The sequence below is a fragment of the Actinoplanes sp. NPDC026619 genome, from assembly GCF_040638295.1.
Classification (GTDB): Bacteria; Actinomycetota; Actinomycetes; order Mycobacteriales; family Micromonosporaceae; genus Actinoplanes.
Genome location: NZ_JBEZYA010000002.1, coordinates 112,240 through 169,910 on the forward strand (window position 1 = coordinate 112,240; position 57,671 = coordinate 169,910).

Sequence of the window (57,671 nt, forward strand, 5' to 3'; positions counted from 1 at the left end):
AAGCACGCTTGCAGCAACTTGTAAATGACTTGTAGAAACTTGCACTAGGATGTGGACGCAGGGTTCCGACACTCCTACGTGCTTCGTGATGGCACTGCTTTCGTGTAGAACGATCGACAAGTGGCCGACACGCGCACTCACGGTTGGCGGGACCAGCAGATCGGGCCATCCCCGGCCCGGCTCGCGCAGAAGGGACACTCCATGCTCTTCGACCGGATCCAGTTCCTATGGAAGTCCAGTTCGTCCGGCAACGGCGACTGCCCCAGCATCATGCAGGTCGACGGCGGCTACGTCCTCGTCGGCAAAGTTCTCGACGGCGAGGCTCTCGCGCAGGTGCACGCGATCGGGCAGGCCAACAACTCCGGGATCGGCGCCGACGAGACCGCGGTCTTCCTGCCGGCCGACGTCATCGACCGAATCCGCGAGACCGCCTGACCATGCGCCGCATGCTCACCAACGCCGAGTTCGCCGAACAGTTGCGCGACTACCAGCAGACCGCGTATCGCTTCGAAGTGCAGCCGTTCTACACGGTTGACGGTGAGCAGGAATCGTTCCAGCGATTCCTTGAGGGACGCCCGGTCTCACCTCTCGACGTGGAGGAGGACCGGGCGTGGCTCGAACGAGTGCGACGGCAAACCGCCGAAGGCAGACGGATGGCCCGGGTCCGTGTCCACAAGGACCCACCCACCGACTATCAGCGGTGGATGCGCTGGCGCGGGGACTTCAACACCGCCGCCGGGGAAGCCATCCATTATCTGACGGTCGAGCGGGCTACCGAAGCCGGCTTGTTGTCCGCTGTCGCGATCCGCGACTGGTGGTTCTTCGACGACAGCAGGCTCATGGTCCTCACGCATGATCCGGGAGGCCGCCGGATCCACACCGAACTGATCACCGATGAGACGGAGCTCGACCGGGCTCGCGCGCTGTGGGACCTCGCACTCTGCACGGCGCGGGGAGAGAACCCGTGACCGCCTTCCACACCGACGACCCACAGCCCAAGCCATTCCGGGTTGCCGACCGTCTCCGCGAGGCCCGCGAAGCAGCGGGGCAGCAGCAGAAGGCACTGGCAGCCCTACTCGCGTGGGATCCGGCAAAGTTGTCGAAGACCGAGAGCGGCACCCGGACCGCCATCACCGAGGCCGATGTCCGCGCCTGGGCCGACGCCACCGGGATGAGCGACGAGGATCGCGACGAGACACTGGAAATTCTGGCTCACTTCAAGGTCAACGAGAAGTCGTGGCGCGATCGGATGCGACACGGACGCCGGTCGGTACAGCTGCAGTACAACGAGCTCTACCGGAAATCGGTCCGGTTCCGGATCTTCCAGACGGTGTGGGTCCCCGGCATTCTGCAGACGCCCGGCTACGCCCGTCAGGTCTTCACCGACCTCAACGAGCTCGACCCGGACACGCCGAGGGACGTCGAGGCGGACATACGGACCCGGATGGCGCGCCGGGACCACCTCTATGACTCGAACAAGTCGTTCGAGGTCATTCTCACCGAAGCGGTGATCCGGACCCTGCTCGTCGAGCCACCGACGATGCTCGCTCAGCTGGTACGCCTGGAAGACCTGCTCGACCTGCCGAACGTCCGGTTGGGAATCATTCCGCAGGGCAGGCGGGTGCGTACGGCGCCGCAGAGCAGCTTCGTCATGTACGACGACCTGGCAATCGTCGAGGGCTTCGTCATCGACAATCCCTACCAGGGTGCGCAGGCCGAACGGTTCGCGGCACTCATGGAGCGCTTCTGGGCCGACGCGGTGGAGGGGCCGGAGGCACGTCAGTTATTGAGGCAGGCGATAACCGACCTGCCGAAGTAACCGAGCACCCCCGGCACCCCGGAGAAGGTTGCCCTGGCGTCCTAACTGTCCAGGTCGGACATGTCCAGCACGAAGCGGTAGCGGACGTCGCCCTTCTCCAGGCGGCCCAGTGCCTCCTGGACCTGGGCCGACGGGAGGACCTCGACGTCGGCGGCGATGTTGTGCTCGGCGGCGAAGGTCAGCAGTTCGGCGGTGTGTTTTGTGCCGCCGGTGCCGGAGGAGCTCAGGTTCTTGCGGCCGAAGGTCAGGTCCATCAGTCGCACCTTCGTTTCGAGGGGCGCGCCTAGGACGCTGAGCGTGCCCTCCATGGCGAGCAGTCGCAGCAGCGGGGACAGGTCGTGCACGGCGGCGATCGTGTCGAGGATCAGGTCGAACCGGCCGAACGCCTCCTTCATCTGCGCCTCGTCGGTGGTGACCAGCAGGGCCGCGGCGCCGAGTTTGCGGGCGTCCTCGGCCTTGTCGGGGGTGCGGCTGAGCACCGTGACCTCGGCGCCGAGGGCGGCGGCGAGCTTCACGCCGAGGTGGCCGAGGCCGCCCAGGCCGGCCACCGCGACCTGGCTGCCGGCGCCGATGCCGGCCGCGCGCAGCGGCTCCCACATGGTGATGCCGGCGCACATCAGCGGGGCGGCGGCGGCCGGGTCCAGGCCTTCGGGCAGCAAGTAGGCGAACTTCGCGCGCAGCACGTACTCGCGGCTGTAGGCGCCGAGGGTGGTAGTGCCGTCGATCCGGTCGGCGCCGCCGTACGTGACGGTGGCGCCCTGGTAGCAGAAGTTCTCCTGGCCGATGCGGCACATCGCGCACTCGCCGCACGAGTCGACGATGGTGCCGGCCGCGACGCGGTCGCCGGGGGTGAAGCCGGTCACCGCCGGGCCGACCGCGGTGACCGTGCCGGTGAACTCGTGGCCGGGCACCATCCCGGCGGTGGGCTTGCCGGTCATGCCGTGCAGTGCGTGCAGGTCGCTGTGACAGACGCCGCAGTAGTCGATCCGCACCGCGATGTCGTCGTCGCGCAGGTCGCGGCGCTCGATCGAGGCGCGCTGCAACGTGGTGGATTGGCCGGTGCCCTGCCAGGCGGTGGTGGTGCGCATGTGAGCCCCCAGAATACAGACAGACTATTCGGTCTGCAGATACGGTAGCGCGGTCCGGAGCAAAAAACTAAAGTCGGCCCATGCCCGAGCTTCCGACCAGTGCCCGCGGCGCCGCGACCAGCCGGCGCATTCTCGACGCGGCCCTGGAGGAATTCGCTGACCGCGGCATCGCCGGCGCCCGGGTCGACCGCATCATCGCCGCGGCCCGCACCAACAAGGCCCAGCTGTACGGCTATTTCGGCAGCAAGGACGGCCTGTTCGACGCGGTCATGGCCGATCGGCTGGCGATCGGGATGAACCACGTGCCGTTCGACGCGGACGATCTGGCCGACTGGGCGGTCGGCATGTATGACGCGAACCTCAGCAGCCCCGACCTGGTCCGCCTGCTCGGCTGGATCCGCCTGGAGCGGCGCCCGGTCGGCTTCATTCTCGGCAACCTCGACGCCGAGCCGAAGGTTAAGGCCGTCGCCCAGGCCCAGGCGGCCGGGCGGCTGCGGCCGGGCGACCCGATGGACCTGCTGGCCCTGGTGGTCTCGATGGCGTCCGCGTGGTCACCGGCCACCGGTGTCTACGCGGCGAGCAACGAAGAGCCCGCCACCGATCACGATCGGCGACGGGCTCTCCTGCGAGATTGTGTCGAGCGGGCGGTGGCCCGGTAAGCGCTAGTTGCCGTCGGCGCCGGCGCTCGGCGACACGCCCACCCCGAACTGGGTGCACAGCGCCGCGTACTTGCCGGTGCAGACTTCCTTCTTGGTGACGAAGCCGTACGACACCACGTCCTTGACGTGGGCCTGGTCGATCGACTCCGGCGTCAGCTTCACGAACGGGACGTAACCGCCCGACTCCGGGTCCTTGATCTGGTCGGTGGTCGTCGGCTTCTCGCCCTTGAACAGCTTCACGGCGAGACCGGCCGCGGTGTCCGCCTCCGGCTTGATCTTCTTGAAGATCGTCACGCATTGGTCGCCGGAGAGCAGGTTCTGCAGACCCTGCACGGTGGCGTCCTGGCCGGTGACCGGCACCTTGCCGTTCAGGCCCTTCTTGCGCAGCACGTCGATGACCGCGTTGGCGAGGCCGTCGTTGGCGGCGAGCACACCACCGATCTTCGGCTGCTGCTCGAGCATCTGCGCGAAGATCTTGCCGCCCTCCTCGTTGTCCCAGTCGGGGACGAACTGGTCGGGGCCCTTGGTGTAGACGGCGTTGTCGTACTTCTGGTCGAGCTGCCCGTCGTAGCCGTCCTTGAACAGGGTGGCGTTGTTGTCGGTCGGTGAACCGTTGAGCTCCGCGACGATCGGGTTCTTCGCTTCGAGTTTGTCGAGGCATTTGGCCAGGCCGTACGCCTGGAGGGTGCCGACCTGCTCGTTGTCGAAGCTGACGTAATAGTCGGCGCCGCCGTTGAGGGTGAGCCGGTCGTAGTCGATCACCGGGATCTTCTTGGCGTGCGCCTTGTCGATGACGGCCTTGCCCGAGTCGGAGTCGAGGTTCGCGATGAGGAGAACCTTGACCCCGCTGGCGATCATCTGGTCGCCGATCTGCTCGAACTTGGCCCGGTCGCCCTCGGCGTTCTGGATCTCGTACTGCACGCCGGCGGCCTCGAACGCGGCCTTCATGTATTTCGGGTCGTCGACCTTCCACCGCTGCGAGCTCTTGGTGTCCGGGAAGATCACGCCGATCCGGTCCTTGCCCGACCCGCCACCGGTGGTGCCACTGCCACTACTGGCATCACTCGATTGATCCGAGTCGTCACACGCTGTCATGGTGGCTGTCGCCAGCAGCCCGACCGCCGCGAGTGCCAGCAGCTTCTTGCGCATTTCCGAGAATTCCTCTCAGGTGGATCCCGACCTGTGGGTTGGCCGAACGTCAACCCAGTATCGAGGAGTCTTAACAACACCCGACAGGGGGTACGGCGCTCGGGAGAAAAATAGTTCATCTCCCGAGCGTTAACATCCGCGACTACCCACAGTGCCATCGCACGCTACGCCACCCGGCGCCTGATCCACCAGAAGCAGAAGATCGCCAGGAGCGACGAAGCTACCAGCAAGAGGCCGGTTTCCCGCCACTGCAGCGTCCAGAACTTCTCGTTCCCGATGTAAATGACCTTTTGTTGCAGATTCTGCGAAGCAATCCACGCCCGGCAGACGTCCGGGCCACCGGCGGCATTCATGCCGCACTTCGCCGGGTCGTACGGCCCGTGGTACTTCGCGCCGGTGGAGGTGCGGATCGTGTTGCTGAGGACCCAGGTGGCGACGGTCGGCGGGTCCACCTCGATCCGGATGTCCCGGTTCGGGTCGTCCGGGCTGAGGCTGATGCCGCCGTCCCAGTCGGCCGGCAGAGTCGCCTGGTAGGTGCTCTGCGCCACCAGATGCTCGCGGAGGAAGAGGCCGCCGACCATCGCGGCGATCACCACCACCAGAGTCACCGCCATCGCGGCCACCGTGCGACGCAGCAACATGCCGATGGTCACGCCGACGACGAAGCCCAGGACGGCGTAGCCGATCGGCACGATGCCGCGGGCTGCGTAGGTCAGCGGAACCACCCAGCCCTCGGCCTTGTCGAGCGGGCTGGCCCACGCGGTGATCGCCCAGCTGGCCAGGCCGGTGAAGGCGGCGGTGGCCAGCCCGATGGCGCCGAGCTTCATGCCCAGCCAGCGGTTGCGGCTGATCGACTGGCTCCAGGCCAGGCGATGGGTGTTCGCCTCCAGCTCACGGGCCACCAGCGGCGCGCCCCAGAACAGCCCGACCAGGGCCGGCAACAGCAGCAGGAAGAGGGCGCCGATCTGGTAGAGGTGACCGAGGTAGCCGCTTCGCGCCGTCTTGACGAACTGACTCGCCACGCGCTCGCAGTTGTCGGTGCAGCCGGTGTAACCGGACTCCCGGGCGATGTCGATCAGGGTCGATCGGGTGGTCAGGTAAGCCACCCCGACCGCGAGCACCAGGACCAGGCCGACCACGGCCTGGGTGCGGAACTGACGCCAGGTGAGCCAGATCATCTCTGCTTCTCCAGTACGCGATTGCGGCCGGACTCGGCGGCCTCGGACATGTATGCCAGGACCAGGTCTTCCAGGTCGATCGGATCGACGGTGAAGGCCGGGTCGTCGATCGGGGCGGTGCTGCGCACCACGAGACTCGACTGGACGTCGGTGTGCCGGGCATGCACCACAGCTCGACCCGGACCGAGCTTCTCCGGATCGATGCGCGCCCCCGTGACGCGGTGATGCGTGGCCAGCAACTCCTCGACGTCCCCGGTGACCCGGACCTTCGACTTGACCAGCACGATCAGGTAGTCGCAGACGCGTTCCAGGTCGGCGACCAGGTGCGAGGACATCACCACGGTGGCGCCGGACTCGGCGACGTACTCCATCAGGCCCTGCAGGAACTCCCGGCGGGCCAGCGGGTCGAGCGCGGCCACCGGCTCGTCGAGAAGAAGCAACTCGGGCCGCTTCGCAATGGCGACGGTCAGGGCGAGCTGGGCCCGCTGACCGCCGGAGAGCTTGCCGGCCTTCTGCTTCGGATCGAGTTCGAGCCGCTCGATCCGCTCCCGCGCCAGATCGTCGTCCCAGGTCTGGTTGAGGTGTTTGCCGAAGCGCAGGTGGTCGGCGACGGTGAGACCGCCGTAGACCGGGGTGTCCTGCGCGACGAAACCGATGCGCGGCAGGCCGCTGGCGGGCAGGGCGCCCAGCACCGAGAGGCTCCCGGCGGTCGGGGCGAGCAGGCCGCAGATGAGCTGGAGCAGGGTGGACTTGCCGGCGCCGTTGGGGCCGACCAGACCGATCACGTGCCCGGCCGGGACGTCCAGCGTGCAGTCCAGGAGAGCGGTCTTCCGTCCGTACTTCTTAGTCAGGTTTTGTGTTGTTACCGCGCTGGCCATCGTCATCCTCTCCGTGCTGCCCGTTTCGCCGAAAAGTTGCGAAATGTGCTGACTAGCAACGCCTCGATGCTCTCCTCGGCGAGGCCGGCGTCATCGGCCTTGGCGAGCCAGCCCTCGAGATCGCGGCGCAGCGGCCCGTGCGCGGCAACGTCTTCGTCGCTGCCGAGCGTGCGGGTGACGAACGTGCCGAGGCCGGGCCGGGGCTGGACCAGTCCTTCGTACTCAAGCTCTCGGTAGGCCTTGAGCACCGTGTTCGGGTTGATCGCGACCCGGGCCACCACGTCCTTGACGGTGGGCAGCTTGTCGCCTTCCTTGAGCAGGCCGAGCCGCATCGCGTGCCGGACCTGCTGGATGAGCTGCATGTAGGGCGCGACGCCCGATCGCGACTCCAGGTGGAACTCGATCATCCGCACCACCATTCCTCTAGGTTGCTAGCACAATAGCAGTAAAAGAAAGACCGGAGGCAATGCCTCCGGCCTGACTCTCAGCTACTTACCAGTTGACGGCGATGTACTTCGACTCCAGGTACTCGAGCAGCCCCTCGTGGCCGCCCTCGCGCCCGATGCCCGACTGCTTGACCCCGCCGAACGGCGCCGCCGGGTCACTGACCAGGCCCCGGTTGAGGCCGACCATGCCGGCCTCGATCGCCTCACTCACCCGCAGACCACGGGCAAGATCCTTGGTGAAGACGTACGCCACCAGGCCGAACTCGGTGTCGTTCGCGTACCGGATCGCCTCCGCCTCGTCCTCGAACGTCACGATCGGCGCGACCGGCCCGAAGATCTCCTCCTTCAGGATCGGCGCGTCGCCGGGGATGCCGGTGAGCACGGTCGGCGGGTAATAGAAGCCGGGACCGCTCGGCCTCGCACCGCCGGTGACCGCGGTCGCGCCGCCGTCCAGGGCACCCTTGACCAGACTGTCCACCTTGGCCACCGTGTCCTCGTTGACCAGCGGGCCGACCTGCGTCTTCTCGTCGGTGCCGGGCCCGACCACGAGGCCGGCCATCCGCTCGGCCAGCCGCCGGGAGAACTCCTCGGCCACCGGCGCCTCGACGTAGAAGCGGTTCGCCGCCGTGCACGCCTCGCCACCGTTGCGCATCTTCGCGATCATCGCGCCGTCCAGCGCGGCGTCCAGGTCGGCGTCCGCGAACACCAGGAACGGGGCGTTGCCACCCAGTTCCATCGACGTGTTGATCACGTTTTCCGCGGCCTGCGCCAGCAGGATCCGGCCCACCTCGGTCGAACCGGTGAAGGACACCTTGCGCACCCGCGGGTCGGCCAGCATCTTCGAGACGACCTTGCCGGAACTGCGCGACGGCAGCACGTTGACCACGCCGGCCGGCACCCCCGCCTCGGCCAGGATGCCGGCCATGGCCAGGGCGGTCAGCGGCGTGTCACTGGCCGGCTTCAGGATCACGGTGCACCCGGCGGCGAGCGCCGGGCCGATCTTGCGGGTCGCCATCGCGGCCGGGAAATTCCACGGCGTGACAAGAACACAGACCCCGACCGGCTGCCGTACGACGAGGATCCGGTTCGCCCCGCTCGGCGCGGTGCTGACGATGCCCTCGCCACGAACCGCTTCCTCGGCGAACCAGCGGAAGAACTCGGCGGCGTACGTCACCTCGCCCTTCGCGTCGGTGAACGCCTTGCCGTTCTCCAGGCTGATCAGCTTGGCCAGCTCGTCGGCGCGCGCCGACATCAACTCGAACGCCCGGCGCAGATGCTCACCGCGAACCCGCGGAGGCGTGGCCGCCCAGGCCGCGGCCGCTTCCGCCGCCGCCTCCACCGCGGCGACCGCGTCCGCCTCACCGCCGTTGGCAACCGTGGCGATGACATCGCCGGTCGCCGGGTCGAGCACATCGAAACGTTCCCCGGAGGACGCCGGGACCCACTTGCCACCGATGAAGAGTTCAGTTTCCACCACCCCAGCATGGTCCTGCCCGGGTGCGACCGCCACGCTTCTACGGCAGCGGGCGGACCGTCAGGATCTGTTCGGCCGTGCCGACCGGGCCATTGAGGTCGTGCAGGACGGTGCTGGTCAGGCCCTGGCCGGCGGGGCCGAACGTGACCGTGGTGTCCAGGCCGGTCCAGCGGCCCTCGGGCTGGCGGTGCAGGTGGATGGTCAGGTCGACGTTGGGGAACATCCACTCGGCCGGGTTCTGCCGCACCGCGATGCCGTTGGCGGTGTCGACCATCGCGACGAACGACGCGACCGGGCTGCTCGGCTCGCCCGCGACCAGGTCGAGCGCGGTGGTGAGCCAGGCCGTGGTGCGGCCGGGCGGTGAGTCGGCCGGGCGCCGCACGTCGATCGACGCGATGTAACCGCCGGTCCACAGGTCGGCCATCGGCCACGGCTCGACGGACTCGGGCGGGGCGAGCGGCTCGATCGAGGTGCCCGCGACCGCGGTGGTGTCCAGCGCGGCCAGCAGCCAGGCCCGGGCCCGGACGACGGCGCGGCCGCCGATGGTGACGGTCGCCTCGAGCAGCTCGATCGTGCGGCCGGGACGGACGCTCGCCACGGTGATCTCGCACTCGTCGAGGTCGATCTTCCCGAGGATGTCGTAGCTGATCCGGGCGAGGACCAGGCCGTTGCCGGGCCCGGCCGCTCGGTGCCGGTCGATCGCGTGCACGATGAGCCCGCCGAGGGGGCTGAAGTGCTGCTCGTCGGGCCGCCAGGCGCCGCCGACATGAGCCGTCGGCTGGTAGCTCGACTCGCCGACCCGCTCGAAATAGCTCTCCGCCATCCCTCCGACCTTAATTGCCGTTCTCGCAGCGGAATCCGGGGTTTCCCTGATGTGACGCACAGCGCGGCGAGGCAGATTTGACGGTGCGACATCGCACCTCGAGGAGCAGCAATGCACATCACCGGGATCATCACCGCGATCATCACCGGCCTGATCATCGGCGCGCTGGGGCGCCTGGTGGTCCCGGGCAAGCAGAGCATCTCGATCTGGCTGACCATGCTGATCGGCATCGTGGCCGCCATCATCGGCACGTTCATCGCCGCCGGCCTCGGCGTCGCCGACACCCGCGGCGTCGACTGGATCGAGCTGGCCATCCAGGTCGTCCTGGCCGCCGTCGGCGTCAGCCTCGTCGCCGGGTCCCGCAGCCGCCGCTGACCGGCCCGCGGATTCGGCGTGATCCGGGCGCACAATCACGACGGTCGGGCGGCCGGACGGGATCTACCGTGAAGGCCATGGTGCTGGGATTTCTCGGGCTCGGCGTGATGGGCCGGCCGATGGCGTCGAACCTGGTCGCGGCCGGGAACGAGCTGGTGGTGTGGACCCGGTCCGGCGCGGAGCTGCCCGGGGCCAGCGGCGCGGCCGGGCCGGCCGAGGTGTTCGCGCGGGCCGAGGTCGTCTTTCTGATGCTGGCCCACGCTGAGGCGATCGACGCGGTGGTCGGGCCGCACGTTGCCGGTCGCACGGTGGTGCACATGGGCACGACCTCGCCGGAATACTCCGCCGGGCTCGGCGAACGGATCCGGGCGTACGGCGGGCGGTATGTCGAGGCGCCGGTCTCCGGGTCGCGCGGGCCGGCCGAGGCCGGTCAGCTGGTCGCGATGCTGGCCGGCGACGAGGCGGACCGCGACCGGGTTCGGCCGCTTCTTGCGCCGATGTGCCGGCAGGTCGTCGACTGCGGGCCGGTGCCGCAGGGGCTGCTCATGAAGCTGGCCGTCAACACGTTCCTGATCAGCATGGTCACCGGGCTGGCCGAGGCGTTCCACTTCGCGCAGGGCGTCGGGCTCGACCCGGCCCTGCTACGGGACGTGCTGGACGCCGGGCCGATGGCCTCCTTCGTCTCCCGGGGCAAGGCCGGCAAGCTCGTCGAGCAGGATTTCACGGTGCAGGCGTCGATCCGGGACGTGCACTACAACAACCGGCTCATCGTCGAGGCTGCGCGGGCCCACGGGCTGGCCGCTCCCCTGCTCGACGTCTGCCGCGAGCTCTACGCCGAGACCGAGGAGCAGGGGCGCGGCGACGCCGACATGGCCGCCGTCATCCACGCGGTGACGGCGCGAAGCGCGACCGGTACTGCGACGGCGAGCAGCCGAAACGGCGCTGGAAATGCTGCCGGAGCAGCGCCGCCGAACTGAAACCGACTCGGCCTGCGGCCTCCTCCACCCCCAGCTGCGTCTGCAGCAACTGCTGGGCGAGACTCACCCGTTGTTCCAGCACCCAGGCGTACGGCGTGGTGCCGGTCGCCGCCCGGAAGCGTCTCGCTAGCGAGCGCGTCGAGAGCAGCGCGTGCCGGGCCAGGACCTCGATGGACAGGTCCTCGTGCAGGTTGCCGGCCGCCCAGTCGAGCAGGGCGGCGATGTCGTCGTCGGGGCGGCGCGTCATCGGCAGCGGCCGGGCGGGGCCGAACACCATGTCCCGGGCCACCGCGTCGGCCGCCGCGGCGCCGTGGTCCCGGCGGATCAGGTGCAGGCAGAGGTCGACGCCCACGGCCGTGAAGATCGGGTCGTCGTCGACGTAGCGGGCCGCCGGATCGACGCGTACGCGCGGGAACCACTCGGTCAGCTGCCGTGCGTACCGCTCGCCGGTGGCGATCGTCCGGTCGTCGAGAAGCCCGGCCGACGCCAGGGTGAAGGCCGCGGAGGAGACCGCGACCAGTCGCGTGCCCCGGGCGGCGGCAGCCCGCAGCGCCTCGGCGACCGCCGGGTCCGCCTCGCGCGACGGCGTGTCCGGCGGGGCGATCGCCACCAGGTCGGCCGCCGTCAGCCGGGAGAGGCCGGCAGCGGGCGTGATGGTCAGCCCGCCGAAGGTGGGCACCGGCACGCCGGGACGGTGCGAGACGATCGCGAAGTCGACGGCGGGCACGCCGGCGGCCGTCCGGTCGGTGCCGAAGAGCTCGCAGTAGGCGGCCAGCTCGAACGGGCGGACGGTGGACGACATCAGGACTGCTACGTTCCGCACGCTGTCGAGCCTGCCAGCGCGACCGGAGTGGGGGGATGGCCAGTTGGGAGACGGTGGCCCGGTCTAGGCTGGCGGGAGTGGCGAAGTATTTCGACGTGCATCCGGACAACCCGCAACCGCGCTCGATCCGGCAGGTCGTGGACATCTTGCGGGCGGATGGTCTGATCGCCTACCCGACCGACTCGTGCTTCGCGCTGGGCTGCCGGATGGGCAACAAGGACGGCCTCGACCGGATGCGTGAGGTCCGGCATCTCGACGATCGCCACCACTTCACGCTGATGTGCCGCGACTTCGCCCAGATCGGCCAGTTCGTACAGCTCAACAACGCGTCGTTCCGCCTGGTCAAGGCGTCGACGCCGGGCCCGTACACGTTCATCCTGCCGGCCACCAGGGAGGTGCCGCGCCGCCTGCTGCACCCCAAGAAGAAGACCGTCGGGGTCCGCATTCCCGAGCACACGGTGACCCAGGCGCTGCTGGCCGAGCTGGGTGAGCCGCTGGTCTCCAGCACGCTGCTGCTGCCCGGCGAGGAAGAGCCGATGACCATGGGCTGGGAGATCAAGGAAGCCCTCGACCACCAGGTCGACGCGGTCGTGGACTCGGGCGAGGAGTGCGGCGTCGAACCGACCACGGTGATCGACCTCTCCGACGGCGAGCCGGAGATCCTCCGCGTCGGCGCCGGCGACACCTCCCGCTTCGAGTAGGCCGAGGCTTTGCTCTGCTTACATATACGCGCCGATGGCGCGTATCGGTAAGCAGAGCAGCGCGTATCGGTAAGCAGGGCAAAGCCTCGCTGACGCCCTATGCCGTCAGCCAACTCAGCGGGATCGTGGCGGTCAGGGCGCTGTAGCCGGTGGGGTTGAAGTGCAGGTGGTCACCGCCGTCGTAGGCCGGGTTCAGCTGTCTCGGGAGCGCGGGATCACGGGCCGCGACGTCGAAATCGGCGAACTCGTCGAAGATCCGGCCGCGGCGGATCGCGGCGTTGATCGTCTGGCGGGCGGCCTCGCGCAGGCCCGCCGGGTCGTCGTAACCGGTGTTGCCGCCGAACGGGGTGATCGTCGCGCCGTAGACGGCGAGGTCGCGGGCGTGCGCCCGGGTCACCACCTGCTCGAAGGCGAACAGCAGGTCGTCGGCGACCTGCTTCTGGCCGGCGACGGTGGCGGGGGCGGTGCCGATGTCGTTGACGCCCTCGAAGATCAGCATGCGGTCCACGCCGCCGGTGGCCAGCACGTCGCGGTCGAGGCGGGCCAGCACGTTCGGGCCGAGGCCGTCGTCGAGGACCCGGTTGCCGCCGGCTGCCTGATTGAGCACGGCCACCCGCTGCCGCCGGGCGAAGAGCTGGTCCGGCCACCGGTCGTTGCCGTTGGTCGTCGACCCCCGCCCGTCGGTGAGCGAGTCACCGACGATGGCCAGCGCCGGCGCCGAGGCCAGCACCTCGACCCCGCTGATCAGGTACCAGTGGTCGACCCCGACCGCGCCGGCCAGCGTGGGCGAGGCATGAAAATCACCCTTGATCAGGTACGACGTGGTGCGCGAACCCGGGTGCGAGGTGAGGTTGCGGCTCGCCTGGCCGGCCGCCGAATACACCGTGACGGACAGGTTCTCGCCGGCCTGGATAGGGAGAGTGACCGGGTCGGAGACGACCTGCGCGCCCACCGGCACGGCCACGCCCGGCCGGCCGCCGAAGGTGAGCGGACGGAGGCTGCCGGGGGCCACCCCAGGAACCCCGGCTCGCCCGTCCGCCGGGCGGCCGATCGCGGCCGCCGTCAGTGGCAGGGTCGCCCCGCCGAACGCGTTGGAGAAGCGGACCCGGACCTGCGGCCCGCCGATCGTCACGTGCACCGTCTGCCGGAGCGTGGTGTCGGCGAACACCACCGACTCCCCGGTGAACGGCGCCGGCGGCATGTTGCCCGGCTCGGTGAGCTGCGGCATCGCCACCCAGGTGTGCACCCAGCGCCGGGCCCGGTGGGCGGACGCCGGCGAGCCGGCCAGCAGGGCGGCCGGGAGCGCCGCCCCGCCGGCCCCGAGAAGCGCACGTCGGCGCATGTCAGGACCTCCGGCTCTCGGGCGGGCCGAGATAGCTGTACTTGACGCCGCCGGTGTCGACGACGAGCCGCTGGACGATGACGGTCGGGTCGACCGCCCAGAACGTCAGCGTGTGCCGGCCGGGCGCGGCGATCGTGTGCGTCGTCGTGGTCCGGTTGATGTTGTCGGACGTGTTGCGCGCCCACTGCCGGTTCATCGTGGTGTCGTTGGCGCCGGTCGCGATGGTCACGTTGACCACCTGCGGCGCCGCCCCGTCGACCGAGATCGCGTATTTGAGGCCGTCGGTGGGCCGCACGTTGTTGCGCGGCGACAGGTAGGCGGTGATCGTGACCGGCCCGCTGCTGGTCAGCGTCATCGGGTAGTCGAGCCGCCCGGTTCCGTCCACCGAGACCAGGCCGTTGCCGGTCTTGCCGATGCCGGGCAGCAGCAGCCAGTTCCCGGTCCGGCGGCCGTAGTGGTCGGCCTCGATCGCGACGTAGCCGTTGGCCTCGAGGAACCCGGCCGGCTTCAGCGACGGGTGGGAGACGGGCGCCTGCACCACGGTCGTCGTGCCGGCCCCGGTGATGGTGATCGGCACCGACCGCACCCCACGCGGCGCCCTGCGCCAGTCCACCGTCACCAGCGCCCGCACCTGGTCGGTGACGGTCCCGGACGACGGCGTCACGCGCAGCCACGGCGCGCCGCTACTGATCGTGTAGCGGAACGGCGTGGTCCCGCGGTTGTAGACGTCGATGTACTGCGCCGGCTGGCTCTGCCAGGGGCTGAAGGTCGGCAGGTCGGGCCCGCCCCCGTCGGCGAAGACCCCCATCGCCGATTCGGGTGGCAGGGTGATCCGCTGCACGTACGGGAAGATCTCGTCCGGCAGCGCCACGTTGTTGAGTTCCGGCTGCTGCCAGGACGCGTTCGGCCCGTACCGGGCCACGTTCCCGTACCCGATCTTGGGTTGCAGTTGCCAGTTGTGCCACTTCCCGCCGGCCAGGGTGTTGTTGTAGTAGTCGCTCATCGCCTGGTCCTCGGCGAACAGCGCCTCGGCCCGATCGGCGAGCGCATTGGTGCCGGCCCTGCCTTCCGCGGCATAGCGGATGTTGGTGAACTCGGCCCGGCGCAGGTCGTAGATGATCGCCGTGTCCTTCAGGGCGTAATAGACGAGCTGGTAATAGGCGTCCTGCCAGACGGCCGGGATTCTTGCTCGCAACCGGGACGCTCGCGCGGCGAGTGCGAGCCATTCCTCGGTGACCCGATCCATCTCGCCGTAATCGGTGAGGCTGAACGGCGTGGCCTGGTCGTGGTAGACCACCGCGGTCGGATCGGTGGCGATGTTCTTCGCCGGATCCACCGTGATCCGCCGGTTGAGCAGCTCCGGTTTGCGGCGGGACTGCAACCGGCCGTACTCCTCGAGCAGCCCGGCAATCGCCGGCGCGAGCGATCCGCCGAAGTTCGCAGCGGCGTACTGCCGGGTCCACTCCCCCAGTGCCGTCACCGGCCACGCCGACGGATCCCAGGCGTAATCGAGGAAGAACTGGATGGGCAGTTCCTCGTTCTTCAGGTCACCGACGTTGGCCACCCAGAGGCGATCAACCCCGCTGGTGTACGCGAGATGCAACTGCTCCCAGGTGTTCGTCAGATTGGCCGTGTCCGCCCATTTGTAGTTGCGGCCGTCCCCGACGTAGTCGAAGTGGTAGTACATGCCGTAGCCACCGCTGCGGGCCGGCAGTGAGGGGTCCGGCAGCTTGCGCAGGTTGCCCCAGTTGTCGTCGCAGAACACGACGGTCACGTCGTCCGGCGGCCGATAGCCCGAGTCCCAGTAGCGCTGCACCTCCTTGTAGAGGGTCTGCACCTGGGGCCGGCCGATCAGCCCGGTGTCCTGCAGGATCGCCCGCTGGCTGTCGATGATCGAGCTCATCAGGTCGATGCCGTCGCCGTCCGGCAACGACACGTCGCCGTTGCCGCGCATGCCGAGCGTGATGACGCCTTCGATGTCCTGATCACGCATGCGTTCCGCGCCGGCGCGCCAATACGACTTGATGGCGTCGGGGTTGCGGCGGAAGCTCCATTCACCGGTCCCGGCCGGATGCCGGTTCCATTCCTCGATGCCGCGCATCATCGGCGCCTCGTGCGAGGTGCCCATGACGACGCCGTAGCGGGTGGCGGTCGCGTGGTTGAGCGGGTCGTCCTCGGCGAACGCCCGCCCCCACACGGCCGGCCACAGATAGTTGGCCTTGAGCCGCAGCATCGTCTCGAAGACCTTGGCGAAATAGTCGGCGTTGAGCCCGCCCGGATAGCCGGGCGCCTTTCCGGGGCCGAAGTATCCGGGCGCCCAGGTGCCGGTGGCCGGGTTCTCGTCGTTGATGAAGAAGCCGCGGTACCGCACCGCCGGGGTGCCCTGGGTGTGCCGGCCCGGCAGCACGAAAAGGTCGTCGTGGTGGGCGGCCGGAACGTCGTCCCAGAAATGCCAGGGCGAGATCCCGATGTTCCGCGACAGGTCGTAGGCGCCGTAGATGCTTCCGCGCTGATCGCTGCCGGCAATGACGAATGCGCGCCGGATGCCGGGCAGCGGGTGGTCGACGATCTGCTCGATCGTCGTCTCCCACCTTCCGCGAATGCCGGCGACGTCGAGCTTGCCCCGGGCGACGATCTGGTCGATCAGCGGGCTGCGGCCGATCGTGCCGAGGATGATCGGGTCCTGCTGATCGACCGGGTCGGCGCCGGTGACCCGGTGGAGGTCGCTCCGCAGATCGGCGGCGACCCGGACGACGCCCGGGAAGTCCGACTCGGACACCAGAACCGGCGCGCCGGCCAGCGCGAACCGGCCGGGGCCGGTGCGGGTGCGGACGTAGCCGGCGGTCTGGTCGGGCGCGGCGGCGGTGGCGTGCGCCGCCGCGGGCGCCCCGAGCAGGGGCGCGGCCAGCGCCCCGCCCAGCAGGGTTCGCCTGGTCACTCGCGGCGCCGTCACCGGAACAGCCGCAACGGCACGGCGGCGGCCATCACCGCCATGCCGGCGTCGTTCGGGTGCAGGTGGTCGCCGGAGTCGTAGGCCGGGTTGAGGGCGATCGGGTCGGCCGGGTCGCCCATCGCCCGGTCGAAGTCGATCACCCCGTCGTACTCGCCGCCGGTCCGGATCCAGGTGTTGAGCAACTGCCGCTTGGCCTCGTTCTCGAGTGTGTAGAACCCGAGCGTGTCGTTCTTGAACGGCAGGATCGTCCCGGCGTACGCGGCGAGCCCGCCCTCGTGGGCCCGGGCGATCAACTGCCGGTGCCCGGCGATCAGGTCGTCCGCGCTGACCACCTCGGACGGCGGTGCGACCGTGCCCGGGTGCCCGAGGTCGTTGACGCCGAGCAGCACGATCAGGAAGCGGCGGCCCGGCTGGGCGAGCACGTCCCGGTCGAAGCGGCGCAGCCCGCTGACGCCGAAGTAGTTGGCGAACGTCTCGGCGTCGCTGCCGGCCGGCGGGTTCGGGTCGTGCAGGAGCCGGTTGCCCGAGACGCCCAGATTGGCGACTCCGAGGTCGAGGTGCGCCGAGCGCAGGCGGGCGGCGAGCAGGTCGGGCCAGCGGTGATTGAGGTTCGCGACGGTGTTGGCGCCATTGGTGATCGAGTCTCCGAGGGTGACGATCGCGGCGCCGCCGCGCTTACGCACGGCTACCGCGGAGAGGAACAGGTCCTGTTGCAGGGTGGCGGCCGCGGTGACGGTCCGCGCGGCGGTGACGTCACCGTTCGCGATGACGTTGTCCTGGTACGCGAACGCGGCGAGCGTCGTCACCGTCGTACGCTCCGGGAAATAGACGCTGATCGCCAGGTCTCCCCCGGCGGGCAGGCGAAGCCGGACCGGGTCGCTGACCAACGGCGCGCCCGCCGGGATGGTGGCGTCCGTGTGGCCGGAGAAGGTGACCCGGCGGTCGGTGCCGGGCACGATCGCCGTCGAAGCGCCCGTGCCGTCGCGCAGAGCGACGTGCACGCCCCCGATCCGCAGCGGCGTCTCGCCGAACTCGTTGGTGAGCCGGATGCGAATCTCGTCGCCGCCGGCCGAGGCGTGCACGACGTGCCGCACGGTCTGCCGTTCGAGGACGGTCGGCGTGCCCCGGCTCGGGATGGTGGTGGGCACGGCCGCCCAAGTGGCGACCCAGTCGCCCGCGCTGGACGCCGGGGTGGCGGCCCCGGCGCCGGATCCGGCGGCAAAGGCCGGGGCGGCGCCGACACCGGCGGCGGCGACCGCGGCGCCGGCAGCGGTCCCGGCCGCCAGGGTGAGCAGCTCGCGCCGCGTGGCGGAGGCAGCGGGGGCGGCGGCCTCGCGGCCGGCGGCGTGGGGTTCGCGGTGGGTGGTGGGCATCGTGTTCTCCGCAATCAGCCGCGGCGCAGCGGCAGGGTCAGGCGCCAGCCCTCGGCGCGCAGCTCGGGAATGATCTGGGCGACTGCCTCGACGGTCTGGCTGCGGTCGCCGCCGCCGTCGTGCATGAGGATCACCGCGCCGGGCGTGAGGCGGTCGCGGATCCGCTGGGCCAGCACGTCGGCGCCGGGCGGGACCCAGTCCTCGATGTCGAAGCGCCACCCGAGCGGCTGCATGCCGAGGTCCGCGGCGACCTGCGGGGACTGCCCCCACGCGCCGTACGGAGCGCGGAAGTAGGCGATGTGCGCCCACGGGACCGCCTGGTGGATCAGCGCGCTCGTGGCGGCGAGGTCGGCCTCGATCTGCGCGGGCGTCCACGTGCTCAGGTCGTCGTGGTGCATCGAGTGGTTGCAGAGGGTGTGGCCCTCGGCCGCGATCCGCCGGACCACCTCGGGGTGGGCCTTGACCTGGTCGCCGACGAGGCAGAAGACCGCCTTCACGTGGTTCTTCCGGAGCACCGCGAGCAGGTGCAGGGTGTCCGGCGGATTGGGGCCGTCGTCGAACGTGAAGCTGACGACGTTGCCATGGCCGCGGGCGGTGTCGACCACGACCGGGGTGGGGCCGCCGTGAGCGAGGGCGGCGGAGGGCGTGACGGTCAGGGCGCCGGCCACCGTGACGGCAGCGGCCAGGCAGCGAAAAAGGGAGCGGGACACGTGGAACCCCCGGGAGGACGGGCGGAAGTTTCGGAAACATGTCAGCCGAACATTCGTAACGTAGAGGGGTCGATCTATGTCGTCAAGGCCCTCAGCCGGTTGATCTTCGAGAGAAATCCGCCATTGACGTGCGCGCACGTGGGCACGAAGCTTTCCGCAAGTTACCGGAACTTTCGGATCCACCACCGGAGGGAACGCCAAATGATTCCGAAAAGGACAGCGTTCGGGGCGGCCGCTCTCGCCGCCCTGACCGCGTTGAGCGTGGCCGTGCTGCCGACCGGCGCGGCCACCGCCGGCGATACCGGATTGCGGGCGGCCGCCCGCGGCACCGGCACCCGGATCGGCACCGCGGTCGACATGTCGGCACTGGCCACCGATGCCCCGTACGCGGCCGCGGTCGCGGCCGAGTTCGACACCGTCACACCGGAGAACGTGATGAAGTGGGCGGAGGTCGAACCCACCCAGGGCACGTACAACTGGGGGCCGGCCGACGACCTGATCAAGTTCGCCCGGCGCAACGGCCAGGCCGTGCGCGGGCACACCCTGGTCTGGCACAGCCAGAACCCGTCCTGGCTGACCGAGGCCAACTTCACGCCGGCGCAGCTGAAAGCGTTGCTGCGGAAGCACATCTTCGATGAGGTGGGGCATTTCAAGGGCAAGGTGTGGGCGTGGGACGTGGCGAACGAGGTGCTGAACGAGGACGGCACCCTGCGCGACACGATCTGGCTGCGGGCGCTCGGCCCCGGCTACATCGCCGACGCGTTCCGCTGGGCGCACCAGGCCGACCCGAACGCGCTGCTGTTCCTCAACGACTACAACGTCGAGTGGATCAGCGCGAAGAGCGACGCCTACTACACCCTGATCAAGTCGCTGCGGGCGCAGGGCGTGCCGGTGCAGGGCTTCGGCATGCAGGGGCACCTCGGCATCCAGTACGGCCTGCCGGGCGACGTCCTGCAGAACGTGCGCCGTTTCGACGCCCTCGGCATCAAGACCGCCTTCACCGAGGTCGACGTGCGGATGATCCTGCCGTCCGACTCGACCAAGGTGCAGGCCCAGGCCGAGGGCTTCGGCCTGATGCTGCGCGCCTGCCTGCTGGTTCGCCACTGCGTGTCGTACACGGTGTGGGGTTTCACGGACAAGTACAACTGGGTGCCGGGCGTCTTCGACGGTGAGGGTTCGGCCACCCCGATGGACGAGAACCTGCAACCGAAGCCGGCCTACGACACCTTGAGCGAGACGTTCGAGCTGGCCAAGTAGTGCACCGGGCGGCGGCGCTCACACGCCGCCGCCCGGTTTTTTCGGGTTACGCCGTACTGCAGGTCAGGTTGTTGACCGTCGGTGGCGCGGTCCCTGACCCCAGGAACCCGAAGGTGGTGTAGCTGCCGGCCGCGACCGTCCCGTTCCAGCTCGCGTTCTTGACCGTCACCAGCGAACCGCTGGTGGTGGCCGTCCCGCTCCAGAGTTGAGTCACGGTCTGCGACCCGGGGAACGTCCAGTTCACGGTCCACTTGCCGATCGGCGCACTGAGCGCGTGCACCATCACCTCGGCCTGGAATCCGCCCGTCCACGCGCCGGTGATGTTGTACATCGCGGCGCAGCCGGTCTCGCTCGGAGTGCTGGTGGGCGAGGTGGTCGGCGTCGAGGTGGTGGGCGACGTCGTCGGCGAGGTCGTCGGCGTCGTGGTGGGTGTGGTGGTGGGCGGCGTCGTCGTGGTGGTGCCGCCGACCCCGGTGACCTCACCGTTGCCGCCGTCGAAGACCACGTCGGAGCAGCCGTAGAACGTCTCGGTGCTGTCCGACCGGGACCACACCGAGTAGATCAGGTGGTTGCCGGTCTTGCCGGACGGCAGGGTGGCGTTCCAGTAGTAGTGCCCGGTGTCGGTGCCCGGCCCGCCGTCGGCGGGCGGGTTGGTCGACTGGTTGAACGGCGTCGGCTCGAGATCGCTCCAGGCCATCGGCTTGGTCGGGTCGTAACCGTCCTTGGTGATGTAGAGCGAGAACGTGCCCGGGTGCTTGGCCCAGTCGTTGTAGTCGATCTCGATCGTCTTGCCGGCCGTCAGGTGGGTCTTGGGCCAGTCGGTCCGGGCCAGGTTGAAACCGGTGAAGTCGTACGGCCCACCGGTCCCGCCGCTGCACAGCGTGCCGTCCGGCAGGAACCCGTCCACCCGGCCGGCCCCGTCGGAACGGAGCACGGCGAACCAGTTGTACATCGCGGTGACGCCGCTCTTGGCGATCGCGGCCGCACAGGCCGCGTTCTTCGGCACGATCTCACCGGTGGCGGTCTTACCGTCCTGGTAGCACAGCCAGGTCCGGCTGCCCGGCGTCATCATGGTGCCGTGCGCACTCGCCGAGGACGGCATCGTCACCGCCCCGAGGCCGGCGGCCAGCATCGCTGCCGCGGCGTACACCAGCAATCTCTTGATTTTCATGGTTCTCCTCTCAGCCGTTCGGGAACAGCCGGGCGAAGTCGGCGTAGCCGGTGGCGACGTCGACCTGGGCCCAGAAACGGTGGTAGTTGAACGTCGGCGCCGCGCCGCCGTTCAGGTAGGCCTGGACCTTCGGCCAGTCCGGGTCGTTCTTGTACCAGGAGCGGATGTCCAGGAAGGACTTGCCGGGGGCGATCGCGTCGCCGTTCGGCATGGTGCCGCTCCAGCCCGGCGGGATGTAGAGGCCCTGGCCGGTCGAGGCGTTGTAGACGTCGTCGAACCGGTTGTAGTCGGCGCGGGTCTCGGTCACCGAGACGCCCTTGGCGTCCTTGTGCGTCCAGATCGCGTCGAGCAGGTTCTTCGCGGCCGTCTTCGCCGCCGTGTTGCCGGACTTGGCGGCGTAGTAGGTCAGCAGCTTCGCGAACGACCCGGCCACACCGAGGTCGGTGCCCTTGGTCTTGACCGTGACGTGCAGGTTGGTGTTCGCGGCCGGGCTGGACGCGTTCCAGGTGGCCGGCGAGCCCGACCAGGTCAGGTCGGACGGGATCTCGAAGCTGGTGGCGCTGATGGTGGAGTTGGCCAGGGCCCAGGTGACCCACTTGTCGAGCACCGTCTTGGCCTTGGCGTCACCGGTCGTGTAGTAGTACTCGGCCAGCCGCTCCAGCGACCAGGTCTGCATGCCGAACCACTGGTTGGACGGCGGGTCGGCGTAGACCGGCGCCTCGACGTAGGACAGGCCGTAGAACGTCGGCGTGCCGGACGGCGGCGCCGAGTAGTTGCCGTTCCAGCTGTTGGTCGCGCCACCGGCGATGGCGCCCTCGGAGGACTGCAGCCACTGGTAGAACTCGAGCTGCCGGCTCAGGCTGGCCGTCCAGTCCGACTTGGCGGTCGAACCCTTGGGGGCGAACGCGGTGACGTTGGACAGGATGTAGGCGGCCATCGGGTTCTGGTAGCCGAAGTGGCTGGTGCTCGAGCCGATCCGCCACGCCCAGCCGGCGCTCGTGTCGGTCGCGCCGCCCCAGGCGTAGTACCAGGACATCAGGTTGCTGGAGGCGTTCTTGCCGGTGCCCGCCGCGCAACCGGTCGACGTGCAGCCGGGCTGCTTGAAGTACTTGTCGTAGAACGAGTAGCGCAGGTAGTCACCCATCTTCGCGGCGTTGGTCACGGCCGTGGAGATCTGCGAGCCCTTGCCCTGCGCGGTCGCCCAGGTGTACGCCCAGTACGCCGCCTGCACCGCGCGCGAGTCCGCGTCCGGGGCGTCGGTGTACTTCCACTGCTTGGCGTAGCTGGCGTCCTTGGTGAACAGGTCCAGGTAGCCGTTCGGCCCACCGGCGGTGAACGTGTCGCAGGACGGCTGCGGGACGGTCTCCCACGTCGACTCCTGCGGCCCGCGCTGGAAGGTGTTGATGTAGGCGACCCGGGTGGTCTTGTCACCGCAGTGGCCGAAGCCGTAGGTGTTGTCGACGTCCAGCAGCCAGTGCATGGCGTAGATGTCGTCGGTGCCGTACGCGCTCTTCAGCTCCGACGCCAGCGGGTCGGTGCCGACCGACACGCTCGAGTCCAGCGCCGACGGGTACTGCGACGGCAGCGGGTATTCGGCCGCGTAGGTGGCCGGCTTCGCCGCGTTGTAGTTGGCGTTGGTGGGCTGGTCGGCGTGCGACGGGATGATGTACTTCTCCATCGTCGACCAGGCCGCGTTGAACGGCGCCCAGTCCTGCGTCGTGGCGCCGTGCTCGGCTTCCAGCCACAGCCAGTAGCTGAACGCCTCGGACGTGGTCTCGTGACCCTGGTCCGGCGCCTCGTCGATCAGCGTCTCGATCGAGTGGTAGGGCACGCCCTCCGGGCTGAAGTAGCCGTTGGCCGAGCTCTTGATGTCGTTGTACATCTGGGTGAACCGGTCGTCGACGGTGCCGGCCGTCACCACGTTCGCGGTCACCGTCGCTGTGGTGTAACCGGTGGCGGTGGCCGAGAGGGTGGCGTTCGTGCCGGCCGTGGCCGCGGCGGTCGCCGCGACGGTGACGGTCTGCCCGGTGCTCCAGTTCGACGGCGTGAAGGTCAGCGACGCCGGCGTGGCCGACACCGTGGTGACCCCGGCGGTGCGGGCGAGCGCCACCGTCACGTTCGCGGTCGGCGCGGACGAGAGCGCCAGCTTGAACGTCGAGCTCGCGCCGGGCGCCACCGACACACTGGCGGCGTCGGCGACGATCGCCGGCGAGGTGCTGGCGTCGACGAAGACCGGCACGTCGGCGGTGCTGCTCTTGGCGCCGGCGCCGTCGTACGCGACGGCCTGCAGGTGGTAGGCCGCGGTCTGGGCCGGAACCCCGGTCCAGGTGTACGCGTACGGCGCGGCCGTGTCGGTGTTGACCAGCAGTCCGTCGTGGTAGAACTCGACCTTGCTGATCGTCTGCCCGGTCGCCGCGGTGGCGGTGGCCGCGATCGGGATGCTGGCCGGCGCGGTGAACCGCGTGTTGGCGGCCGGCGAGGAGATGGCGACGGTCGGTGCGGCGGCCGCGCCGTTGCAGGCGGTCCCGTTGAGGCTGAACGCGGTCGGCACCGGGTTGGCGGACGTGAAGGTGCCGTTGAAGCCGGTGCCCACCGTCGCGTTGGTGCCGATGCTGCCGTTCCAGCTCGCGTTGTTGACCGTGACGTGCGCGCCGGACTGCGAGTAGACGCCGTTCCAGCCCTGCGCCACCTTCTGCGAGGCGTCCGGGAAGTCGTACTCGAGCTTCCAGCTGCTCACCGGGTCACCGGCGTTGGTGATCTGGATGTCGCCGGTGAAGCCGCCGGACCACGCGCTCTGGACCTTGTAGACGACGGTGCAGCCGGCCGCGGCGTGCGCCGGCACGCCTGCGACCAGGGCAACGCCGGCACCGAGGACGACGGTGCCGCCGACTGCCAGTCCTCGGCGCAAGCGCCTCAGACGTCTCTCTCGTGGGAGCACGGGAGTTCCTTTCGTGGGGGTTGGGGAGAGGCTCAGCTGGTCGCCGAGCAGGTGATCGGGGACGGAACCGGGTTGGTGGTGCCGGCCGAGCTCGCCAGGAAGCCGAACGTGGTGGACGCGTTCGCAGCGAGCGTGCCGTTGTAACCGGCGTTGGCGACCTTGACCGCGGTGCCGGTCTGGCTGCCGGCGCCGTTCCAGACCTGCGAGACGGTCTGGCCGCCGGTGAAGGTCCAGCCCACGGTCCAGCTCTTGGTGGCCGCGCTGCCCGTGTTCAGGACGCTGACCTCACCCTGGAAGCCACCGCTCCACTGGCCGGTGACCTTGTACGTCGCCGTGCAGCCCCCGGTGGCCGGGGATGCGGTCGGGGACGTGGTGACGGTCGGTGAGACGGTCGGTGAAACGGTCGGTGAAACCGTGGTGGTCGGGCCCACGGTCGGCGAGGTGGTCGGCGCCGTCGTGGCCGTGGTGGTGCGGTCGGCGTAGAAGATGCCGCGGCCGTTGGTGCCCAGGTAGACGCGCCCGAAGATGTTCGGGTCACCGGCCAGGGCGTCGCCCGCGTTGCCGTACTGGTGGGCGTCGTCGTTGATCCGGACCCAGGAGGTGCCGGCGTCGTCGGAGCGGAACACGCCGGTGACGGAGTCGACCGTGCCGACCAGGAAGATCGCCTTGTGCGCCTGGCCCGGGGCGGCCTTGCCGAAGGCGACGTTGATGCCGGAGGTCACCGAGGCGACCTTGGTGAAGGTGGCGCCGGAGTCGGTGGACTTGAGCAGACCGCTCTCCCCCGCGACCCAGACCTCGCCGGCGGTGCCGGGGACGGCCTTGAGGTGCAACCGGCCGGTGGTGGGCAGCGTCGCGGACGACGCGGTGAACGTCGCGCCGCCATCGGTGCTGGTGTAGAACTTCCCCGCGGCGTACGCGTAGAAGGTCTTGGGGTTGACCCGATCGGATTCGACGACCGCGCCGGCCGGGATGCCGGTCGACGCCGTCCACGAGCTGCCGCGCGTGGTCGAGTAGTAGACCCCGGTGCCCTGGGGCGACCAGACCATGGAGCCGGCGTCGGCGCCGACCGCGATCGTGCCGCCGCCGGTCACCCCGGACGGCTCCTGGCCCTGGTACCAGTTCTGGCCGCCGTCGGAGCTGATCCCGATGTGCGGGGCCGCGTCGGCGTTCCCGACTCGCGCGAACACTGTGGGCGTGAGTTCGGCGAAGTCGAGGGACGTGTTGCTGCCCAGCGAGGGGGTGTCGTGGAAGCTGGCCGGCACCGTGTCGAGCGATGCGTGGTAGAAACCGCCGATGTCGCCGAGTGCGCTGACCAGCGGCGCGCCGGACGGCGGGGCGGCGAGGTCGAGGACGGCCGTTTCCTCGATGCCCTTGGCCACCGGCTTGATCGTGATGGTGGAGCCGGCGTCCCAGTTGGTGAGGTTCGTGGTGCCGTAGAGCGTGGCGCCGGTGCCGTACATCATCCGGCTGGAGTTGAACGGGTCGATCGCGAGCGTCTCGTTCATCCAGCCGAGCTTCGGGGTGGACTCCGGCGGCGTCGGGTTCTGGTTGAAGTCGAGCCACGGGTTGGCCGAGATGTCGATCGTGTAGCGCTTGGACATGCTGGGGTAGCTCGTCCAGTCCCAGGCCCGGGTCCAGGTGGCGCCGTAGTCGGTGCTGCGGAAGAAGATGGCGTCCGGCCACCAGGAGATCTGGGTGGCGACCATCAGCGTGCCGGGTTTTTGTTGATCAACAGTGAGCCCGCTGTAGCCGTAATAGGCGTCGGCGGCCGGCGTCGGGGTGATGTCGGTCCACGTGCCCGTCGAAATCTGATATTTCCAGACTTGTCCGGCAGCCCCGTCGTACGGTCCGCCGGTGTCGCTCGTGGAAATGTAGAGGTAGTCGCCCTGGACGACGCCCTTGTGCGCGAGATAGCCGGTCGGGGCGCCGGCGATCGCGGTCCAGGTCGAGCCGCCGTCGTTCGATCGGTAGACCGGGTTGGACTTGTCGGCCACACCCACGAAGACCTGGTTGGCGGCGCCGAACGAGACCCAGCTCAGACCCTGGTTCTGGTTCAGGTAGTTGTTGGTGTCCGCCGCGTCCTGCACGTAGTTGCCGGCGTTCGGGAAGCTGGTGACCTTGCTGAACGTCACGCCGTAGTCGGTGGATCGATACAGGCCGTTGCCACCCTCGGCGGCGAAGTAGACGTTCTTGTTGTTGTTCGGGTCGACCGCGAGCCGCTCGCCGACGCCCCGGCCGGGCATGTTGCCGCCGTTCTTGAACGGCAGCGTGGTGATCTGCCAGGTGTTGCCCTTGTCGGTCGAGCGGAGGATCGCGCCGTTGTTCGGATCCCAGTCATTGGTGTACATGCCGACGGCCGCGTAGACCCGGTTGGTGTCGACCGGGTCGGGCGCGATGGCCAGCACGCCGTTGTAACCCCAGTTGTTCTGGCCGACCCAGTCGAGCAGCGGGGTCCAGCTCTGGCCGGTCTCGTTCCATCGGTAGGCGCCGCCGATGTCCGTGCGGGCGTAGATCAGGTTCTTCTCGCCCGGGTTGAAGACGACGGCTGGGACGAAGCCGCCTCCGTCGATCCGGACGTTCTTCCAGTTGTACGGGTCAGCCGCGGCGGCCGAAGCCGTGTTGGGCTGGGCCAGGGCGACCGCCACCGCCCCGGCTAACAGGGCGGCGATGCTCGCCCCGATGGCCAGTCTTCTCATCCGGCACCTTCCATAGACGTACGTGCACATGGGAGCGCTCCCAGAAGCGTCGGTCCCGGACACACGGCTGTCAAGCCCTGGAAACCTTAAGTTGACAATCGTGGAGATAAAGACCTGCCGCGGGGGCTCGCACCGCTTTTGCCGGACGCCATTCCTGAACTAACCGAAGTCAATTGACTCCAGTTAATTGCTTAAAACGTTCAGCAACGCCCCGAAATGGGGCGACCACTTTCCGTCAACCAAGTGGACGTTTTGGCGTTTACCAGGCTGTGTATCATCTGGCGTTGATTGCGTGGAGGAGCGTTACATGAAGGTTTGCGTTGTCGGTACCGGCTATGTCGGCCTCACCACCGGGGTCAGCCTCGCCTTCCTCGGACATGAGGTGACCTGCGTCGATCTGGATCAGCAGAAGATCGACATGCTCACCGGGGGCAGTTGCCCCATCTACGAGCCCGGCATGGAGGACCTGCTCGCCGAGGCCACCGCCAACCTGACCTTCACCACCAGTTACGCCGAGGCGGTGCCCGGCGCCGATGTGGTGTTCGTCGCGGTGCAGACCCCGTCGGCCGACGACGGCAGCCCCGACCTGCGTTACCTGCGCTCGGCCGCGGAGAGCGTGGCGCAGAATCTCGACCACGACTTCACCGTCGTGGTGAACAAGTCGACCGTGCCGATCGGCAGCGGCAACTGGGTGGACGCGATTCTGCGTGAGTCGTTCGCCCAGCGCGCGGACCGCCCGGCCGGCTGCGAATTCTCGGTGGCCTCCAACCCCGAGTTCCTGCGCGAGGGCAATGCGATCCACGACACCCTCTTCCCCGACCGGATCGTGATCGGGTCGGACAATCCGCGCAGCCTCGAGGTGCTCAACCAGCTCTACCGGCCGATCATCAACCAGACGTTCACCGCCCCGAGCTTCTCGCCTCGGCCGGACGACATCGGCGCGGTCCCGCTGGTCTCCACCGACCTGGCCTCGGCCGAGCTCATCAAGTACGCGGCGAACGCGTTCCTGGCCCTGAAGATCAGCTACGCGAACGAGATCGGCCAGCTGGCCGCCAAGGTCGGCGCGGACATCTCCGAGGTCACCCGGGGCATGGGCCTCGACCAGCGGATCGGCTCGCGTTTCCTGCAGGCCGGCGTCGGCTGGGGCGGCTCCTGTTTCGGCAAGGACACCAAGGCCCTGATCGCCACCGCGGCGGAGTACAACTACTCGATGCCGATCGTGCAGGCGGCCCGCGAGGTGAATGAACGGCAGCGCCTTATCGCGGTCGAGCGTCTCCAGGACGAGTTGCGCATTCTGAAAGGCCGCAAGATCGGCCTGCTCGGTATCGCATTCAAGCCCAACACTGACGACTTGCGTGATTCGCCCGCGCTGGACATCGCGAATCTGCTGCTGGCCCGGGGCGCCCGGGTGCGACTGCACGACCCGATCGCGGGCGAGCGCTTCCGCCGGGAGCAGCCGTCGCTGGCGCCGTACCTGAGCGACTCGCTGGACGCCCTGTTCGATGACTGCGACGCGGTTGTGCTGGTCACCGAGTGGGCGCAGTACCTCGAGCTCGACTGGGGCAAGTTCGTCGGCCTCATGCGCACACCGATCCTGCTCGATGGCCGGCACGTGCTGGACGCCGAGCGGATGGCCCGGCTCGGATACAAATATTTGGCAATCGCCGGGTAAGCCCGATTTCGGCGAGACACACCGGCCGTCCCACCGGATATCCCAGATATCCAGCGGGGCGGCCGCTTTGCGACTAGGGTCTCTTCAAGGGCTTTGAGGGTGTGACCAGGAGTTCTCCCTTAACCGGTTAAGGCGCCGGATGACCGCTGCCGTATCGTTACCGAGTCGATCGAGCGGAAATCATTGCGCAACGTCCCGGTTACCTCTTGACTGTGAGCCAAGTAGCGCTTCGGACGGCGACGTCTTCGGACGTCGGAGGCGCGATTTGACATAGGGAGCGGTATGTTCGGTCAACCAAGGAGCCCGCGTTTTCGCGCCGCGCTTGCCGGCACGCTGAGCGCTGGGCTGGTTTTCAGCGTCGCGGCGTGCGGCGGGAGCGATGACTCCGACAGCGACAGCTCGTCGAACGCCTCGGCGTCGGCGATCGACTGTTCGCCATACACGAAGTTCGGCGACATCAAGGGCAAGACGATCTCGATCTACACGGGCATCGTCACCCCCGAGGACACGCCGCACATCAACTCGTACAAGCCGTTCGAGCAGTGCACCGGCGCCACGGTCAAGTACGAGGGCGACAAGTCCTTCGAGACCCAGATCCTGGTTCGCGCCCGCGCCGGCAACCCGCCGGACCTCGCGATCGTGCCGCAGCCCGGTCTGCTCAAGCAGCTCGTCGCCACCGGCAAGGCGGTCGCCGCCCCCGACGAGGTCGCGGCCAATGTCGACAAGTTCTGGGGCAAGGACTGGAAGGCCTACGGCACCGTAGACAGCAAGTTCTACGCCGCGCCGCTGGGCGCCAGCGTGAAGTCCCTGGTGTGGTACTCGCCGGGCGACTTCAAGGACGCGGGTTACACCGTGCCCACCACGCTCGACCAGCTGAAGGCCCTCAGCGACCAGATGGTCAAGGACGGCAAGAAGCCGTGGTGCGCGGGCATTGCGTCCGGTGACGCCACGGGCTGGCCGGTCACGGACTGGATGGAAGACTTCATGCTCCGCACCGCCGGTGTGGACGAGTACGACAAGTGGGTCAACCACACGATCGCGTTCAACAGCCCCGAGCCCACCGCGGCTCTCGACGCGGTCGGCGCGTACCTGAAGAACCCGGCCTACGTCAACGGTGGCCTGGGCGACGTCAAGAGCATCGCGACCACGACGTTCCAGGACGCCGGCCTGCCGATCGTGGACGGCCAGTGCATGATGCACCGCCAGGCCAGCTTCTACGCGGCCAACTGGGCCAAGGGCACCAAGGTGGCCGAGGACGGCGACGTCTTCGCGTTCTACCTGCCCGGCAAGGACGCGACCACCAAGCCGGTTCTCGGCGGCGGCGAGTTCGTCCTGTCCTTCGCGGACCGCCCGGAGGTCAAGGCGTTCCAGACCTACCTGTCCTCGGACACCTGGGCCAACACCAAGGCCAAGCTGTCCAGCGGCTGGGTCTCGGCGAACAAGGGTCTCGACCCGAACAACCTGACCAGCCCGATCGACCAGCTCGCGGCCAAGATCCTGCTCGACCCGGCCACCCAGTTCCGCTTCGACGGCTCGGACCAGATGCCCGCCGCGGTCGGTTCGGACGCGTTCTGGAAGCAGGCGACCAACTGGATCACCGGCCAGGACACCAAGACGACGGTGGACAACATCGAAAAGGCCTGGCCGAAGTAAACAACTGAACTGATAGATCTACCCAAGGCCGGTCGGGAGGCGTAACAATCTCCCGGCCGGCCTCACCCTCTCTCACCACCTCTCACCACCACACATAGGCAATAAGGAGGTTCGGGTCGCGTGTTCCACACCGCCTCCACCACCCCAGGCAAGCTCTTGCAGATGGTCGCTGCGCTCCTTCTCTTCGCAGCGATCATGGGCATCATCCTGTTCCTCGCCGGACGGCTCGGCCGCGGCAAGGGCGGCGACAAGTGGGTCGCATACCTTTACCTCACCCCCGCCGTGCTTCTGCTTCTGGTCGGCCTCGTCTATCCCGGCCTGCGCACCATCTACGAATCCTTCTTCGACGCGGCCGGCAAGGCCTTCATCGGATTCGACAACTACAAGACGATCTTCACCGACAAGGACCAGCTCACGGTCCTGCGCAACACGGTGTTCTGGGTCGTGCTCACGCCGTTCGTGGCGACCGGCATCGGCCTCGTCTACGCCATCCTGGTGGACAAGTCGCGCTTCGAGTCCGTCGCCAAGGCGCTGATCTTCCTGCCGATGTCGATCTCCTTCGTGGCGGCGTCGGTCATCTGGAAGTTCGTCTACGAGTACCGCCCCGACCAGGTCGGGGTGAAGCAGATCGGCCTGCTCAACCAGATCATCGTCTGGTTCGGCGGCAAACCGGTCCAGCTGCTGATCGAGTCGCCGCTCAACACATTCCTGCTGATCGTCGTGATGATCTGGATCCAGGCCGGCTTCGCGATGACCGTCCTCTCGGCGGCCATCAAGGCGATCCCGGACGACATCATCGAGGCCGCGCGGCTCGACGGCGTCAACCCGTGGACCATGTTCAAGAACATCACGCTTCCCAGCGTGCGCCCGACCGTCGTGGTCGTGCTCACCACCATCGGCATCGGCACGCTGAAGGTCTTCGACATCGTCCGCACCATGACCGGCGGCCAGTTCAAGACCAGCGTCGTGGCGAACGAGTTCTACAGCCAGACGTTCCGGGCCGACAACCAGGGGCTGGGCGCGGCACTCGCCGTGCTGCTGTTCATCCTGGTCATCCCGATCGTCGCGTACAACGTCCGCCAGGTTCGTCAGGGGGCACGATGAGCACCGTCACTCCGTTGACGACCGGCCCGGAGATCACGCCGAAGCAGTTGTCCGCATCGACCGTCGCCAAGAAGAAGCTCAGTTCGCCGTGGGCGTCGCTCGCCGTGATCATCATCGCGGTGCTCTGGACCGTACCCACGTTCGGCCTGCTGGTTTCGTCGTTCCGGCCGGAGCGCGCGATCAAGCGCACGGGCTGGTGGACGTTCTTCTCCGACCCGCAGGTCACGATGGACAATTACAAGGCGGTCTTCGGTCAGGACGGCGGCATCAACCTCGCCGACTTCTTCGTCAACTCGCTGGTGATCTGCATCCCCTCGGTGCTGATCCCCCTCGCGCTGGCGGCGGTCTCCGCGTACGCGTTCGCCTGGATCGAGTTCAAGGGCAAGAACTTCCTGTTCCTGGCCATCTTCGCGCTCCAGATCGTCCCGCTGCAGGTCACCCTGATCCCGGTCCTCGAGATCTTCGTGAAGATCCACCTCACCGGCACGTTCTGGACGCTGTGGCTGGCCCACTCGACGTTCGCCCTGCCGCTCGCCATCTACCTGCTGCACAACTTCATGCAGGAGATCCCGGCCACCCTGATCGAGGCCGCCCGGATCGACGGCGCCGGCCACGTGTCGATCTTCTTCAAAGTGATGCTGCCGCTGCTCACCCCCGCGCTGGCCGCGTTCGGCATCTTCCAGTTCCTGTGGACCTGGAACGACCTGCTGGTCGCGCTGGTCTTCGCCGGCGGCGGCAACGAGGTAGCACCGATCACCTTGCAACTGGCCAACCTGAGCGGCACGCGAGGCACCGCCTGGCAACTGCTCTCGGCGGGCGCCTTCGTCTCGATCCTCGTCCCGGTGACGGTGTTCCTGCTGCTGCAGCGTTACTTCGTCCGCGGCCTGCTGGCCGGCAGTGTCAAGGGCTAAGTCTCTCCTTCCTTAGCCGAGGGGCCGCATCCGTGCTGGATGCGGCCCCTCGCATGGTCACGGCCACCACAACACCGAAGACCATCAAGACCAACACGATGATGTACGCGCGTCACACTGCCAGTGCCATCTCTGGCCGTCGCCCGGCTCTGAGCATCGGGTCGTACCCGAGCATCGCCGCCACCCCGCCGCCGCCCGTCACTCCCGGCACCAGCCGCGTCGTCGCAGCGGCCACGAGCGCCACCCCGATGGCCGCGGCACGTTGGTAGGGCAGCAGGCGGGCGCCGAGCAGGGCCGCCGTCAGTCCGAGCGGGACGTTGTTCAGCAAGATCCAGCGCCACGAGGCGGCATCCACCAGCCAGCCGGTCAGCGGCGGGCCGAGCACCGGCCCGATGATCAGGCCGCCGAGCGCCAGCCGCAGGCCGGTCCGCATCACCGGGCGTAGGGGCGGTCGCGGCGGGCGGTGCGCAACGTCTCCGTCCACCACGCCAGCTCGCCGAGAGCCAGATCGAAGCCCTTGGTCACGCTGTCCGGCGGCGCGTAGCCATCCGGGCCCAGGTCGTACCACGGCGTGGTCAGGCCGACGACCCGGCGGGTGGTGACCATGTGCAGCTCGGCGAGGACGCCACGCAGATGCTCGGCGGCGAGCAGACCACCCTGCACGCCGTACGAGAGGATGGTGGCCGGTTTGAACATCCACTCCCGGTAATGCCAGTCGATCGCGCGCTTCAGACCGGCCGGGTAGCTGTGGTTGTATTCCGGCGTGACCAGCACGAACGCGTCGGCCCGCGCGAGCCGGTCGGTCAATTCGGTGGCCTGCCCGCCGCCGGGCTGGAGCAGGTTGTCATCCGGGAGCGTGGTCTCGGCCAGATCGATCAACTCGGCCGGCGCCGGGGTGCGGGTCGCGGCCCAGTCGGCCAGGACCCGGCCCATCCGCTCGCCGCGCAGGCTGGCGGCGATCACCACATAGTTCGGTTCGCTCATGAACCCCAGCGTCAAGGTTCAACCAATGTTGAAGTCAAGCCCGCCACGGCGCAGGATGGGCCGCATGACCATCACGGCCTACACGAAGACGGTGGGTGAGGTGGCCGCCGACAGCGGCGTGGCCGCCTCCGCGGTCCGCTTCTACGAGCAACACGGCGTGATCAGCGCCGTCCGCACCCAGGGTGACCAGCGCCGTTTCGACGAGAGCGCAGCGTGCCGCATCCGGGTGGCAAAGGTCGCCCAGCGTGTCGGCCTGACCGTCCGCGAGATCGCCGAGATCCTCGCGAACCTGCCGCCGGAGCCGCAGCCCCGCGACTGGGGCCGGGTGGCGGACACACTGGTGGCCGAGGCCGAAGCGCGCACGGCGGCGTTACGCGAACACCTCGCCGCGATGCGCTCCGGCGCCCGCCTGTGTGACCTGGCTTAGACGCGCTCGAGGACGACGACCGGGATCTCCCGCGAGGTCTTCGTCTGGTACTGGTCGTAATCGGGCCAGGCCTCGACCATCGTCGCCCACATGTCCGGCTTCTCGGCCGGGGTGGCGACGCGGGCGGTCGCCTTGAACCGGTCGCCCTTGATCTGAACCTCGACGTTCGGGTCCGCGGAAAGGTTGACGAACCAGGCCGGCGGCTCCGGCGCACCGCCCTTGGACGCGACGACCAGGTAAGACCCGGCGTACTCCCGGAAGATCAGCGCGTGCGAGCGCTGCTCCCCCGACTTGCGCCCGGTGGTGAACAGGATCAGGATCGTGGTCCCGTTCCGCCAGTGATAGCCCTCTTCACCGTTGGTCTCGAGGTAGCGCTCCACGTGCGGAGCCCCGTGCAGATCGACAGCAGATGTCATGAATCGACCCTACGCCCCTGGCTGCCGTGGAGCAGGCGAGCTCCGGCGGCCGCGTGGCTCCCATCGCTTGCCCATCGGTTGCCCATCGAGGTCTGACAGCGTCCCGCCGACGGGAAGCTCACCACGATCGGGGACGCGCATGAACCTCAGGGATAAACGGATACATACAGCTTGGGTGGCGGGCGCGCTCGCAGCCCTCCTCCTGGCAACACCGGCCGCCGCCGACCCGGACCCGGGCAAGGGGCCACCGGACCCGCCACCGGCGCCGGTCGCGTCCTGCGCGGTCGTGCCGTCCGGCAACTCCGAGTTCGCCACCTGCCTGGGCGTCACCGCGAAGCTCGACCGGGTGCCGTCGGTGGGCGAGACAGCCACCCTGACCGCGACGCTGCGGTCCACTCTGCCGCTCGGCGCCCGGCTGACGGTGACGCTGCCCGAGCAACTGGCCTGGGCACAGAAGCCGGCCGCCTCCGCCGTGACGCTGACCGCCGATCGGCCGGTGACCGTGACCGGCGTCGTCAAGTCGGTCAAGGAAGGCTTCGGCCAGATCGTCGTGCGAGCCACCGCGCCCGATGCCGGCGGTCCGCAGACCGGCCAGGACGTGGTGTTCCTGACCGTGGGGGCGGCCGGCCAGGTGTCCCGGTTCGGTGCGCTCACCACGAGCGGGAGTCAGCCGGCCGTCCCGGTGACACCGGCGAAGGTGTTCCAACGGCCGGGCGGGGAGAAGCTGCGAAGCGCAACCGCGTCGGGCAACACCGCGTCCGCCCTTACCTGCGACACCATCGTCAAGGGCAACTGGGGCTACTTCGGCACGGACAACCTCTTCCACAACGAGATGAACGTCAACGTCGTCATCAACGACACGGTGAACGGCCGGGTCGGGGGTCAGCTGACCGACTTCAACGGCAACTTCAACATCTGCGTCGACTCCTCGAGGGCCACCCATATCGTCGCGGACATCTACCTCGCGAACGACGAGTGGCAGGTGCAGCACCAGAACGGCAACCAGTTCCACTGGACCACCGAAGTTCACGCGGTCACCCCGGGAGTCACCGTCAACATCGGGTCCCGCACCAGCGACGCGGCCAACTCCCGCGCCTTGCACGCCTTCGACGAGGCCGACGACGCATGGCAGTTCATCCCGAAGACCAGCGGCAGCTCGTGCTGGGACCAGAAGGAGACCGCCTGCCGGCAATTGAAGATCAACTGGGAGCCGGCCTCCACCGACGGCACGTTCTATCAGTTGAACGTGACCAACGACATCCACCTCGTCGCCGCCGATCCGGACGCCCCGATCGTGGTGGCGCACGAGATCGGACATTTCATCATGGACGACGTCTACAACGACGCCTTCCCGGCCGCACCGGGCTGCTCCCCGCACGTGATCGACTCGTCGACCAACGCCGGCTGCGCCTGGGTCGAAGGCTTCGCCGACTGGTTCGCGCTCGCCGTCAACCACGACAGTTCCTTCCGCTGGCCGGGCGGAATCTCCTTCAGCCTGGAGACCCCAAGCTGGTCCGACCGCGGGGCGCGGGGCGACACCGTGGAGAGCCGGGTGGCGGGCGCGATGCTCGACGTCCAGGACTCGACCAACGAGCTCTTCTGGGACCGGGCCGCCGAGGGTTTCGCCAACCTGTGGTTCACCTTCAACCACCACATCAACGGAACCTTCAATTCCTTCTGGGCCAGCCGGATCGGCGACGGGTTCAACAACAGTGACACCGGTGCGCTTGCGTCGGTCTACCACAACACCATCGACTACGGCTTTCGGGACCCGCTGCCGGACAACACGGCTGTCAGTCGCACCGTCGCAACCCCGCACAACTACTCGATGAACACCTCCACGAACTTCTGGTCGGCGATCGCCATCGGGCCCTCGGTGGGATCGGACGTCGACATGACCGTGTACGACGACCGCGGCCAGACGCTTCCGCTGGCGAGCAGCACCGGGGGTGTCAACGTCATCGACTTCGTGGCGGTGGACTCCAACCGCCGGGCACTCGGCGACTACTACCCCCGGGTCAACGAGTTCTCCGGCGGGACCGGGTACGCGATCGAGGTATACCAGGCCCGCAACATCCTGGGAGCGGGATCGACCACTGTCCACATGCCCAACGACCTGGTGTACGTGACGGACACCTTCCTCACCGCGGGCGTGCCGGTGGCTCTGTCGGTGACCCCGTCGACCACCGAGCAGAACCCGAGCATCCTGCTGATGGGCGACGATCCCGCCAACGCGGCCACGTTCGTGCAGGGGCGCTTCCAGGCGAAGGCGACGGGCGCCGCCTTCGGCCCGGGAATCGCCGAGTCGCTGACCTACACGCCGACGCTCAGCGGCTGGTACGGGGTGGTGATCACCAGCCAGCACGGGGTGGGCGACTACACCCTGACCCGTAGCTGAATCGACGATGCCCGGCCGCCGATCATCCCCGGCGGCCGAGCATCGCCTCCATCTCGTCGACCCCGAGCCGGTGTCCGCAGGCCCGGTAGATGCCGAGGGCGTTCCGGGCATGCCGCCGGGCGGCCTCGGCATCGCCGACGGTCGTCGCCACCGACGCCAGCGCGGCCCGGGCATGCGCCTCGAACGCCCGGTAGCCGCCCGCCCGGGCCTGGTCGAGCGCCTGCCCGGCGCAGTCGCGGGCCCGGGCCGGGTCGGTCGCGGCGATCCCCAGCAGGGCGCTGAGCTCCGCGTGCCGGGTGCCGGTGGCGCGGGCCGACCGGAGCGCCTCCTCGAACAACGCGATCGCCGACGCGGTCTCGCCGCGCCTCTGGTGCACGCCGGCGAGCACGTTGAGGACGTTCGCGGCGATCTGGTGTTCGCCGGCCTCCCGGGCCAGGTCGACGGCCGCCCGCGCCAGCCGGAACGCCTCGTCGAGGTGCCCGGCGTCGCGTTCCACCGCCGCCAGCACGGCCCGGGTCTCCGCCTCCGCGCCGCGATCGCCGACCTCCTCGTGGATGGTCAGCGCCTCGACCAGGTGGTCACGGGCGAGGTCGAGATGGCCGAGGGCGTGCTGGCATTCGCCGAGGTTGGCCAGGTCGATGCCTTCGTTGCCGCGCTCGCCGAGGGCCCGGTTCAGCGCGAGCGCCTGGGCCTGGTGGTCGGCCGCCTCGGCGAACCGGCCGAGCGACCAGTAGACCAGGCCGAGGTTCCCGAGCCGGACCGCCTGCGCGCCGAGCCGGCCTTCCGCGCGGGCGAGCTGCAACGCCCGGCGGTAATGCTCGGCTGCGGTCGGCAGGTCGCCGAGCCAGAAGTGCGCCGTGCCGAGGTTGCCCAGCGCCACCGCCTGCCCGCGCGACCAGCCGCCCCGCTCGGCCAGCGCGACCGCCTCGGTGTAATGGGCGATCGCCTCCGGGAAGTGGCCCTGGCAGCGGACCAGGTCGGCCATGCTCAGGTGGGCCGCGGCCTGCCCGGGGAGGTCGCCGGCCGCGGACGCGGCGGCGAGTCCGGCGGTGGCGACCAGCTCCCAGTCCACGGTGAACATCCGCAGCCACAGGAAACCGCGCAGTCCGTCGGCGAGCACCCAGGCCTTGTCGTGCGGGCCGTTCGCGGCCGCGAACAGGGTGGCGGCCACCAGGTTGGCGCGCTCGGCGTCCAGCCAGGCCGCCGCTCGAGCGGGGGTGTCGAAGGTGGTCGCCGGCGCCGGCCGGGGCAACCGCAGCTTGGCGGGGTAGAGCGTCTGGGCGGCCGCATCACAGCCGGCGACGTACCAGTCGTACAGGCGGGCGGTTGCGGCCCGGTCGGCCACGTCGGCCTGTTCCCGGGCGTACAGCCGCAAAAGATCGTGCAGCGCGTAGCGCTCCGGTCCGGCCGCCTGGATCAGGTTGGCCCTGGTCAGGCGGTCGAGCGCCGCCTCGACCGGCAGTTCGCCGCCGAGCGCGGCGGCGGCGTCCCGGCTGACGTTCGGCCCGGGCACCAGACCGAGGCGGCGGAAGAGCATCCGCTCGTCCGGGTCGAGGGCGAGATAGGACCGGTCGAAGGCGGCCCGGACCGCGTTGTGCCGGTCACCGCCGACCTCCAGCGCGTTCAGCCGGTCGTCCGCCGACAGGGCGACGACCTCGTCGGCGACCCGGCGATCGGGCTGACAGGCCAGGTTGGCGGCGGCGATCCGGAGGGCGAGCGGCAGGTATCCGCACAGCCGGGCCAGCTCGGCGATCTGCTCCGGCTCGGCGGCGGCCCGGTCCGGGCCCAGGACCCGGCCGAGCAGGATCGTCGCGTCACCGTGCGCCAGCGGGTCCAGGGTGATCGGCCAGGCGCCGTCCCGGGCGACCAGGCCACCGAGCCGGTCACGGCTGGTCACCAGCACCAGACAGCCCGATCCGCCGGGCAGCAGCGGCCGCACCTGGTCGGCGCTGTCCGCGTTGTCCAGCACGATCAGCACCCGCCGCCCCGCCACCACCGACCGGTAACGAGCGGTCGCCCGCTGCTCGTCGGCCGGGATCTGGTCGGTGGGCGTGCCGAACGCCTGCAGGAAGCCGGCCAGGGCGTCGATCGGCCGCTGGCCCTGGAGGTTGACGTAGAGCTGACCGTCCGGGAACTGGTCGCGGACGCGGTGTCCCCAGTGCACGGCGAGGGCCGTCTTGCCGATCCCGGCGGTGCCGGAGATGAGGCCGACGACGGCGGTCTCCGCGGTGCCGGCCACCAATTTGCCGAGGACGCTCAGGTGCTCGTCGCGGCCGGTGAAGGCGGTCACCGCGGGTGGCAGCTGCGCCGGTTTCGGCCCCTCGTCCGCGGCCCGGCGGTACGGCGCCAGCGCGTCCCCGCCGTCCAGGATCGTCTTCTGGAGTGCACGCAGACTCGGGCCCGGCTCGACGCCGAGGTGGTCGATCAGGGTCGTCCGCAGTCGCTGGAACGTCGCCAGGGCGTCGGCCTGGCGGTCGGCCCCGTACTGCGCCAGCATCAGCATCGCCCAGAAGCGCTCGCGCAGCGGGTGCGCCCGGACGTGTCCGTCCAGCTCGGTGATGAGCTCCGGGAAGCGGCCCAGCCGCAGGCCGGCCTCGACCCGCTGTTCCAGCACGGCCAGCCGCTGCTCCTCGAGGTGGGCGGCGTCGGCCCGGGCGGCCTCGCCCTCCACGCCGTCCAGCGCCGGCCCCCGCCACAACGCCAGGGCCTCGCCGAGAATCTCGGCCGCCCGGTCCGGCGGCGCCCCGGTCGCGCTCGCCACCAGCGCCTCGAACCGGTCCAGGTCCAGCTCGCCGGGCGCGACCTCGAACACGTACCCGGGCGGGCGGGTCACCAGCCGCTCCCGCCCCGGATCGGCCGCCCGGCAGATCCGGCGCAACTGGGCGACGCAGCCCTGCAACAGGTTGCGCGCGGCCGGCGGCGGGCGGTCTCCCCACAGATAGGTGATGAGTCGCTCGACCGACACCACTCGGTTGGCGTTGACCAGCAGCGCGGTCAGCAACGCTCGCTGCTGTGGGCCACCGGCCGAAATCGGGCGTTCGTCCTGCCACAGCTCCGGCGGCCCGAGGATACCGAATCGCATGCCGCAGGTCCCCGTCCTGGCGTTTGCGCGAACGCTACCAACGCGGGCCATACATCTTCACGAATACGACGGCCAACCGACACGAGCCCGGTCAGCGGCGCTCCGTGTCGCCGCGACCGACCAGGCCGAGGGCCGCCGTCGCCGCCGCGGTCGCCAGGATCCAGCCGGCCACCTGCAGGATGTCGGCGACGACCTGCAGGCCCTCGTTGCGGTAGTACCACGACGACTTCTGGCCGAGGTCCACCACCGGCACGAGCAGGTCCAGGGAGTACAGGCCCGGGTTGAAGCGGCCGCAATAGCCGGGCTGGTCGGCGACCGGGTCGGCGTCCGGGCGCACCACGCATTCGTGGGTGTAACCGGACTCGACCACCGCGACCGGCTCCGGCCGCGCGGCGGGGGCCAGGAAGCCGAACACCAGGAAGCCGGCCAGCCACAGGCCGAGCAGCCAGTACAGCGCCAGCTGCAACCGGTATCCGTAACCGACGGTGATGCGGTAGAGGAAGCCGGCCACGACCAGTGACCAGCGGCGGATGCGCGACGAGCCCGGTTGTGGGGCCGTGCGCTGGGTCCACTCGCGGCGGCGCATCTCATACAGGATGCGGCGGGCGACCGAGTCGGCTCCGGTGGCCCGGTAGATGGCCGCCAGCTGCAGGTACGGCTGGGCGAGTTGCCCGGTTGGCAGGGCCACGTCGGTGCGCAGGGTGGACGGTGGGGGCAGGATCTTGGTCGACTCGAAGCGGCGGATCTGGGTGTGCCAGTCGGCGGTGCCGGGGCGGGCGTCCAGGTCGATGTGCACCTGGTATTCGAGGCCGTGCAGGTCCAGGTGGGTGGCCCGCCACAGGTGGCCGTTGTCAGTGAAGGAGATGGCCACGGCTCGGGACATGTCGACGTTGCCGCGCAGCGGCTGGCCGGGCGCCACCACCAGGTCGGGGGTCTGCAGGCCGGCCAGGTCGAGCACGAGCAGGCCCGGGTCGGGCGGCGGCTCGGTGGAGCGGCGCCGGCGGCGGCGCTGTTGCGGCGGCGGGCCCGGGTTGCGGGCGTCCTCGATCGCCTCGGGCGAGGCATCACGGCGGGCCTGTTCGGCGACGGCGCCGGCGGTTTCCACGGCGCGGCGGGCGGCGGCCCCGGCGGCCCCGGCGGCCCCGGCGGCCCCGGCGGCCCCGGCGGCCCCGGAAGAAAAGGCGGCTCCGGAAGACGCGGCGGGTTCGATGGTGGCGGCTTGTAGCGCGGACTCGGCGGCCTCGGCCCAGGCCGCGGCGATCTCCAGGGCCCGGGCGCGGGTGGCGGCGACGTCGGCGGGCGCGTCGGCCGAGACGTACACGGCCAGGGCGCCGAGCACGATGTCCTTGAGACCGACCGATCGGCGCACCACGGCTCGCCGGAGACGGACCATGCCTTCGGCCCGTGCGCCGTCGAACCAGGCGTCGCCGCCGATCTGCGCGGCGCCGCCGTCGACCGAGGGGTCGGGGCGGCCGCCGGTGCGCAGGGTTTCCACGGCGGCCGGGTTCCAGCGCAGGTAGCAGCGGGTCAGGTCGGCGTCACCGGTGATCCGGGAGTCGGCGAAGCGGACGCCGCCGATCGCGTCGAGCTCGGCGAGGTAGAGATCGGAGCAGCTCATCGCGGAGGCGTCCAGCGCGACGCCCTCGTCGGTGGTGATCCGGGCCTGGATGAACTGCACCGAGCGGGAGATCCGCGCGCCGCGCAGCGCCACCACGCCGTGGGCCCGGAACGGGCGGCCGGCCGGGTTGCCGCGGACGGTGCCGGTGATCTCGGCGCCGATCAGGTTGAGCAGCGGGTCGTGGCCGCGTGAGCCGGGGCGGTAGATGTGCTGGTCGGTGCGGCAGGGCTCGCTGAGTTCGGCGCCGGAGACGTAGACCGAGCCGGCCGTGACGTCGGCCAGCCGCAACGAGCCCTGGGCGGTGACCTCGCCGCAGTCGATGGTGCCGCCGACCGTGGCGCGGTGCAGGTTGAGCGCGTTGCCGCCGGGGGTGTGCACCCGGGCCCGTTGCAGGCGCACGTTGTGCTGGATGCGGGCGTCCTGCAGGCAGATCTCGCCGGTGACGGTCGCGTCGGTGGCGCTGACGTGGCCGCGGACCACCGTGCCGTTGGCGACCACCGCGTACGCCTCGCCGGTGCGCCCGAGTGTCGATCGGTCGAAGCGCAGGTCGCCGCCGATCTCCGCGCCGGACAGGCGCACGCTGCCGCGGGCGGTGAACCCGGCGTCGAGCTCCACGTTGCCGCGCACCTCGGCCCGGTCGAGCACGACCACGGCGGCCGGGTCGAACTCGGCGTCGCCGCTCGAGCCGGTTGCCCGGCGGTCCTCGCGGCCGGGCTCCACCGCTTCGAGCCGGGCGGCGCTCAGGTCGACCATGCCGCCGATCACCACGCCCGGGAGGTAGAGCCGGCCGGTGACGTCGAGCAGGTGGTCGGTGGTGCGGTCGGAGCCGACCTCGCGCGCGTTGACCTCGGCGTGCACGATCGAGCGGCGGGCCCGCTCGTGCCGCCGGTCGGCGCTGAGCGACCCGCCGACGCGCAGCTCGGGGCCGTTGAGCGCGGTGCCGGGCACCGGGCCGTCCGCCCCGGGCGCGGTCAGCCGGGAGCTGTCCAGCTCCAGGTCGCCGCCGATCCGCGAGTTGGCCAGGTCGAACGTGCCCTGGCAGTCGATCCGGGGCGCGCTGAGCATGCCGCCGATGGTGAGCCGCCGCATCCGCACCGGGGTGCCCGACGGCACAACGGAGATGGCGTCGGTGCGGTTGTCCGGGCCGAAGGTCGATCCGTCGAGGTGCATCGAGCCGCCGACCCGGGCGTCGGTGAAGTCGATGCCCGACCGGAACGACGACTCCTTGAGCCAGACCTCGAGGGTGATGACGGCGTTGGCGGCGTCGACCCAGGCCGCGGTGGTGCGGTCGAGCTGGAGGCCGGGCAGCGAGGCCTCGAGCAGGTTGAGCCCGCCCTGCACCTCGCACTCGATGAGGGTGAGCTGCACGCCCAGGGTCGAGCCGCGCAGGTCGAGGTCGCCGTCGACGGTGACGCCCTGCAGGTGGAGCTGGCCGGTCGGATGATCTTCCGGCCCGGGTGGGTGCAGCAGGGCCCGCCGCAGTGTCGCGGCGTCGACCACCCGGGGCCCGTCGATGACGCTCCCGTTGCGGCTGGCCGCAACGAGGTCCCGGAATAGCCGGTCCTCCCCCGCCGTCATGCGGGCCAATGTAACGGATCACAGCCAACCGCTGACATTACGTGGCGGCCGATTTGGCGAAACGTCTGATGCCGTACGGGCAAAAAGCGAAGAATCGTCGCGTGAGCGCGCATCGGCTCACGCCCGCCCGTTTCGTGACTTTTGCGGTCGCCGCGGTGATGGCCGTGACGCTAGTCCTGTGGCCGGTGGCGGCGCCCGCCGCGGCCGGCACCATGACGACCACCGCGCTCGGCGCACGCGTGTACATCGGCCTGCTCGGCGGTGCGCTCCCGATCGACCTGACGCTGCCGACCCCCCGGCAGAGCTGGACGACCGGCGGCAGCACGGCCACCCTGGGCACGGCCGTGGTCGACCTGCTCCCCCCGCTGATCCCGAACCTGGTCTACGTCGGGGCGATCACCGCCACCGCCGCCCCGACGGCCGGCGGCGGCAATGCCGAGGCCAAGGTCGCCGGCCTCAAGCTGCTCAACAGCGCGGTCGCCGTCGACGCGCTCACCGCCACCTGCCAGATGACGTCGACCGGGATCACCAGCAACGTCGACGTGGCCAACCTCAAAATCGGCGGCCAGAGCATCCTCAACCCGGCCCTCAACCTCGCGGTCGGCATCCCCGGCCTGCTCACGGCGGCCGTCAACAAACGCGTCGCCACCTGGGATCCGGTCACCGGGCGCCTCGACCTGACCGTCCGGGCCCTCGACATCGACCTGCTCAGCGGCCTGGCGGTGGTGGCCAGCGGCTCGGTGGTGGCGGCCGAGGCGACCTGCTCCGGCATCCTCAAGCTGGGCGCCGCCACCACGACGCCGGCTTCAGTCGCCCCCGGCCAGTCCGGCACGCCCGTCGTCACGGTGACGAACACCGGCGACATCGCGGCGCCCGGCACCACCATCAAAATTCCGCGCCCGCCCTCGGCGTACACCCTCGATCCGGCGCCGAGCGTGACTGGCGGCGGCACCTGCAGCACGACGGACCCCGTCTTCGTGATCTGCTCCGGCGTGACCGTGCCGGGCGGCGGAAGCGTCCAGGTCTCGCTGCCGGTGAAGCTCCCGGCCACCGCCGGCGCCACCCCGAACTGGGTCGCTGCGGCCGGCGAGATCGGCGTGACCAGCACGCCGATCTCCGGCACCGCCGCGAGCACGACCATCTCCGGCTCCGGCACCCTGGTCAACGCGCAGCCGCGGACCAGCACGGGCGGCACGATCACGATCAACCCCACGATGGTGTACGCCGGGAAAAGCGCGACAACCAACGTGACCGTCAGCAACCAGGGGCCGTCGGACGCGTCCGCCACGGTGACCATCCCGCTCGGCGCCAAACCGGCCGACCTCACCGTCGAGGCGTCGGCCGGGGGCACGCCGTGCACGGTCGGCGCCACCGACATCGTCTGCACCGGCGTGACCGTGCCGGCCGGCGGCTCGGCCCCGGTGGCCGTGAAGACGACCGCCCCGATCACCGCGACCGTGGGCGCCACCTGGGATCTGACCGGCGTCACCGCGAACCTCAACGGCACCGTCGTGTCCGGCAGCGGCCGGCTCGTCACGATCGGCGACCCGGACGTCTATCTGAAGACCGTCACCCTCGACCCGGCCACCGCCACGCCCGGCGGCGCCCCGGTGACGCCGGCGATCCGCGTCGCCAACACCGGCGTCACCGCGGCGAACCCGACCACGATCACGATCCCGGCCGCGCCGGCCGGTTACACCGTCGGCGCGGTGACCACCTCCGGCGGCGGCACCTGCACGGCGTTGCTGTGCACCGGGGTGTCGGTGCCGGCGAACGGGTCGGTGACGGTGTCCGTGCCGGTCACCCTCGCCGCCGGGGTCACCGCGAACTGGACCGGCCAGGCCACCGCGACCTCGGGCGCCTCGACCGGATCGGCGACCGGCACGCTGGTCACCGCCGCGCCGTCGTACGCGCTGCGTCTCTCCGCGACCGGGCCGTCGGCCGGCACGGTGCTGCCCGGCCAGTCCACGACCATGGCGATCGATGTCGACAATCTGGGTCCGTCGAACGCCGTGCAGGCGAAGTTCGACGTCGTCGCGCCGGCCCACTCGACCTGGGGGTCACTCACCGGCAACCCGTGCTCGACCCTCTCCGCGACCACCGCGCGCTGCACCGTGGATCTGACGGCCGGTGGACCCGCCGCACCCCTGTCGTTTCCGCTGTTGATCTCGCCGTTGGCCGATCCGGCCGTCCCGCTCGCCGGCGGCTGCGCCGACCTGAACTTCGACACCACGTGCGAGACGCCGCTGCCCGCGATCGCCCTGCGCACCCCGCTCGGCACCCTGCTCAGCACGGTCGCCAGCCCGGCGACGATCACGCCCGGCCAGTCCGGCACCGCGAAGCTCACGCTGACCTCGCTCGCCGCCCGCAGCGGCGTGCAGGCCACGATCCCGAAGACCGCGCTGCCCGCCGGATTCACCGTCAGCGCCGCCTCGGTTCCCGGCGGCACCTGCACCAACACCGCCGCCGCGGTGACCTGCTCCGGCTTCGCCCTGGCCGCGGCCACGCCGAAGGACGTCTCGCTGCAGATCGCCGTCGCCTCGAACGTCACCCCGCCGCGCGTCTGGACCGTCCCGGACCTGGCCGTCACCGCGAGTGGCGAGAGCGTGGCCGCCACCGGGACGCTCGCGTCTGCCGGCCCGGTGTCGACCGGCCTCGGCGCGACGGCCGACGTGCCGGCGGACCGCACGATCGAGCCCGGCGGTGTCATCGATCTGGGCCTCGACCTGCGCAACACCGGCCCGTCCGACGCGCCCGGCGCGACCTTCACGGTGGCCGCGCCGATCGGCACCAGCTTCGGCCCGGTCGCGGCCCCGTGCACGGCCACCGCGGCCCTGCTCACCTGCACGACGTCGCTGGCCGCGGGCGCCTCGACCGGCCGCTTCACCGTTCCGCTTCAGGTGCTCGCGAACGCCGACCCGGACGTGCCGATCCCCGCCACCTGCGTCGACCTGGACGGCACGCCCGGCTGCGGAGCCGGCGACGTCGTCGTTCCGGCGGTCGCTCTCAAGGTGCCCGTTCGCGGCCCGGGCTGCCATCTCGGTCACCGCCCCCGACGTCACGCCGGGCGGCACCGCCGTCGCCCACGTACGGGTCGCCGCCCTGCGTAACGCCCTGACCGGGCTGAGCATCACGGTCCCGCTCGGCGCCCTGCCCGGCGCGCTGACCGTCACCGGCGTCACCGGGCCGGCCGGCGCCACCTGCGGCATCACCGGCGGCAACGCCGTCTGCTCCGGGTTCACGCTCGCCGGTGGCGGCACCGCCGACGCCGCCCTGACCGTCGCCGCCCCGCCCGCCGCCACCGGCACCGCGACCTGGGCGGTGACCGGGATCCGCGCGGCCTCCGGAGGCGAGTCGCTCGCCGTCGACCGGGACCTGGCCCGCCTTGGCACACCGCACTCGACACTGACCGCCACCGCGGTCTCGCCCGCTTCCGAGATCCTGCCGGGCGGGCCGGGCACCGTGACGATCACCGTCGACAACACCGGGCCGTCCGATGCGGACGACGCGGTGGTCAGCGCGGTCGCCCCGATCGGCGCCTCCTTCGGCCCGGCGCCTGCCGGCTGCACCAACACCGACGCCACCCACGTCACCTGCACGCTCGACCTGACCGTCGCGGCCGCACCGGTGACCTACCCGATGCCGGTGGTCGTCGACCCGACGGCCGCGCCCGGCTCCAGCCTGACCGGCGGATGCGTCCAGATCGCCGCGGTCTGCGCCACCGCGATTCCGACGATCCACGTCGGCACGCCGCTGCGGCGCCGCCTCACCGTCGCCCTCGACCCGGCCACCGTCGTGCCCGGCACCACCGGCACGGCCGGGATCGACCTCGCGTCGACGACCGCCGAACACGACCTGACCGTCACGGTCCCGACCGCGTTGCCGGCCGGCCTGTCGATCACCAGCGCCACCGTCCCGGGCGGCGCCTGCACCACCGCCGTCCCGATCGTCTGCACCCACGTCGACCTGCCCACCACCGGCATCACGCTGGGGCTCACCGCGCTGCCGTCCGCTCCGGCGGCCACCTGGGTCGTCGCCGTCGACGTCGCGGACGGTGCCGACACCGCCGCCGACACCGGCGCCCTGGCCGTCGTGGACACGCCGCACAGCACCCTCACCGTGGTCTCCGCGACCGGTCCCGCCGACGGCGTCACCCCGGCCGGCGGCACCGCCGCCGTCGGCGTGGTGGTCCGCAACGACGGCCCGTCCGACGCGACCGCCCGCACCGTGACCGCGACCGCCCCGGCCGGGACGACCTTCCTCCCCAGCGCCTGCTCGGCGACGCCGGCCATCGTCGTCAGCTGCCCGGTCACCCTCGCCCTCGGCGCCTCCACCACGCTGAGCCTGCCGGTGCAGATCCCGGCGAGCGCCGACCCGCTGATCACCCTCACCGGCGGCTGCGTCACCGCCGCCGGAACACCCGGGTGTACGCCGATCCCCGACATCAAGCTCGAAGTGCCGCTCGACCGGCGCGCCACGATCACCGCCACCCCGGCGTCGATCACCCCCGGCACCACCGAGGACGTGGTCGTCACCGTCGCCGGTTCGGCTCTGACCGGAGTCACGCTCGCCGTTCCGCTGCCGCCGGCCGGGTTCACGCTCGGCGCGGTGACCGCCTCCGCCGGCGGCACGTGCCAGACCACCGCCATCGCGGTGGAGTGCGCCTGGGCCAGCACCTCTCTCGGTCGCATCACGCTACCGATCTCCGTGCCGGCCGGTGCCACACCCGGTGCCGCCTGGGCGGCGACCGCCATCCGGGCCGCCGACAGCACCGGCGACCTGCTCGTCAACCGGACACTCGCGACCGTCGACGCGGCCGTCACCGCCCTCGGCGCGGTCGTCGCCGCGCCCGCGCCGATCCTGCCCGGCGGCACCGGGACCGTGACGTTCACGCTGTCCAACCCTGGGCCGTCCGATGCCATCGCTGCCCCGGTCGGGGTGATCCTGCCGGTCGGCGCCACCTTCGGCACCCGGCCGGGCGGCTGTTCCACCGGCGCCACCGGCCGGACCTCCTGTCCGGTCACGGTGCCGGCCGGGGCGACCGCGGCGGCCGGGCCGAGCCTGCCGATCGACGTCGACGCGACGGCCGACCCCACCGCCCCGCTGACCGGCGGCTGCATCGATCTCGACGACAACGGGGCCTGTGGGGCCGGGGACGTCGCCCTCGCCGTACCCCTGGAAATGCCTTTTGATCGTCGCGTCAGCGTGCAGACCGCGCCGGTGACCGCCACCGGCGACGCCACCATCGTGATCACCCCGGTGCCGTCCGTCGACGACATGCGGGTGGTGATTCCGCTCGGCGGGCTGCCGGCCGGCATCTCGGCGCTCCCCGGACCCGGCTGCACCGCCGACGCCACCGCCATCACCTGCGATGACGTGGACGGGGCGGCGGTGCGCGCGGTGCCGGTCACGATCGCCCCGAACGCCACCGCCGGCGCCGTCTGGGCGCCTCTCATCACGGTGAGCGGGATGGGCGGGGCGAGCATCGCGGTCAGCGGCGTCCTTGCCCGGGTGGGCGCACCCGCGTACGCCATCGGGGTGGTCGTGCCCGTCCCCGCGGCCGGTGTCGCGCTCCGCGGCGACACCGTCGACCTGGTCGCGACCGTTGCCAACTCCGGCGGCGCGGTGCCCGGCCTCGACGTGCCGGTGGCGGTGCGCGCGCCCGCCGGCACCACGTTCGGCACGCTCGACGCCGCCACCGACGCCGATTGCGACCGGACCTCGGCCACCACCCTCGCCTGCACGGTCGGGGTCGGCGGCACCGGACCGATCGCCACCTGGAAGCTGCCGGTCGTCATCCCGGCCGCGCCCGCCTCGGCGACCGTCACCGGCGGATGCTTCGACCTTGACGGCGACGCTGCCTGCGAAACGCCGATCAGCGACTTCGTCCTCGGCGACGCGCTCGCCGGCGTGATCACGTCGGTTGTCCACGGTGCGGTGGTGACGCCGGGCGGCACCGGCCAGGCCACGCTGACGCTGCACACCACCGATGCTCGCGATCGGACGACCGTCACCCTCGACACAAGCGGTCTGCCGACCGGGGTGACGGTCACCGCGGCCGACCTCGGCGGCGCGCCCTGCACGCTCGGCGTCTCGGCCATCACTTGCGGTTTTTCTGCCGGCGCCCTTGCCTTGACCGTGGCTGCCGCGGCCGACGCGACCGAGGGGGACACCTGGACGCCGGCGATCACCGTCGACCGTCTCGGTGACACTGTGCGGCTCACCCCGCTGCTTGCCACGGTCGGCGCTCCGAGCACCGCCCTCCTGGTCAGCGTGGGCCAGCCCGCTGACGACACCTTGTTGCCCGGGTCCTTCGTCGACATTCCGGTCACGTTGCGCAACACCGGCATCTCGCTGTTCCGCGCCGCGCCGATGGCGATCACCGCGCCACCCGGCACCGCGATCACCGGCACCACCTGCGCCCGCGACTCGGCCGTCAAGGTCACCTGCGTCGCCGACGTGGCCGCCGCCGGGAGCGTGTCGTTCACCGTCCGGCTGACCGTCGGCGCGACAGCCACGCCGGGGGCGCGGATCTCCGGCGGATGCGTCGATCCCGGTAACACCGGCTCGTGCGCCGAGACGATCGCGTTCACCCTGGCCACGGTCCTCGCCCAGCAGGCGGTGCTGAGCCTGGATCCGGCCTTGGTCGTGCCCGGGGACGCGGCCACGGCGTACGTCGATGTGCTTGCCGACCGTCCGCTGACCGGTCTGGCCGTCAGTGTCCCGCTCGATGCTCTTCCGACCGGGATCCAGGTCGTCGGCGCTTCCGGGCCGGGCGGGTCGACCTGCGACCTGACCGGGCCGATCGTCTGCACCGGGGTCGACATCACGGCCGGCGCCGGTCACCTGATCGCCCTGCAGGTGCAGGCCGGCGCGGACCTGCCCGCGGGGCTCACCTGGGCGCCCACCGTCACGCTGGCCTCCGGCGGCGACACCAGCCAGGTGTCCGCGACGCTGGCCCGCACCCTCGCCCCGCGGCCCGACGTGCAATGGGACCTGCCGGACCCGGCCGGCACGGTCGCGCCCGGCGGCACCGCCACCCTTGCGCTGACCGTCCACAATGCCGGGATCTCCGACGCCGCCCACTTCGCCGTGCGGCTCCTGGCCCCGCCCGGCGCCTCCTTCGGCCCGCTCTGCGGTGGCGCGGGCGGCGGCCAGCTCGACTGCGTGCTCGACCTGCCCGCCGGCGGCGCACCCGTCACGCTGGCCGTTCCGGTACGAATCCCGGCCGCCGCCGCCCCCGGCAGCGCCATCACCGGCGGCTGCCTCGACATGGAAGCCGACGGCGTGTGCGAGGAGAGTCTGCCTACCGTTCACGTCACGCCGGCGCTGCTGCGGGCGGTCACCGCCGACACCGCCACCATCACACCGGGCTCGTCCGGCACCGTCACCCTGCAGATCGACACCACCGCCGCCGCACCGACCGTTACGATCCCGATCTCCGCGCTGCCCGCGGGCATGACAGTGACTCCACCCGGCGCCTGCACGACAGCCAACTCCTCGATCACCTGCGTCGGTGTGGTGGTCCAGCTCGACGTGGCCGTCTCGGCCGGCGCCTCCCCCGCGACCTGGACACCCACCGTGACAGTTGCCGATGCCGGGCGGTCCGCACAGGCGAGTGTGGCCGTGGCCGAGATCGGCGCGGCCCAGAGCGCCACCACGGTCGGCGTCACGGTGCCGGCGGCGGCCACGATCCGGCCGGGCGGCACCGGCACGCTCGTCGTCACCATCTCCAACGCCGGGCCCTCGCGGGCTTCGGCCTGGGCGTACTCGGTCGTCGCGCCGGCCGGGATGACGTTCGCGCCGGCGGCCGGCTGCACTTCGCAGGGCGGCGGCACGCGCCTCGACTGCGCGATCGACATCGATGCCGGTGACCAGGCCCGGGTCTCGCCGGCCTTCGCCGTCTCACCCACCGCCGACCCGGCGGATCCGCTCACCGGCGGCTGCGTTCTGGTCGGCTCGGCCTGCACCGACATTCCAGACCTCTCTTGCTGGGTACGCCGATCGCCGTCATTGTCACGCCGGCCGGCACCGCACCCGGCGGCGCTGCCACCGCTTCACTGCGGATCACCGGATCCGCGCACGGCACGACCGTCGTCGTCCCGCTCGCCGACCTGCCGTCCGGTTTCACCGTCACGGCCGCCACCTGCGCCGTCACCGCCGTCGACGCCGGTGCACCGGCGTCGACCTGCCCGCCACCGTGCCGATCACCGCCCGCACCGGAGCCGGCGTCGCTCCGGGTCAGACGTGGCGGGCGGGCGTCACGGTCAGTTCCGCGGACGAGACCGCCACCGCGACGGCCGATCTGATCACCACCACCGACCGTGTCGCCGCCGTCAGCTACCAGGTCGCCAACGCCACCGGCACGGTCACCGCCGGCGATGCCACGGCCGTTACCGTGACCGCCACCAACGCCGGCCCGTCCAACGCCGTACGCAAAATTGCTCGTTTCACCGCGCCGGCGGGCGCCCGTTTCGGCGATTTCACCGACCCGGACTGCACCGCCGCCTTCACCTGCACCTTCGACCTGGACGCGGACGCCTCCCGGTCCTGGACGGTGCCGCTGATCGTCTCCCCCGACACCGCCGACCGGCTGACCGGCGCCTGCGTCGTCGCCGACGGCGACACCACCTGCGCCGGTGGGGTCAGCGTCGGCCAGTCGATCGCCCGCACCGGCACGATCACCGTCCCCGGCGCGGTCATCGCGGCCGGCACGACCGGCACCGCGGTGATCCGCATGTCGGCGACCGTCGCCCACCCGAACCTGACCCTGACCGTCCCCCTCGAGGCGCTCCCCGACGGGATCACCGTCACCGCCGCCGAGCTCGGCGCCACCACGTGCCCGGTCGGCGCCACCGTCACCTGCACCGGCCTCGCCCTGGCCGCCGCCACCCCACGCGAGCTGCGGCTGGCCGTCATGGTCACCTCGGACGTGGCCGCCGACACGACGTGGCCGGCCACCGGCATCGTCCTGGCGAACGGCGACGACCGCCTGACCGCGGCCGGCGTGCCGGTGTCCACCTCGAAGGTCGCCGCCGTCACCCGCACCGTCACCGTCGGCACCCCCACCACGGCCGATCCCGCAGCCGGCCAGACCACCGTCCTGCCGATCAGGCTCGCCGGCGCCGGCACCGTCGACGCGACCATCGTGCTGCCGGCCGACACCACCCCCGGCACCCTGCCCGACGGCTGCCGGGCCGGCACGACGTCCGGGGTGGTGGTCTGCACGCTCGACCTGCCGGCCGACCTCGACCTGCCGGTGGTGGTCCCGCCCGGCTCCGACATCGGCAAGAAGCTCACCGGCGGCTGCGTCGACGCCGGGCTGGGCGACGAGACCCCCGACGGCGACTGCGACGACGACGCCGACGTGCCGATCCCGCCCCTGGTCGTCGGCCGGCACCTGGTCAACCTGGTCATCGGCAACACGACACCGGCGGCATTGATCGACCGGAAGCCCTTGCTCGTACGCATCCCCTACGCCAACGAGGGCACGCACACCGCCGATGACGTCCGCTTCACCCTGACCCCACCGGCCGGCGTCACGGTGAGTTCGGCGGCCACTCTGCTCAATTCGGCCGCCGTCCTCAGCGCGGCCGCTCTCCCCCACGCGGCCGCCCTTCCCAACGCGACATTCACGGCCAGCGCGATCGCCGCCAAGGCCGTCGCGGCGTCGTGCACGACGACCGGCAACGTTGTGACGTGCGACGCCCCGGACGCGGCCGCCCTGATGAAGAGCGAACTATGGTTGACGCTGACCGCAACCGCCCAGGCCCGGGCCGGCACCCACCCGATGACGATCGCCGTGACCACGAGCAGCGCCGACGGCAACGCCACCGAGATCACCCTCAACCTGACCGCCGACGCCACCACCGACGTCACCGCTCCGTCGGGGGATCAAAAGCTCGCCGTGACCGGGACCCAGATCACCGGCCTGGCCGTGCTGGCGGCCCTGCTCGTGGGCATGGGCACCATCCTGGTGGTCGCCACCCCGGCACGGCCCGGACGGCACCGCCTGCGCCGTCACCGGGATACCTTCAAGATCTAGACATACGGAGGCATCACATGCGGATCGCGGTCACTGGTGGCACCGGGAAGCTCGGCCGGGCGGTGGTCGCCGGCCTGCGCAAAAGCGGCGACCAGGTCTTCAACCTGGACACGGCAGCCCAGCGCCCGGACATCAGGGTCGACCTCACCGACTACGGCCAGACCCTGTCGGCACTGACTGCAGTCGACGACAAATACTCCAAGATCGACGCCGTGGTGCACCTGGCCGCCGTGCCCGCTCCCGGCGTAACCACCAACGCCGCCACGTTCCACAACAACATCACCGCGACCTACAACGTCTTCGCCGCTGCGGCCGCCGCCGGCATCACGAATGTGGTGTGGGCGTCGAGCGAGACGCTGCTGGGCATCCCGTTCGAGACCCCACCGCCGTACATCCCGCTGGACGAGGAGTATCCGGCCCGCCCGGAGTGGCACTACGCCCTGGCCAAGCACCTGGAGGAGACGATGGCGGCGCAGTTCTGCCGCTGGAACCCGGCCCTGAAGATGATCGGCCTACGCTTCTCCAACGTGATGGAGCCCGCGGACTACGCCGAGTTCCCGTCCTTCGACGCCGACCCCCAGCTGCGCAAGTGGAACCTGTGGGGCTACATCGACGCGCGGGACGGCGCGCAGGCGGTGCGAAAGGCCCTGGACCACAACGGCACCGGCGTGGAGATCTTCATCATCGCCAACGCCGACACGGTAATGAGCCGCTCATCGGCGTCCCTGGCCGCCGAGGTCTACCCGGACGTGCCGGTCACCCGCTCCTTGGGCGAGCACGAGACGTTGCTGTCGATCGATAAGGCCCGGCGAATCCTGGGCTACGAGCCCGAGCACAGCTGGCGCCAACAGCACTGACCCCTCCATCGCACCACGCCGGGACTCGCAGCGCGGATTCACGCATTTTGTAGTCAAGATCGTCCAGTCTCCTCGCAGTGATGACTGCAGGGGCGCACCGAGCGGACGCCAGGGCTCCGTTCTGTCGATCCGCACTTCGCCACCGCCGACTCCTCCTACACGGTCGTGGATGGTGACGTGACGGCACGGTCGTCGGCATGCTGTACACATGGACCACGCTCGACTGCTGAGAGACGTCGCCGAACTCGAAGATCCGGTTCGGATATCGGAGCTGCTGGTCGAGGCCCTCGTCCGCGAGAAGTTGTCCAGTGAGGACAGACCCGACGGTGAGCTGCTTCGTCGGCTTGGGCAGGCTCAGATTCGCTTAGGGCACGACGCGCGAGGGATCAGTTTACTAAACGCGGCGGTCAACGCTCATCCAGAGGAGTTGGGACTCGCGGCGCTCAGGGCCGCGCTACAACAGGCCGGCGAAGATCTACGCGCGGTCAAGCAGATCCGCAAGTCGCTGGCGGCGGCGCCACGTGCCGCCGCCGGCCAGCTGTATTACCTCTACCTGGACCTAGGTTATCCGGCACTTGCCGTGCAAGCGTCCCGTCGCGCTCACGTCAGCTCGATCAACGGCCACGTACGCCGGTGGCGCTTTTGGTGGTCGACCGGCGGACCATTCTGGTTCCTCCGGACTGCGATGCGCCGCCGCGAGGCAGCAGAGCTCGACGACCGGCTCGGCGCCGATGACGAGATGCAGGTGTCCGTTGATTCCCTGTTGGGGTCCGTCAGAGCAGACCTTGATACAGACCGAACTGCCTGGACCTTGGTCGACGACGTGACCAAGCTTGTCGAGGAAGGCGATCTGCTCGGCGCTGCTCGAGTCTTGGCTGAGCCTATTTCGTCCGACTGCCGGCACCCGGCGGTCCTCGAGGCGGCCATAGATCTCGCGGTGCGGGTCGACGACTCTCGACTGGCGCTCCAGCTATGCGCGGCCGCCAGCTCGCAGACAGGCCGCCTCGCCTTACGCCGAGCCCGGTCGCTTTTCTGGCTGGACCGCCTCAAAGACGCCTGGGCGGCGATCGACAACGACGCCGCCGAGGAGGTTTACCGGGACCTGCGGGCGCAGATCTTGCTCGACGCCGGGCTCACCTACTTGGCCGTCTCTGTGCGCGGTGGTGTCACCTGGGAGCGGCGGCAGTGGTACGAACGCTGGTGGCGTACCGGCGGTCCGCTCTGGTTTGTTCGAGCTCGGGGCGAGCGGCACGACAGAGGCAACTTTGCGGACCGAATTGGCCGAAGGCAGCCCACGATTGAAGCATTGGAGCCCTCGGCGCTGGCGGAGGCGCTCACCCTCGCGGTCAAGGTTGACGAGGTTTTGACCCAGAGCACTTCCTTGCCAGCACTGGACACCATCAAGGATTTGTCCGCGCTGAACGACCGCGATCGCCCGAGTCTCCGTCTCCTCGACCAGCTCGCTTGGGCGTACTACCGTGACGACCAAGATGATCTCGCACTGCTGCCCATTCGGGAAGCACGTGCCCTTGAGCCGGCAGACGCCGGGATTCTTTATACGGAATCGTTGATCCTGATGGCCTTAGATCGCTACGCCGAGGCGTTGGACATTGCGAAGCGATACGCGGCAGAGTTCGGCCAGCCGGGGCTCGCCCGGCTGAGTTCCGGCAATTTGTACGACAATCTCGGCTTCTACACGTTGTCGCTGGATCGATTGGGCCCACGTGAGGGACTCAGTGTCTGGGCGCAGAACTTGCGACGCAAGCAGTGGTGGCGCACCGGCGGTCCGATCGATCGCTGGCGTGCACGGATCCGCCGCACCGACGAGTCGAATATGGCGTCATGGCAGGAGCGTGCGGCGCGTCTGAACGCTGCGTTGACGTCGGTCGTAGGACCCGCGGAGGCGGTCAGCCTCCGGGTGTATGCGGACCACTTCATTTTCCGGGAATCTTCGCGGCGATCGAAATGGAATCGGGTTAAGTTTGTTGGCCAATTGTTCGTGGGTTTCGCCGGCTCGCTAGTCGGTGGCGTAGTACTGGCGCGAATATTCGGGAAACAAGATTTATGGTTCGTGATCAATGCGGTGGTGGGCGGCTTGATCATCCTTGGCCTTCTGAGGCCGACATACCGGCTAACCCGGGGCGAGTCAGGTGATCGCATTCTCACTCGGGCGTTCCCGGCCGTAGGTATCGTCGGCGTGGCTGGTTATCTGACGACCCGCGCCGATGGCCTGGGACTTTTACTCCTCGGCGTCGCCGTTGTCGCAGTCGCCGCAGTGGCTGCGCTGAGGCTACTCGTCGCTGTGGGCGCCCGAATCGCCGAGGCGCTGGCGCTGCGCCAGCTGCGGCGAGATGAACCGCGGGGCTTCGCCATCGTCAGCCTCCTGGACGTGCTCGCCGAGTTCAGCCGTCCGACGAAGCGCAACGACCTGACCTGGCGTCGTCAGCAGCTACAAACTCTCGAGCAAGTCGCCGTCACGATCGAGTCCTCCCTTCCCGCAATCTTTGCGGTCGATCCGAGCTTCAGTGAGCTGCTGCGGCGGCGCGGCCAATCGGCGGCGACAGCGATTCGCGAACTGAAGTATCTGCTGGTTGCGATGCCGCCCGGCGCCGGGCGCAGAATAGAGCAGCTGCTGCGGCAGGATGTCGCTGCGCTGGCCACCGGTTCACTGAGCCGCCTGCGCGCGGTCGAACCCCCCGCACCACAGATCCGTCGCCGCTCACGCATCGAGCTGAGCCTGCATGTGGCCAAGACCATGTTCTTCGCCGGCCTGCCACTCGCTGTCGTCGTCTCCGCGCAGCCGTGGCTACGTTTCAACGAGACCATCCTCAACTGGGCCCGGCTGCTGACGCTGGGCTGGGCCGTGCTTTACGTGCTGATGACAGCGGACTCGACCTTCCGCGAGAAACTCCGGGTCGCGTTCGCCCTCATCAACCTCAGCCGCGGGGCCGGCGAGTCAGCTCCGGAAAATCCGCCCGTGCCTGAGAGACGTGACCGTCGCTAACGGCGTGGAGATCTTCATCATCGCCAACGCCGACACGGTGATGAGCCGCTCATCGGCGTCCCTGGCCGCCGAGGTCTACCCGAACGTGCCGATCACCCGCCCCCTGGGCGAGCACGAGACGCTGCCGTCGATCGACAAGGCCCGGCGAGTCCTAGGCTACGAGCCCCAGCACAGGTGGTTCCGACACAACTCGCCAACCGCGTCGGCGAGCTATCTTGCCTACCAGATACGGGACGCGTGCGCGGTGACGGTGGTCGGCTGACGATGACTCTGATTGACCTTGGTGACGCGCGGGCTGCCGCCGAGCCGGCCTCCGTGCCGTTCAACCTGCCGCGGCTGCGCCGGCTGGCGCTGGCCGTCCTGACCGCGGTGGGTCTGGCAGCGATGACCGCCTCGACGCCGCCGGCGCCGTCCCGGGTGCGGCCGCTCTGGACCACGGCGTTCCGGCCGAGCGACACCGTGGCCATGGACAGCCGGACGGTTTACCTGAATCGGAGCAGTCCCTCCGGGCCGGCCGAGGTTGTCGCATATGACCTGCGCACCGGCCGCCAGCGATGGAGCACACCGACCGGCGACGCGTACGGTATCCGGCCCGTCGGCGATGTCGTGCTGGTGACTACCGGCCCGTTGTCGATCGGCGTGACCTCCGCTTCGCCGGGACCCCGCACGATCGCGCTCGACGCGGCAACCGGCACGCGACTCTGGGAGTCCGCCGGTGCGTCCTCGCCGTCGGCGGCGGGTGACGAGGTGCTGCTCGCCGTGGCCGGCCAGTCCGGTGCGATCACTGGCCTGCGCCTGGTCGGGCTGCGCGACGGCCGCCAGGTGTGGCTGCAGTCGATCACTCCGGCCGAGGAGTGGACAACCCTCACGGAGGGTGGCCGGCACACCGCGGTCGTCACGGTGACCGGCACCGGCGACGTCACCGATTACGGCTACCACGACGGTGCCGTACGCCACCGCGGCCGCATCCCCTGGAACGGGGTGTACTCCGCGACGTTCTTCCCGGCCGGCGCCCAGTTGGTGGTGATCCGCACGGCGTCCGCCCAGACCGTTGCCTCCATCTACCGCGCCGCTGACCTGCGCCTGCTGTGG

The 57,671-nt window shown here is 70.1% G+C and carries 43 protein-coding genes (1 of these 43 running past the window's edge); 20 read left to right on the top strand and 23 right to left on the bottom strand.

Annotation, left to right across the window (positions count from 1 at the left end; all coding sequences use genetic code 11):
• The first annotated feature begins 201 nt into the window (after positions 1 to 201).
• The 3 genes from AB0E90_RS05785 to AB0E90_RS05795 are packed head-to-tail and all read left to right on the top strand — an operon-like array spanning position 202 to position 1,819.
• Positions 202 to 435, top strand: a complete 234-nt coding sequence (locus AB0E90_RS05785) for a lipid A biosynthesis lauroyl acyltransferase (protein WP_360399823.1) — start codon at positions 202 to 204, stop codon at positions 433 to 435.
• A gap of 11 nt (positions 436 to 446) precedes the next feature.
• A complete protein-coding gene (locus AB0E90_RS05790) occupies positions 447 to 968 on the top strand; it encodes a DUF6879 family protein (RefSeq protein ID WP_360399826.1) in 522 nt (173 codons plus the stop codon).
• A complete protein-coding gene (locus AB0E90_RS05795; RefSeq protein ID WP_360399829.1) occupies positions 965 to 1,819 on the top strand; it encodes a helix-turn-helix transcriptional regulator in 855 nt (284 codons plus the stop codon). Before AB0E90_RS05790 ends, AB0E90_RS05795 begins: the two co-directional genes overlap by 4 nt.
• Positions 1,820 to 1,860: 41 nt before the next feature.
• Here AB0E90_RS05795 and AB0E90_RS05800 read toward each other — a convergent pair whose 3' ends face one another.
• Positions 1,861 to 2,907 carry an NAD(P)-dependent alcohol dehydrogenase gene (locus AB0E90_RS05800; RefSeq protein ID WP_360399832.1) on the bottom strand — a complete coding sequence of 349 codons (1,047 nt, stop codon included), beginning with the start codon at positions 2,905 to 2,907 and terminating at the stop codon, positions 1,861 to 1,863.
• Between the two features lie 80 nt (positions 2,908 to 2,987).
• Here AB0E90_RS05800 and AB0E90_RS05805 point away from each other — a divergent pair, with 80 nt between their 5' ends.
• Positions 2,988 to 3,566 (top strand): TetR family transcriptional regulator, encoded by a 579-nt coding sequence (locus tag AB0E90_RS05805; protein WP_360399835.1) that lies wholly within the window; start codon positions 2,988 to 2,990, stop codon positions 3,564 to 3,566.
• Positions 3,567 to 3,569: 3 nt separating this feature from the next.
• Here the strand turns inward: AB0E90_RS05805 and AB0E90_RS05810 are convergent, their stop codons facing one another.
• The 6 genes from AB0E90_RS05810 to AB0E90_RS05835 form a co-directional block, all read right to left on the bottom strand.
• The gene (locus AB0E90_RS05810) at positions 3,570 to 4,715 is read right to left on the bottom strand and encodes a substrate-binding domain-containing protein (protein WP_360399838.1); all 1,146 of its coding nucleotides are present in this window, start codon (positions 4,713 to 4,715) and stop codon (positions 3,570 to 3,572) included.
• 164 nt (positions 4,716 to 4,879) lie between these two features.
• Positions 4,880 to 5,893, bottom strand: a complete 1,014-nt coding sequence (locus AB0E90_RS05815; protein WP_360399841.1) for a hypothetical protein — start codon at positions 5,891 to 5,893, stop codon at positions 4,880 to 4,882.
• The gene (locus AB0E90_RS05820) at positions 5,890 to 6,771 is read right to left on the bottom strand and encodes an ABC transporter ATP-binding protein (protein WP_360401320.1); all 882 of its coding nucleotides are present in this window, start codon (positions 6,769 to 6,771) and stop codon (positions 5,890 to 5,892) included. The genes AB0E90_RS05815 and AB0E90_RS05820 overlap by 4 nt, the downstream gene beginning before the upstream one ends.
• Positions 6,772 to 6,773: 2 nt before the next feature.
• The gene (locus tag AB0E90_RS05825; RefSeq protein WP_360399844.1) at positions 6,774 to 7,178 is read right to left on the bottom strand and encodes a GntR family transcriptional regulator; all 405 of its coding nucleotides are present in this window, start codon (positions 7,176 to 7,178) and stop codon (positions 6,774 to 6,776) included.
• 85 nt (positions 7,179 to 7,263) lie between these two features.
• Entirely contained in the window at positions 7,264 to 8,691 is a 1,428-nt protein-coding gene (locus tag AB0E90_RS05830) for an NAD-dependent succinate-semialdehyde dehydrogenase (protein ID WP_360399847.1), read from the bottom strand.
• A gap of 40 nt (positions 8,692 to 8,731) precedes the next feature.
• The gene (locus AB0E90_RS05835; RefSeq protein WP_360399850.1) at positions 8,732 to 9,514 is read right to left on the bottom strand and encodes a thioesterase family protein; all 783 of its coding nucleotides are present in this window, start codon (positions 9,512 to 9,514) and stop codon (positions 8,732 to 8,734) included.
• A 111-nt stretch (positions 9,515 to 9,625) separates the two neighbouring features.
• Here AB0E90_RS05835 and AB0E90_RS05840 point away from each other — a divergent pair, with 111 nt between their 5' ends.
• Both AB0E90_RS05840 and AB0E90_RS05845 read left to right on the top strand, forming a co-directional pair.
• Entirely contained in the window at positions 9,626 to 9,889 is a 264-nt protein-coding gene (locus AB0E90_RS05840) for a GlsB/YeaQ/YmgE family stress response membrane protein (protein WP_360399853.1), read from the top strand.
• 77 nt (positions 9,890 to 9,966) lie between these two features.
• Positions 9,967 to 10,866 (top strand): NAD(P)-dependent oxidoreductase, encoded by a 900-nt coding sequence (locus tag AB0E90_RS05845; protein WP_360399856.1) that lies wholly within the window; start codon positions 9,967 to 9,969, stop codon positions 10,864 to 10,866.
• Here AB0E90_RS05845 and AB0E90_RS05850 read toward each other — a convergent pair.
• Positions 10,769 to 11,689 (bottom strand): helix-turn-helix domain-containing protein, encoded by a 921-nt coding sequence (locus AB0E90_RS05850; protein WP_360399859.1) that lies wholly within the window; start codon positions 11,687 to 11,689, stop codon positions 10,769 to 10,771. The genes AB0E90_RS05845 and AB0E90_RS05850 overlap by 98 nt on opposite strands.
• 77 nt (positions 11,690 to 11,766) lie before the next feature.
• Here AB0E90_RS05850 and AB0E90_RS05855 point away from each other — a divergent pair, with 77 nt between their 5' ends.
• Positions 11,767 to 12,390, top strand: coding sequence for an L-threonylcarbamoyladenylate synthase (locus AB0E90_RS05855; protein WP_360399862.1), 624 nt, complete (start codon positions 11,767 to 11,769; stop codon positions 12,388 to 12,390).
• 97 nt (positions 12,391 to 12,487) lie between these two features.
• Here the strand turns inward: AB0E90_RS05855 and AB0E90_RS05860 are convergent, their stop codons facing one another.
• The 4 genes from AB0E90_RS05860 to AB0E90_RS05875 are packed head-to-tail and all read right to left on the bottom strand — an operon-like array spanning position 12,488 to position 18,768.
• On the bottom strand, positions 12,488 to 13,732 hold the full coding sequence (locus AB0E90_RS05860) for an SGNH/GDSL hydrolase family protein (protein ID WP_360399865.1): 1,245 nt from the start codon (positions 13,730 to 13,732) through the stop codon (positions 12,488 to 12,490).
• A gap of 1 nt (position 13,733) precedes the next feature.
• On the bottom strand, positions 13,734 to 16,670 hold the full coding sequence (locus AB0E90_RS05865) for a glycosyl hydrolase 115 family protein (RefSeq protein WP_360399868.1): 2,937 nt from the start codon (positions 16,668 to 16,670) through the stop codon (positions 13,734 to 13,736).
• An 11-nt stretch (positions 16,671 to 16,681) separates the two neighbouring features.
• Entirely contained in the window at positions 16,682 to 18,058 is a 1,377-nt protein-coding gene (locus tag AB0E90_RS05870) for an SGNH/GDSL hydrolase family protein (protein ID WP_360399871.1), read from the bottom strand.
• A 14-nt stretch (positions 18,059 to 18,072) separates the two neighbouring features.
• The gene (locus tag AB0E90_RS05875; protein ID WP_360399874.1) at positions 18,073 to 18,768 is read right to left on the bottom strand and encodes a polysaccharide deacetylase family protein; all 696 of its coding nucleotides are present in this window, start codon (positions 18,766 to 18,768) and stop codon (positions 18,073 to 18,075) included.
• 201 nt (positions 18,769 to 18,969) lie between these two features.
• On the opposite strand from AB0E90_RS05875, the gene AB0E90_RS05880 reads away from it, so the two are divergent.
• A complete protein-coding gene (locus AB0E90_RS05880; protein ID WP_360399877.1) occupies positions 18,970 to 20,025 on the top strand; it encodes an endo-1,4-beta-xylanase in 1,056 nt (351 codons plus the stop codon).
• A 46-nt stretch (positions 20,026 to 20,071) separates the two neighbouring features.
• Here the strand turns inward: AB0E90_RS05880 and AB0E90_RS05885 are convergent, their stop codons facing one another.
• The 3 genes from AB0E90_RS05885 to AB0E90_RS05895 form a co-directional block, all read right to left on the bottom strand.
• Complete coding sequence (locus AB0E90_RS05885; RefSeq protein WP_360399880.1) at positions 20,072 to 21,196, bottom strand: lytic polysaccharide monooxygenase; 1,125 nt, start codon at positions 21,194 to 21,196, stop codon at positions 20,072 to 20,074.
• Positions 21,197 to 21,206: 10 nt separating this feature from the next.
• A complete protein-coding gene (locus AB0E90_RS05890) occupies positions 21,207 to 24,104 on the bottom strand; it encodes a glycoside hydrolase family 48 protein (protein WP_360399883.1) in 2,898 nt (965 codons plus the stop codon).
• Between the two features lie 62 nt (positions 24,105 to 24,166).
• Entirely contained in the window at positions 24,167 to 26,830 is a 2,664-nt protein-coding gene (locus AB0E90_RS05895; protein ID WP_360399886.1) for a cellulose binding domain-containing protein, read from the bottom strand.
• Positions 26,831 to 27,137: 307 nt separating this feature from the next.
• On the opposite strand from AB0E90_RS05895, the gene AB0E90_RS05900 reads away from it, so the two are divergent.
• The 4 genes from AB0E90_RS05900 to AB0E90_RS05915 all read left to right on the top strand — a co-directional run bounded on the left by AB0E90_RS05900 (position 27,138) and on the right by AB0E90_RS05915 (position 32,170).
• Complete coding sequence (locus AB0E90_RS05900; protein WP_360399889.1) at positions 27,138 to 28,502, top strand: UDP-glucose/GDP-mannose dehydrogenase family protein; 1,365 nt, start codon at positions 27,138 to 27,140, stop codon at positions 28,500 to 28,502.
• A gap of 282 nt (positions 28,503 to 28,784) precedes the next feature.
• A complete protein-coding gene (locus AB0E90_RS05905) occupies positions 28,785 to 30,155 on the top strand; it encodes an ABC transporter substrate-binding protein (protein WP_360399892.1) in 1,371 nt (456 codons plus the stop codon).
• 162 nt (positions 30,156 to 30,317) lie between these two features.
• Positions 30,318 to 31,259 (top strand): sugar ABC transporter permease, encoded by a 942-nt coding sequence (locus tag AB0E90_RS05910; RefSeq protein WP_360399895.1) that lies wholly within the window; start codon positions 30,318 to 30,320, stop codon positions 31,257 to 31,259.
• The gene (locus AB0E90_RS05915; protein ID WP_360399898.1) at positions 31,256 to 32,170 is read left to right on the top strand and encodes a carbohydrate ABC transporter permease; all 915 of its coding nucleotides are present in this window, start codon (positions 31,256 to 31,258) and stop codon (positions 32,168 to 32,170) included. Before AB0E90_RS05910 ends, AB0E90_RS05915 begins: the two co-directional genes overlap by 4 nt.
• A 112-nt stretch (positions 32,171 to 32,282) precedes the next feature.
• Here AB0E90_RS05915 and AB0E90_RS05920 read toward each other — a convergent pair whose 3' ends face one another.
• Both AB0E90_RS05920 and AB0E90_RS05925 read right to left on the bottom strand, forming a co-directional pair.
• Entirely contained in the window at positions 32,283 to 32,606 is a 324-nt protein-coding gene (locus AB0E90_RS05920) for a hypothetical protein (RefSeq protein ID WP_360399901.1), read from the bottom strand.
• Positions 32,603 to 33,154: an NAD(P)H-dependent oxidoreductase gene (locus AB0E90_RS05925; protein ID WP_360399904.1), complete on the bottom strand. Its 552-nt coding sequence runs from the start codon at positions 33,152 to 33,154 to the stop codon at positions 32,603 to 32,605. Before AB0E90_RS05925 ends, AB0E90_RS05920 begins: the two co-directional genes overlap by 4 nt.
• A gap of 64 nt (positions 33,155 to 33,218) precedes the next feature.
• Between AB0E90_RS05925 and AB0E90_RS05930 the strand changes: the two genes are divergently transcribed.
• Positions 33,219 to 33,581 (top strand): MerR family transcriptional regulator, encoded by a 363-nt coding sequence (locus tag AB0E90_RS05930; protein ID WP_360399907.1) that lies wholly within the window; start codon positions 33,219 to 33,221, stop codon positions 33,579 to 33,581.
• On the opposite strand, the gene AB0E90_RS05935 is transcribed toward AB0E90_RS05930, so the two are convergent.
• A complete protein-coding gene (locus AB0E90_RS05935; RefSeq protein ID WP_360399910.1) occupies positions 33,578 to 33,997 on the bottom strand; it encodes a nitroreductase family deazaflavin-dependent oxidoreductase in 420 nt (139 codons plus the stop codon). The genes AB0E90_RS05930 and AB0E90_RS05935 overlap by 4 nt on opposite strands.
• A gap of 175 nt (positions 33,998 to 34,172) precedes the next feature.
• Between AB0E90_RS05935 and AB0E90_RS05940 the strand changes: the two genes are divergently transcribed.
• Positions 34,173 to 36,395 (top strand): hypothetical protein, encoded by a 2,223-nt coding sequence (locus AB0E90_RS05940; RefSeq protein WP_360399913.1) that lies wholly within the window; start codon positions 34,173 to 34,175, stop codon positions 36,393 to 36,395.
• 22 nt (positions 36,396 to 36,417) lie between these two features.
• Here AB0E90_RS05940 and AB0E90_RS05945 read toward each other — a convergent pair whose 3' ends face one another.
• Both AB0E90_RS05945 and AB0E90_RS05950 read right to left on the bottom strand, forming a co-directional pair.
• Complete coding sequence (locus AB0E90_RS05945) at positions 36,418 to 39,477, bottom strand: BTAD domain-containing putative transcriptional regulator (protein ID WP_360399916.1); 3,060 nt, start codon at positions 39,475 to 39,477, stop codon at positions 36,418 to 36,420.
• A gap of 91 nt (positions 39,478 to 39,568) precedes the next feature.
• Positions 39,569 to 42,673 (bottom strand): hypothetical protein, encoded by a 3,105-nt coding sequence (locus tag AB0E90_RS05950; protein ID WP_360399919.1) that lies wholly within the window; start codon positions 42,671 to 42,673, stop codon positions 39,569 to 39,571.
• A gap of 101 nt (positions 42,674 to 42,774) precedes the next feature.
• On the opposite strand from AB0E90_RS05950, the gene AB0E90_RS05955 reads away from it, so the two are divergent.
• A complete protein-coding gene (locus AB0E90_RS05955; RefSeq protein WP_360399922.1) occupies positions 42,775 to 45,783 on the top strand; it encodes a choice-of-anchor P family protein in 3,009 nt (1,002 codons plus the stop codon).
• A gap of 522 nt (positions 45,784 to 46,305) precedes the next feature.
• Here AB0E90_RS05955 and AB0E90_RS05960 read toward each other — a convergent pair.
• The 3 genes from AB0E90_RS05960 to AB0E90_RS05970 form a co-directional block, all read right to left on the bottom strand.
• On the bottom strand, positions 46,306 to 49,266 hold the full coding sequence (locus AB0E90_RS05960; RefSeq protein WP_360399925.1) for a hypothetical protein: 2,961 nt from the start codon (positions 49,264 to 49,266) through the stop codon (positions 46,306 to 46,308).
• Between the two features lie 249 nt (positions 49,267 to 49,515).
• Positions 49,516 to 49,947 (bottom strand): hypothetical protein, encoded by a 432-nt coding sequence (locus tag AB0E90_RS05965; RefSeq protein WP_360399928.1) that lies wholly within the window; start codon positions 49,945 to 49,947, stop codon positions 49,516 to 49,518.
• Positions 49,948 to 49,986: 39 nt separating this feature from the next.
• Complete coding sequence (locus AB0E90_RS05970) at positions 49,987 to 50,610, bottom strand: hypothetical protein (protein WP_360399931.1); 624 nt, start codon at positions 50,608 to 50,610, stop codon at positions 49,987 to 49,989.
• A gap of 263 nt (positions 50,611 to 50,873) precedes the next feature.
• On the opposite strand from AB0E90_RS05970, the gene AB0E90_RS05975 reads away from it, so the two are divergent.
• From AB0E90_RS05975 to AB0E90_RS05995, 5 genes are all read left to right on the top strand, one after another.
• Positions 50,874 to 52,718: a hypothetical protein gene (locus AB0E90_RS05975; protein WP_360399934.1), complete on the top strand. Its 1,845-nt coding sequence runs from the start codon at positions 50,874 to 50,876 to the stop codon at positions 52,716 to 52,718.
• Between the two features lie 17 nt (positions 52,719 to 52,735).
• The gene (locus AB0E90_RS05980; RefSeq protein WP_360399937.1) at positions 52,736 to 53,575 is read left to right on the top strand and encodes an NAD(P)-dependent oxidoreductase; all 840 of its coding nucleotides are present in this window, start codon (positions 52,736 to 52,738) and stop codon (positions 53,573 to 53,575) included.
• 208 nt (positions 53,576 to 53,783) lie between these two features.
• Positions 53,784 to 56,579 (top strand): hypothetical protein, encoded by a 2,796-nt coding sequence (locus AB0E90_RS05985; RefSeq protein ID WP_360399940.1) that lies wholly within the window; start codon positions 53,784 to 53,786, stop codon positions 56,577 to 56,579.
• Positions 56,566 to 56,841, top strand: a complete 276-nt coding sequence (locus AB0E90_RS05990; protein WP_360399943.1) for a hypothetical protein — start codon at positions 56,566 to 56,568, stop codon at positions 56,839 to 56,841. The genes AB0E90_RS05985 and AB0E90_RS05990 overlap by 14 nt, the downstream gene beginning before the upstream one ends.
• 2 nt (positions 56,842 to 56,843) lie before the next feature.
• Positions 56,844 to 57,671 carry the 5' portion of a PQQ-binding-like beta-propeller repeat protein gene (locus AB0E90_RS05995; RefSeq protein ID WP_360399946.1) on the top strand. 465 nt of this gene lie beyond the right edge of the window, so only the first 828 of its 1,293 coding nucleotides appear in the window; the start codon lies at positions 56,844 to 56,846; its stop codon lies beyond the right edge, outside the window.

Bases quoted from the DNA above. Each gene is read 5' to 3' on its own strand.
- AB0E90_RS05785 (WP_360399823.1), top strand. From the start codon at position 202: ATGCTCTTCGACCGGATCCAGTTCCTATGGAAGTCCAGTTCGTCCGGC.
- AB0E90_RS05790 (WP_360399826.1), top strand. From the start codon at position 447: ATGCTCACCAACGCCGAGTTCGCCGAACAGTTGCGCGACTACCAGCAG.
- AB0E90_RS05800 (WP_360399832.1), bottom strand. From the start codon at position 2,907: ATGCGCACCACCACCGCCTGGCAGGGCACCGGCCAATCCACCACGTTG.
- AB0E90_RS05805 (WP_360399835.1), top strand. From the start codon at position 2,988: ATGCCCGAGCTTCCGACCAGTGCCCGCGGCGCCGCGACCAGCCGGCGC.
- AB0E90_RS05810 (WP_360399838.1), bottom strand. From the start codon at position 4,715: ATGCGCAAGAAGCTGCTGGCACTCGCGGCGGTCGGGCTGCTGGCGACA.
- AB0E90_RS05815 (WP_360399841.1), bottom strand. From the start codon at position 5,893: ATGATCTGGCTCACCTGGCGTCAGTTCCGCACCCAGGCCGTGGTCGGC.
- AB0E90_RS05820 (WP_360401320.1), bottom strand. From the start codon at position 6,771: ATGGCCAGCGCGGTAACAACACAAAACCTGACTAAGAAGTACGGACGG.
- AB0E90_RS05825 (WP_360399844.1), bottom strand. From the start codon at position 7,178: ATGATCGAGTTCCACCTGGAGTCGCGATCGGGCGTCGCGCCCTACATG.
- AB0E90_RS05835 (WP_360399850.1), bottom strand. From the start codon at position 9,514: ATGGCGGAGAGCTATTTCGAGCGGGTCGGCGAGTCGAGCTACCAGCCG.
- AB0E90_RS05840 (WP_360399853.1), top strand. From the start codon at position 9,626: ATGCACATCACCGGGATCATCACCGCGATCATCACCGGCCTGATCATC.
- AB0E90_RS05845 (WP_360399856.1), top strand. From the start codon at position 9,967: ATGGTGCTGGGATTTCTCGGGCTCGGCGTGATGGGCCGGCCGATGGCG.
- AB0E90_RS05860 (WP_360399865.1), bottom strand. From the start codon at position 13,732: ATGCGCCGACGTGCGCTTCTCGGGGCCGGCGGGGCGGCGCTCCCGGCC.
- AB0E90_RS05870 (WP_360399871.1), bottom strand. From the start codon at position 18,058: ATGCCCACCACCCACCGCGAACCCCACGCCGCCGGCCGCGAGGCCGCC.
- AB0E90_RS05880 (WP_360399877.1), top strand. From the start codon at position 18,970: ATGATTCCGAAAAGGACAGCGTTCGGGGCGGCCGCTCTCGCCGCCCTG.
- AB0E90_RS05885 (WP_360399880.1), bottom strand. From the start codon at position 21,196: ATGAAAATCAAGAGATTGCTGGTGTACGCCGCGGCAGCGATGCTGGCC.
- AB0E90_RS05895 (WP_360399886.1), bottom strand. From the start codon at position 26,830: ATGAGAAGACTGGCCATCGGGGCGAGCATCGCCGCCCTGTTAGCCGGG.
- AB0E90_RS05900 (WP_360399889.1), top strand. From the start codon at position 27,138: ATGAAGGTTTGCGTTGTCGGTACCGGCTATGTCGGCCTCACCACCGGG.
- AB0E90_RS05905 (WP_360399892.1), top strand. From the start codon at position 28,785: ATGTTCGGTCAACCAAGGAGCCCGCGTTTTCGCGCCGCGCTTGCCGGC.
- AB0E90_RS05910 (WP_360399895.1), top strand. From the start codon at position 30,318: ATGGTCGCTGCGCTCCTTCTCTTCGCAGCGATCATGGGCATCATCCTG.
- AB0E90_RS05915 (WP_360399898.1), top strand. From the start codon at position 31,256: ATGAGCACCGTCACTCCGTTGACGACCGGCCCGGAGATCACGCCGAAG.
- AB0E90_RS05925 (WP_360399904.1), bottom strand. From the start codon at position 33,154: ATGAGCGAACCGAACTATGTGGTGATCGCCGCCAGCCTGCGCGGCGAG.
- AB0E90_RS05930 (WP_360399907.1), top strand. From the start codon at position 33,219: ATGACCATCACGGCCTACACGAAGACGGTGGGTGAGGTGGCCGCCGAC.
- AB0E90_RS05935 (WP_360399910.1), bottom strand. From the start codon at position 33,997: ATGACATCTGCTGTCGATCTGCACGGGGCTCCGCACGTGGAGCGCTAC.
- AB0E90_RS05945 (WP_360399916.1), bottom strand. From the start codon at position 39,477: ATGCGATTCGGTATCCTCGGGCCGCCGGAGCTGTGGCAGGACGAACGC.
- AB0E90_RS05950 (WP_360399919.1), bottom strand. From the start codon at position 42,673: ATGACGGCGGGGGAGGACCGGCTATTCCGGGACCTCGTTGCGGCCAGC.
- AB0E90_RS05965 (WP_360399928.1), bottom strand. From the start codon at position 49,947: ATGTCGAGGCAGCCGCCGGTGATGGCGCTGCCGGGGGCGGCGGCGGCC.
- AB0E90_RS05980 (WP_360399937.1), top strand. From the start codon at position 52,736: ATGCGGATCGCGGTCACTGGTGGCACCGGGAAGCTCGGCCGGGCGGTG.
- AB0E90_RS05985 (WP_360399940.1), top strand. From the start codon at position 53,784: ATGGACCACGCTCGACTGCTGAGAGACGTCGCCGAACTCGAAGATCCG.